The following is a 54972-nucleotide window of genomic DNA, read 5'->3' as shown; positions in this document are numbered from 1 at the left end:
GCCGGCTTCCGGCCCTGCGGACGCTACCCTCCAGGACGTAGCGTACCCCGAGTTCGCGTGCCACGCGCGTGACCTCGACCGCCTGGCCCTTGTAAGCGAAGGCGGAATTCCGCGCGATCACGAACAGCCAGTTCACATGCGACAGCGCCGTCGTGATCTCCTCGACGACGCCGTCGGTGAAATAGTCCTGCTCGGCGTCGCCGCTCATGTTCTGGAACGGCAGGACAGCGATCGACGGCTTTTCCGGCACCGAGACGGCCGGACGCGGCGCCTTCGTTTCCGGGGAGGACAGTTCGACCTCCGGCGGACTGCTGTCGGCGACCAGCGCCCGCGTCGCTTCCTCGGGCTCGACGCCAAGCTCGCGCTTCAGCGCTTCCCTGCAGGCCAGGAACTGGCGGAAGGCGTCGTTGGTCTTGCCGCGGCGGCGGAAGATGCGGATCAGGGCGCGGTGGGCCTGCTCGGCGCATGGGTCGAGCGTCACCAGACATTCGGCCAGCCTTTCGCAGGCCTGTTCTTCGCGCGAACCCAACTCGCGAAAGAGACTCAGCCGCTCGGCCAGATCCAGCGCCTTGCGGGCATAGTTCGCCCGAAGCGGCGCAAGCCACTCATCGATCTCGCCGGGGAATGACAGCCCGTCGAGGAGCTCACCCCGATAGAGGTCGGCGGCTGCCGCAAGGCTCATGCCGTCATCGGCCTGGCACTTCCGGTCGAAGACCCAGATGTCAGCCTCGTTGGCATTCGCCGCCAGCCAGATGGTATCGGCATTGCCTTCGATGCGGATGGCTTCGCCGCCGGTGGACGGAAACAACCGCCTAATGTCGACGAGAGCCTGGCGGAGGCTGTTGCGCGCCTGCTGCTCGCCGCTGCCGGCCCACAGCATCGCCGCCACCCTCTCGCGGCGAAGGCCCTTGGGACCGGCCAGAACGAGCGCGGCAAAGAGCAGCGACGTCTTGCGCGTCGCGAAATGCAGAGGTTGCCCGCCTGCGGAGACAACCTCGATGCCGCCAAGCAATCGGATGTGCACTCCAGCCCCCGTGAAAAAGCCCTGGACAGATTATCACGTCCCGCCGCCGACTTAACGGCGATTTAGCGCTCCTATCCGCGGTTTTTCTCGCGCTTTCACGCCTGGATGAACATTGGCAAAGCGCGCCGGTGGGACATTGCCCTCGTGAGTTCGAACGAGGGAGAATGACAATGACCTACATCAGCCTCAGGACCTTCCAGCCGACCTCTCGCTTCGTCGGCACGCTCGCCGCCAGTATCGCGATGATCTTCGCCGGGCTTCGGCGCCGGTTTCAGGACGCCATGCAGCGCAGGGCTTTGGCTGGTCTGTCGATACCGGAACTGAAGGATTTCGGCTATCCGGTCGATGAAGCCCCCGCCGATATCGCGGCTCGCGGCCGCCGCCCGCTGCGGTGAACCGGTCACTTTTCCTGGAATCAGGCCAGCTTCGCGCCCGGCAGATAAAGCATGATCGGCCGGATCTCGTAGACAGCGGTGGGATTGACGCGCCTGAGATCGCGCGCCACCGCTATCGCCTCGTCCTGGTTCGCGCAATCCAGCACATAGAGGCCGAGCAACTGCTCCTTGGTCTCGGCAAAGGGGCCGTCGATCACCATGCCGTCGCCCGGGCCGCGCAACGTGACGGCCTTCGCGGTATCTCCCAGCCTGGCCGCCGGGCCGAGCTTGCCGGCGCGGGTCAGCCTGTCGTTGATCTCGAGCAGATCTTTCATGAGGGCTGCATCCTCCTCGGGCGTCCAGGACTGGACGGTCTCTTCGACGTGATAGGCAAGGATCGCATAGAACATGGTTCGGTTTCCTCGTGCATGACCCAAAATCGGAATCGATTTTTGCGTCGCTGACCCTCGGTTCGGAAAGGAACATGCACCAAATTGAAGTGGTACAGCGTCCTTTGCGCGTCCGGGAGGACGCGCGGCGCTGTGGAGCGGGTCGCACTATCACAAGGATGGCGCGGCCGATCCAGCCCCTGCGGCAGTCGAGAAAAGGCTGCTGACTCAAGCTGCCAGCGGCAGGCGCAGCTCCGTCAGCAGGCCGCCGCGGGGATGGTTGGAAAGGCTGATCTCGCCGCCGGCGCTGCGGGCGATGTTGCGGGCTATGGTGAGGCCGAGACCCAGCCCGCCGGTCTCGCGGTTGCGCGATTGTTCGAGGCGCACGAACGAGCCGAACACCTGATCCAGCTTGGCCTGCGGAATGCCCGGACCTTCGTCGCGGATGCTGAGCGTGATCGTGTCGCCCGAGCGCCGCACGCCGATATGCGCCTTCTTGCCGTAGGTGACCGCGTTCTGGACGAGATTGGTGATGCAACGGCGCAGCGCCACCGGCCGCGCGATGCAGATCAAGCCCCGCGATGGCCTGGCGTCCTCGTCGAGCGAAGCGTCCTCGAACGCGTCGGCGACCGATTCCACCAGCGACCAGAAATCGATCCGCTCGGCCTTTTCCTCCGTGACCTCGAATTTGGCGAAGTCGATCACTGAGCTGGCGATGCTTTCGATGTCGGCGAGGTCATGCGCAAGCGCCTCGCGCGCCTGCGATTTGCGCAGCAATTCGAGCCGCAGCCGCATCCTGGTCAGCGGCGTGCGCAGATCATGCGCGAGCGCCGCCGCCAGGTGCTCGCGGTCCTCGACATAGTCGCGCAGGCGCATCTGCATGGCATTGACCGCCTTTGCCGCGGCGCGGATCTCGCGGCTGCCGGTCTCGGCGATCGGCGGGCTTTTCAAGTCCTTGCCGATGCGGTTCACCGCCGTCTCCATCATGCGGTAGGGCGCCGTCAGCCGGCGCAGCGACCAGATCGACATCACCACGACCAGCCCTGCTATCAGCGAGTAAAGCGGCAGGCTGTCCCAGCTCAGGATCGGACCTGCCGGCGTGATCGGCTCGGTGAAGTTCAGCCACTGGCCGTCGGCAAACCGTAGCGACGCCGTCAGCTTGTCGCTCTGGGCGAAATCCGCCGCCAGCACCAGAAGATCGCGCTCGACCTGGCCGACATCCTTGTTCATCACCTGGCCGTTCGGGACATCGGCCTCCTGGGTCGCCGGGTCGCGCCGCACGCGCGCATCGGTGATGCCGAACTTGGACAGGCGGCCGACCAGGATGTCCTCCAGCTCGGCAAGCTGATCGTCGCCGGCGATCGAGGAGGTGACGGCAGGGGTGTCCGAGACGGTCAGCGCATAGGTGGCGTTGAACAGCCCGGATGCGGTCGCCTTGCGCTCCTCGGGCGTGGCGTCGTGCATGAGCTGCACCAGCGAGTAGGCGCGGTCGTTCAGCCGATAAAGATCGACGACGTCGTTGGCCGCAGCGCGGTCGTGCGAGACGATGTAGAGGGTCGCGACCTGGCTGATCATCAGGCCGGCAATGACGATGAGCAACACCCAGACGGGCAGGGTTTGCGGCAGGAAGCGTCTCATTCGGAGGTCGTTTCGGGCAGAAACTGATAGCCGCCGCTGCGCACGGTCAGGATCAGCTTCGGCGTCTTCGGGTCGTCTTCCATCTTGCGGCGCAAGCGGCTCACCAGGATGTCGACGCTGCGGTCGAAACTGTAGCCGGTGTCCCCGCCGGACAGCTCGATCAGTTGCTCGCGGGTGAGCACGCGCTGGGCGCTCTTGACGAAGGTCTGCAGCAGGTTGAACTCCGCCATCGTCAGCTCCACCCGCACGTCGTCGGGCGCCGTCAGCCGGCGGCGCGAGCAATCCATGGTCCAGCCGGCGAAGCGGTAGATCTGGTTGCTGGCGGGCCGGCGCGGCTCGGCCGTGCCGTTGCGCCTCAGCACAGCGCGGATTCGGGCGAGCAATTCGCGCGGATCGAAAGGTTTCGGCACATAGTCGTCCGCGCCCATCTCGAGGCCAACGACCCGGTCCGTCGTCTCGGTCACCGCGGTCAGCATGATGATCGGTGTCGTGTAGTTCGCGCGGATCTCGCGGCAAAGCTCCAGCCCGCTTTTTCCCGGCAGCATCACGTCGAGAACGATCAGGTCGACCTGTGCGCGGCGCAGGATCGCCTCCATCTCGGTGCCGTCGGCGGCCACCGTCGTGTGCAGTCCCCGCTTCTGAAAGAATTCCTGAAGCAGGTCGCGTATGCCCTTGTCGTCATCGACGATCAGTATGTGCGCGTCGGATTTCACGAGAACCCTGTCATGCTGGTAGCCAAGCCGGCCCTTCCCAAATCACCCACACGATAGAATTCGGGCCACATCTTGGCCAGTGGCGGCGATGCGGCATGGATTACCTTCCTCAGAAACAATCCAGAAACAAAATTCTACAGTCGGGAAAAACTCGTGAAAAATTTCAAGGGCATAACCGGTGCCGTGGCGGTCAGGTCATCGGCTGCGACGCGAGTTTCCGGAGTAACGGGCAATACCAATGCAGAGGTTCTGGATCAGCTTGATGGGTGCGTTGCTCAGCATGTCGCTCATCACAGCCGCGGTCGGGGCCTCCAACGCAAAGGTAACGCCGCTGACCCGGGCCGAGCGCTGCACCAATCTCAACCGTCAAGTTGACGAAGCCCTCGAAACCCACGCCGCGGCAACGCAGGTCACCGCGGCAAAGGCACTTCAAAGAAAGGGAAACCGGTTCTGCGCCGCCAAGAAACAGGCACAGGGAATCCGGATGCTCGCGAATGCTTTGAAGCTGCTTGGAGTGACACCGATCGACCCTGTTCAGTGACGCTCGCCCTCTCGACCCGCATGAAAAAGGAAATGAAGCCATGAAGAAGTCCATCCTCTCCGCCCTCGGCCTCGCAGTTGCTCTCGCCTTCTCGATGCCGGCTCTCGGCAACGCCGCTGCCACGACGACCGCCGCTCCGGCTGCTTCGACCACGACCGCTGCTCCGGCCGCCGCCGCTCCGGCCAAGGCTGCTCCGAAGAAGGTCTCCGCCAAGAAGGCCTGCAAAGTGACCAAGACGCACAAGTGCCCGGTCAAGAAGGCCCCGAAGAAGACCGCGGCGAAGAAGCCCTGATCCAGGCTTCGCACGTACCTTTTCAAAGCCGCTCCAACCTGTTTCGGCTGGGGCGGTTTTCTGGCGGCCGAAGCGGAGCACCGGCTAGCTTCCACCGCGACAATCCGATCCTTAACCCGATTGCAATGCCGGTGCTGTAAGACAATCCGCATGAAGAAGCGGCTTTCGTCCCGGATGCGCTCGCTGACCCTCGGCGGCCTGGTTGCCACCGCGGCGGCAAGAGCGTTGATCATCTTCACAGCCAGCCCGGTGCCGGATCCCGCCAGCGGCAGGACCGAGCCGGAGCTTTTCGCGCCGGCGATCTCATCGAGCTTCGACTACATCACGCCGGCACAGAGCTGGATCCTGATCGTGCTGACGGGCGCGACGCTGATCGGCTTCGTCGCCTGGATGATTGCCGCCTTCATGGAGCGCGGCTCCGACATGGATAACGGCGGCTCCGGCAGATCAGGCACCGCGATGCGCCGGCAGGGCCGTTGAACGGCAAGCAGCGTCTCCCCACATAGTGCCGAGTGCTTGCCCGCCGCCACAGCGGGCAAATGGACGACTGCTTCCTTAGATGACACAGTGGAAGCGAGGCTATTTTTCACGCAATTCCGGAAACCGCCAAGCACTGGAATTGCTTCAGTTCCCAACCGGCGAATTCCGATGCCTGAAACTGTCCTCAAACCGCGCACCAAAACGCAGCCGAAAACAGAGCGGCCAAAGCTCTACAAGGTCATCCTGGTCAATGACGACTTCACGCCGCGCGAGTTCGTGGTGACCGTGCTCAAAGGCGAATTCAAGCTCAGCGAGGATCAGGCGCATCGCGTGATGATCACCGCGCACACGCGCGGTGTCTGCGTGGTCGCCGTCTTCACGCGCGACGTCGCTGAGACCAAGGCCGCGCGGGCAACCGATGCCGGCAAGGCCAAGGGCTATCCGCTGCTGTTCACGACCGAGCCGGAAGAGTAGTGCGGTTCTCCCTCGCCCCGTTTACGGGGAGAGGGAAAGCGAGGCCGGCTTTGCCGACCGAGCAGGGTGAGGGGTGAGGCAAGCGCCTGATTCTGATAGCTGGGCGCCGCCCCTCATCCGCCCTTCGGGCACCTTCTCCCCGTGAAACGGGGAGAAGGAAGAGGCTCACCGCCCCTCGCGATACCACATCGAACCGATCGCCAAGAGCAGCAGGCCGAGGCCGAGGAAACCGCCGAACAGCGGCACGCGGGAAACGGCCTTGAGGGTGCTGTCGTTGGTGGTGCGGAGCCCGATCCAGTCGTTGCCCGACGCCGCGCCCGAGGAGCGCACCGGCACGATGGAAGGCAGCGCCACGCCGCCGGCGAGGTTGCCAAGCATGGAGGATGGCGCGAGCCGGCGCACGCTGCCGCCGGTCGCTTCGGCCGGCGCCTTCAGCCTGTCTTCGGTGGAAACGACATCGGAGAATTCCGGAGCGTTGATCGGGCCGACATGGGCGAGCGCGGTGAGGTCGCCATTGCCGACCTGGTAAAGGCCGATCTCGCTGGTCTGCAGGCTGCCCGTGAAGATCCCCGGTTCGGCCTTTTCCAGCTTGACCGTCATCGTCTTGCCGGAAGGCGTGATCACCTGGGCGGGGCCGGGATCGTCACTCATCGTCTGGCGCCTTATTTCCAGCACCATGCCGCGGCCGTCCGCTGTCAGCCGTTCCTCTTCAAGCTCGGGTTCCTTCATCAGCCAATGGGCGATGCGCCGGTAGAGCTGGACATGCGGCCCGCCGCCCTCGAAGCCGCGCGCCCATAGCCAGCCCTGGTCGGAAAGCAGCATGCCGACGCGACCTTCGCCCTTGCGGTCGAGCACAAGCAGCGGGCGGTCGTCGGCGCCTTTCATCACCACCTCGCCCTCCGGATTCTTGACGCCGATGGTGCGGAACCAGCGGCTCCAGTGCGGCGGATCGCTGGCGGAGCCCTCGAGCCCGCGCGTTACCGGGTGGCGCTGGCCGAGATCGGTGAGACGCGGATAGAAGGCCTTGTCGACGACCTCGCCGGTGGGCATCGCCGGCAGGGCCGACATCAGCGGCGTCCGGGCAATGGAGCTTTCGCCGGAATATTCGGGGCCGGCCGCGATCAGCAACGCGCCACCCTTTTCGACATATTCGGAGATGTAGTCGTAATAGAGGATCGGCAGCACGTCGCGGTGCTGATAGCGGTCGAAGATGATCAGATCGAAATCCTTGATCTTCTCGACGAACAGTTCGCGCGTCGGGAAGGCGATCAGCGACAGCTCGTTGATCGGCGTGCCGTCCTGCTTTTCCGGCGGCCGCAGAATGGTGAAGTGGACGAGGTCGACCGACGCGTCGGATTTCAAAAGGTTGCGCCAGGTGCGCTCGCCGGCATGCGGCTCGCCGGAGACCAGAAGCACGCGCAGATGATCGCGGATGCCGTCGACCAGCGCGATGGCGCGGTTGTTGGCGTCGGTCAGCTCGCCCGGCTCGTGATCGATCGAAAGCTGGACGATGTTGCGGCCGGCATTGGGGATGGTGACCTCAAGCTTCATCGGCTGGCCGATGGTCGCATGCTCGACCGAGACCTGCTCGCCATTGACCGAGACCCGCACGTCGACCGGGCTGCCTTGGCCTTCCGTGGAAATGACCCGATAGCTCATGTCGAGCGGCTTGCCGACGAGGCCGAAGCGCGGCGCGTTCTCGAAGCGGATGCGGCGGTCCTTTTCGTGCTCGCTGCCGGTGATCAGCGCATGCAGCGGCGCGTTGAATTCCGGAGCGCCGGCCGGCGCGTCATGCACCTCGCCGTCGGTGATCATGACCGCGCCGCCGATGCGCGAGGGCGGCACGTCTCGGAAAGCGCTTTCCAACGCGCCGAACAGCCTGGTTTCGGTGCGCTCGTCCGCGGCCTCGGACTTGCCGGCGTCGACGACGCGGACGTCGAATTGCTTGAAGCGGCCGAGGCGATCCTGAAGGCCTGCCAGCGCTTCGTCGGTCTGCTTGGTGCGGTCGCCGATATCCTGGCTCTGGCTGCGGTCGACGATGACGGCGACGACGCTCTTCAACGCCTCGCGTTCCTCGTCGAGGAAGACTGGATTGAGCAGCGCAGCACCCAGCGCGAGCAGGGCGACGAAGCGCAAGACAGAGCCGCGCTGGCGGAACCACAGGCCGGCGAGCGCAAGCAGCAGGAGCGGCACGATGACAAGCCCGAACAGCGGCCAGGAAACGAGCGGCTCGAAGGAGATCGACCAGTTCATGACCTACTGCCCCAGCCGTTCGAGCAGGACGGGCACGTGCACCTGGTCGGATTTGTAGTTGCCGGTCAGCATGTACATCATGATGTTGACGCCGGCGCGCAGCGCGTAGATGCGCTGCATCGGATCCGGCGGCACGGTCGGTAGCATCGGATCGCCGTTCTCGTCGACCGCCCAGGCGCCGGCGAAATCATTGCCGGTGATCATGATCGGCGACACGCCGTCGCCGGTGCGCACGGGACGGTTTTCGGTGTTGCTGGCGTCGAGCGAGGTCTCGACCCAGAGCGGGCTGCCGTTGAAGCGGCCGGGAAACTCGGGAAGGATGAAGAAGGACTTCGTCAGCACATGGTCCGACGGCACCGGCTCCAGCGGCGGCACGTTGAGATTGGCGAGGATGTCGCGCAGCCGCTCGGTGGCCGGGCTCGCCGAGCCAGCGCCGATGCCGTTGGAGAACTGGTCGCGCGTGTCGAAAAGAACCGTGCCGCCCTGCTGCATATAGGCATCGATGCGGGCGATCGCAGCTTCGCTGGGCATTGGCGCGGTGGCGTCGATCGGCCAATAGATCAGCGGATAGAAGGCGAGCTCGTCCCTGGAGATGTCGACGCCCGCCGGCGGGCCGGGTTCCAGCGCCGTCTTCTCGATCAGGAAGCGGGTGAGGCCCTCGAGGCCGGCGCGGCTGATCGAATCGACGCCGGGCTCGCCGGTGATGACATAGGCGATCCGGGTTTTCGAAATGTCCTCGATCGCCTGGGAATCGCCGGGCTTAGAATCATCCGCGCGGGCAAGGTCGGCGTGGCCGAAGAGCCCGCCGAGCGCGATCAGCACGGCAGCGGCAGTCGCCGCTGCGCGACGCGGCCGGCGGGACAACAGCCCGCCCATCGAGAACACGGCAAGCGTGTCGAGCACCATCAGCAGGAGGGCCAATGTGACCAGCGCGCCTTTCAGGTTCTCCGATTCATCGAAAGCATAGGGGATGGCGGTCACCGGCAGCGAGATCTGCGGCCGGGCAAGCGGCGCAAACGTGCTCGAGGCGTTGAGCAGGTTGTGGGCGAAGACGCCGGTTTCCGAGCCATAGAGCCCGGGCGGGTTTTCCAGCGTTACCGGCAGCGGGCCGGCGGCGGGCACGAGCGGCCGCGCGTCGGGCGTCGGCGGCACCAGCGTGCCGTCGGCGCCGATCATGCGATAGGGCGCCAAGGAGGCGGCGGCAGCCTCGGCATTGGCGACCGCGGCGCCCTGGTTGCGCGACAATTGCACGACGCGCCTCAGCATCTCGACGAAGCTGCCGGAGATCGGCAGGTTCGACCAGGTCGCCTCCGGCGTGACATGGAAGAGCACCAGCGTGCCCTTGTCCTTCTTCATGCCCGTGACCAGCGGCGTGCCGTCGGCAAGTGTGGCCCAGGTGCGCTCGACGATGTCGGGCGTGGGTTCGGCCAGCACCTGCCGGCTGACCGTCACCTCGGTCGGTGGCGCGAGATCGGCGAACGGGCCGTTCTTCGGGAATTCGGTGACCTGTTGCGGCGTCGTCCAGGACAGCGCACCGCCCAGCGCGCGCTCGCCGCTGCGCAGCCGGACTGGCAAGAGATCATCGTCATTGCCGGCGGCGGCCAGCCTTGAACCGGCAAAGCGCACCAGCGTGCCGCCATTGTTCACCCAGTCGACCAGCCGCTGCCGGACCTGCGCGGGGATGGTGCCGACATCGGCCATGATGATCATGGCCGGCTTCTGGTCGAGAAGCTGCGGAATGGCGTCGGCCAGATCGGCGCTCGACGGCTCGACCAGGTCGGCGAAGGGCTGCAGGGCGCGGCGAATGTAATAGAGCGGCGACAGCAGCGGCTGCGCCTGGTCTGCCTCGGCCTGCGAAAGCAGCCCGACGCGGCGGCGCTTGGAACTCTCGTCCAGCACGCGCACGGCTCCGGCCTGATGCTCGCCATCGAGCGCTATCGAGGCGAAGTCGTTGCGCAATTCAAACGGCACCTTCATCGTTCCGTTGGCGGTGGTCTGGCCTGGCGCGAAGGTCACCGTCGCGTCGGCGATGCGGCGGCCCTTGTCGTCGAAGGCGCCCGCCGTGACCTGCGCCGGCGCCGGATCACCCGGCGCGCGGATGGCGGTCAGCGTGAAACCGTCGACCTGATTGTCGGCGCCGGTCAGGCCGGTGAGCGAAACCCGGTCCGAGGTGGCCCAGACCAGCCTCGCGGCATTTCTTTCCAGGAGCGTCTTGAAGGCCGCTTCGTCGCCATTGGCCGCAAGGCCATCGGCAAGCACGGCGACGCTGGCGCCCGGCAGGCGCTCCAATGTGGCGGCGACGCGAGCATAGACGGCAGGGCGGTCGGCCGGGATCGGGCGCGGCTTTGCCGCGCGCAGGCGGTCGAGCGCGGCCGATGCATCGAAGGGACCGATCTCGGCATTCGGCTTTTCGGCGGTGAAGGCGATGACGACCGGCACGCCGTTCGAGCCGGCGTCGGCGATCAGCCGCTCGGCGGTGGCGACGCGCTTGCCCCAATCGGCGGCACTTGCCCAGTCATTGTCGATGACCAGCGCGAGCGCCGAGCCCTCTGCCGGCAGCTTTTCGCGCGGATTGAAGACCGGTTCGGCGAGCGCGGTGACGACAAGGGCGGCCATCAGCAGGCGAAGCAATGTGAGCCACCAGGGGCTTTGATGCGGCGTCTCCTCGCGCCTCAGGACGCGGGCGAGGATCCGCAGCGGCGGAAAGACCTCGGTCTGCGGCCGGGGCGGCGTCAGCCTCAGCAGCCACCAGATCACCGGCAGGGCCAGCAGACCCCACAGCACCATCGGCGCGCCGAAGGAGAGCGGCAGCCAGCTCATGCGACCGCCTTTCCGGTGTTACTGCCGCCGGCGGTCAACCCGGTATGACCAGTGATCAGCCCTGGGCGGCTGCTGTCGGCGGTCATCGCCATGTGGACCCGCACGAGCGCCTCGGAGGCGAGGCGGTCGGTGTGGTTGACGGTAAAACTCCAGCCCAGGCGCTTGCACCAGCCGGCCAGTTCCTCGCGGCGGGCGGTGTAGAGCAGGCGGTATTCGTCTTTAAGCGTTTCGGCGCGGCCGGCAGTCAGCTTGTCGCCGGTCTCGGGATCGGTGAATTCGGTACGGCCGGAATAGGGGAAGGTCTCCTCGGCCGGATCGGCGACCTCGATCAGATGCGCGCGCACGCCGTGACGGGCGAGCACGTCGAGCCAGGCCATGGTCTCCTCGACCGGATCGAGGAAATCGCTGACGATGACGATGTCGCAGAAGCGGCGGATGGCCGAGAGGTCGGGCTTGGCGGGCAGGTTGCCGGCATGGCTGAGCTGGGCCGCGATGCGTTCGGCGCCGTTGCGGGCGGTGAACGGGTCCGTGAGGCCCGGCCAGGCAATGCGCTCGCCGCTGCGCGAAAGAAGCTCGGCCAGGGCAAGCGTCAGCACCAGCGCGCGCGATTCCTTGGAAACGCCGGCTCCCGCGGACTTGTAGAGCATGGAGGGCGAGGGGTCGGACCAGAGCCAGACGGTATGAGCCGCTTCCCACTCGCGGTCGCGGACATAGGTGTGGTCGTCGCGGGCCGAGCGGCGCCAGTCGATGCGCGAGGCATCGCCTTCGACATAGGGGCGGAACTGCCAGAAATTCTCGCCGATGCCACGCTTGCGGCGGCCGTGCCAGCCGGCGATCACCGTGTTGACGATGCGGCGCGCCTCGACCAGCAGGTCCGGCACCAGAGAGGCCCGCAACCGGCCACGGGCGAGCGCGTCGCGCGTCGCAACCGGTGCCTGGACCTCGCCTATTCGACCCATCAGATGCCTTTTGCCAGTTTCGCCACCACGTCGCGCACGGACGTGCCTTCGGCGCGGGCAGCGAAAGTCAGCGCCATGCGATGCTGCAGCACCGGCTCGGCCAACGCACGGATGTCGTCGACCGACGGCGCCAATCGTCCATCATATAGCGCGCGCGCCCTGGCGCACAGGGTCAGCGCCTGGCTGGCGCGCGGACCCGGGCCCCAGGCGACGTGCCTGTCGGTGTCGGCAATGCCCTGGCCCGGACGAGCCGAGCGCACCAGCTTGAGGATCGCCTCGACGACGCTTTCCGGCACCGGCATGCGGCGGATCAACGTCTGGATTTCCTTCAGCCTGGCCGGCTGCAGCACATTGTCGGCCCTGGCCTCCTCGACGCCGGTGGTTTCGAGCAGGATGCGGCGTTCAGCCTCGATCTCCGGGTAGAGGATGTCGACCTGCATCAGGAAACGGTCGAGCTGGGCTTCCGGCAGCGGATAGGTGCCTTCCTGCTCCAGCGGGTTCTGCGTCGCCAGCACGTGGAAAGGCGAGGGCAGGTCGTGGCGGACGCCGGCGATGGTGACGTGATATTCCTGCATCGACTGCAGCAGCGCCGACTGCGTGCGCGGCGAGGCGCGGTTGATCTCGTCCGCCATCAGGAGCTGGGTGAAGATCGGCCCCGAGATGAAGCGGAAGGAGCGCTTGCCGAATTCGTCCTGCTCCATCACTTCGGAGCCGAGGATATCGGACGGCATCAGGTCGGGCGTGAACTGGATGCGGCGGGAATCGAGGCCGAGCACGATGCCGAGCGTCTCGACAAGCTTGGTCTTGGCGAGGCCTGGCACGCCGACAAGCAGGGCATGGCCGCCGGCCAGCAGCGCAACCAGCGTGCGCTCGACGACGGCTTCCTGGCCGAAGATCACACGGCCTACGGCGTCGCGCACCTTCGAGATGTCGGCCAGCGCCTTCTCGGCCTGTTCGATCATCGCCTTGTCGCTCAACGGGCTTTCCTTGATCATCACGCTCATGCCGTTCGATCCTTGTGGTTGGAAATACCGGCCTGCACTCTCAGGGTCGCAGAATGCCGCGATTCGGCCTCGCCTGGCGCCTGCGATTGAACTTAAATCACAGACTTAGGCTGACAAGCGAAACAACAGTGACTATTTCGTGACCATGACCGATCATTCCGGACATCGCGAGCAGAGTCTAACCGGTGTCACCGAGGCGCGCGGGCTGGAGGCGCTGATCTCGCGGGCGGCGCGCGCGGACAAGGGACCGGCCCCCGTGGAGCGCTGGAATCCGGACTTCTGCGGCGATCTCGACATGGAGATCAAGGCCGACGGCACTTGGTTCTATCTCGGCACGCCCATCGGGCGCATACCGCTGGTACAGCTCTTTTCGAGCGTCCTGCGCAAGGACGCCGACGGCAAGACCTATCTGGTGACGCCGGTGGAGCGCGTGGGCATCCGCGTCGCCGACGCGCCGTTCATCGCCGTCGAGATGAACGCATCGGGGGCCGGCGACAAGCAGGTCATCACCTTTCGCACCAATGTCGGCGACGTCGTCACCGCCGGGCCCGGCCATCCGCTGCGCTTCGTCGACGAGGACGCCACCGGCGGGCTCAAGCCCTATGTGCTGGTGCGCGGGCGGCTTGAGGCCCTGGTAGCGCGGCCGGTGATGTACGAACTGGTCGAGCATGGCGAGGTGATCGACATCGACGGCAAGGCAATGTTTTCCGTCCGTTCCGGCGGCGAGGTCTATCCGATCATGCCGGCCGAAAAGCTCGAGCGGCTAAGCGCGTGATGGACCAGGTGGCGCCGGTGCCGTTCTCGATCGCGGATTTTCGCGCCCGCGCCGCGGCGCAGGCAAAGCTGCAACCCGGCGACGAGTTCGGCGATCACCGCTTCAATCCAGGCCATCCCAGGCTGAAGCACATAAAGCCTCTGCGCGACGCCGCGGTGCTGATCCCGGTCATCGATCACGCCGATGGCGCCACCGTGCTGCTCACCAAGCGCGCCGAGAGGCTGCGCAGCCATTCCGGTCAGGTGGCTTTCCCCGGCGGCACCATCGATCCGACCGATCCGGGGCCTGAGGCCGCCGCGCTGCGTGAGACCTTCGAGGAAATCGGCCTCGACCGCGACCACGTCGAAATCATCGGCCGCATGCCCGACTATATCTCGGGCAGCGGCTACCGCATCGTGCCGGTGCTTTCCGTGGTGCGGCCGGGCTTTTCGCTGACGCTCAATGCCGACGAGGTCGACGGCGCCTTCGAGGTGCCGCTGCGCTTCCTGATGGATCCCGTCAACCACGCGCGCGATAGCCGCATGTGGAACGACCTCGAATGGTTCTTCTACGAGATGCCCTATGGCGGCCAGCGCATCTGGGGCGTCACCGCCGGCATCATCCGCACGCTCTATGAAAGGCTCTATGCGTGAGCGCTGAGGTGTCTCTCTCCGGCAAGGCCGACTGGCTCGGCGAAAAGCATCTGCAGAAGCTGCTTGCCGCGCTGAAGGCGGGCGGCGAGGAGGCGCGCGTGGCCGGCGGGGCGGTGCGCAACGCGCTGATCGGCCAGCCGGTCGCCGACATCGACATCGCCACGACGACCGTGCCCGAGGAAACGATCCGCCGCGCCCAAGCAGCCGGCTTCAAGACCGTGCCGACCGGGATCGAGCACGGCACCATCACGGCGATCGCCGGCGGCAAACCCTATGAGGTCACGACGCTCAGGGCCGATATCGAGACCGACGGTCGGCGAGCGAAAGTCGTCTTCGGGCGCGACTGGAAGGCGGACGCCGAGCGGCGCGACTTCACCATCAACGCGCTCTATGTCGAAGCCGACGGGACGGTCGTCGACCTTGTCGGCGGCGTCGCCGACATCGAGGCGCGGCGGCTGCGTTTCATCGGGGATCCGGAAGCGCGCATCCGCGAGGACTATCTGCGCATCCTGCGCTTCTTCCGCTTCTTCGCCTGGTATGGCGACGGCCGGCCTGACGCCGAGGGCTTGAAGGCCTGCGCCAGGCTGAAGGACGGGCTCGGCAGGCTTTCGGCCGAGCGCGTCTGGTCCGAACTGAAGAAGCTGCTTTCGGCGCCCGATCCTGCGCGTGCCCTGCTGTGGATGCGCCAGGCCGGCGTTCTCACCGCGGTGCTGCCGGAGAGCGAGAAGTGGGGTATCGACGCCATCCACGGGCTGGTCCGGACCGAAAGGGATCTCGGCTGGGCATCCGATCCGCTGCTCAGGCTGGAGGCCGTCGTTCCGCCGGATGCCGCGCGCATGAAAACGCTTGCCGAAAGGCTGAGATTTTCGACCGGCGAAGGGGAACGCCTGCGGCACTGGGCGCTGGCTGTTCCGCCTGAACCCAAGATGACCGAGACGGAATTTTCCAAAAAGCTCTATTTCGGCGACCGCGAAGGCTTCCTCGATCGACTGCGGCTTGCGCTCGCCGCCGCGCGGACACGCGCCGTCGAGGACAATCAGGCCATGATGGAAGCCGGCGGTTTCTCGCGCCAGCTCAATTTCGCCTTGAAATGGGAAAAACCGGTGTTTCCGATCAAGGGCGCCGATCTGACCGAACTCGGCGCCTCGCCAGGCCCGAAGCTTGGCGCCACGCTGAAAAACCTCGAAAAGGAATGGGCGGATTCAGGGTTCACCATGGATCGCGGCGCGCTGCTCAAACGCGCCGCGAAGGCTCTCAAGGGTTAAATTGGTTGGCCGGTCGATCGGTGCCGGTCAATGTATCGCCACAGGGGCCAGGGCGCGCGACAGGCTTGCCTCGCCCTTGCCGTAGACGGCTGGGTTGTAATTGACCAGCGTGTCGGTGCGAGCCGTGTTGAGCAGGTCGTTGGTGATCTGAACCGGTGTCGCGCTGGTGAATTTGCTGCCGATGATCGCGGCGTATCCCGAGATGATGGGCGCAGCGAAGGACGTGCCATAAAGGCCGGTCTTATTTCCTTCGACGCCGACCACGAGGAAGTGGCTCTGCACGGCAGTGTTGGAGCCGGCATAGTTCGAATACCAGGCAAGCTGAGCCTTGTTGGATGTCGTGCCGTTTGTCGACAGCGCGCCGACAAAGATCGCTGTCGGTTTGCCGATCAGGGCAAGATCGAGATAATCCTGCTGGCCGCCCGTGACGCCGCCGACGGCGACCGAGTCGTTGCCGGCCGCCTTCGAGACGACGGCCGATCCCCACGTGGCGTAGGAGATGATCGACTTCTCCTCCGGAGCCCACCCGATCTGGTTCACGCCGTAGCCGGCGCTGGCATACATGCCGTAGCTGAGGTTGAGCACGTTCCGACCGCTTGCCAGCGAGACGGCCGAGCCTGTCGAGAAATCCTTGGAGCGTATGGTCGCCGAGGGAGCGATCATGCTGGCTTCCTCGCGCGTCCACTCACCATGCCGTTGGTATTGCGTGCCGATGCCGAAATTGCCGGAGAAGCGCGATGAACTGCTGAAGTCGTCGACGATGGTGATGGTGACGCCCTGGCCCTTGTAGCCGGCGGCCCATGCGGCGCCGACGTCGGGGCTCATCCAGCTCTGCACCGCTTGTGTTCGCGCAGCCGGTATCTTTGCGCTCACGCATATGGACCCGCCGCCGTGGCACAGCGCGGCCGTCTGGTCCGCGTCGAGGGCGTCCTGCGCCAATGCGATGGATGCCGGCAGAAGGACGAGGGCTGCGGCAATGCCGAACTTCCAGAAATTACCAGACATGGTCTTACTCCCGGTCAAGCAGAACGAGGACGGAGGATTGCGAATTTCGGGAGCAGGAAAACTTCTCATGCATGGCCTCCCGGCGATCAGAAAGTAACACGGTAGTTGAGCCACAGGCGCAGCCTCTCGGGTGTAGCGTTAACCAGATATTTCAGCGTTTCCTCAGGTGCGGTCTCGCCGGCCGCGAGCCGGCAGTTGACGCTGTAGGTGCCCAGCTCCCCGTAGTCAGCCACGCAGGGCTTTTCGGTCAGGTTGCCGCCGAAGGTCGAGGTAACAGAAAGGGACAGGGTGCTGTTCAGGCTCGGATGGGTCTGGGTGAGAAAACCGAGCTTGAGGCTCGGCGCTATGCGGTATTTCTCGGCTTGTTCCCCGGTCCCAAATCCCCACAGGATGCCGCTGTTTTCGGTGAGCTGCGTGAGAAAATCGACATGCATGTCGACCCAGTTGCTGTGGTACCACCGATTGAACGAGACCCAGCTTCCGTCCTGCAGCTCGTAGCCGCCATTGCCGAGGCCTCTCGCGCGGTCGCTGAGCCAGGACCCTTGGTGGATATCGACGAGCGACGTGGTCAGTTCCTGGGCGGCCGCCGGTGACGCGCCGAGGAACGCGCACAACAGAAACGCCGCTGCGCGGGAACCGCCTCGAATGTCGGATCTTTCGCGCATGCGCGAAGCACCTCGTCCCACTGAATCCGGCCAACGCCTTGTGGCGAACGGCTCCTTGGGCAGCCGCTTATGGCCGGATCGTGCGCGACGATCGCATGCATACCGTTACCGCGGGGTTATCTAACCCGATACGAATATAAGTTTTTGCATGAATTCGGCGAAGCTGGGCCATTGTCGCCGGCCGGAACGCAAATAGAGCGGAACGCGCCCGAATGCTGCATCCCGCTCGCCGTCTTTGTTGGTAGAGGTGAAGAATCCGCGACCGGATCCCTCAGGCCGCGTCGCGGACCTTCTGGATGCGGGAGCGGATCGCCTCGATCATGGTCTCGCGGATGATGGTTTCGCCATGGGTCTCGCGCATGTGCTCGACGGCACGGCGCATGACCTCCGCCTCTTCCTCGGCACGCGTGTGCCAGTCACAGCCAGGGACGAGTGTTCCGCATTGGAATTCCTTCATGGGTTTTCCTTTCCTCGCTGCGGAGCGGTTCGGCTTCGACCACTCCAGCTGTTGTTTTACGCAATCCCGCGCGCAAACCGCTGGGCACTTTCGCTGGAATTGCTCAAGTGGATAACCATAACACATGTTGCCGACTTCGGTTGCATCAAGAGTCGTGCTGTCTGGAGCGGCCGGTCAAGGTACTTAAACCCAAGAGGCGGAGCAGTACTGCTCCGCCTCCTTGCTGCCTGATCTTGCTAAAGTCGCGCGGGCCGTCACTTCATGATCTTGCCAAGGCCGAGCAGGCCGTCACTTCATGATCTTGCCAAGGCCGAGCAGGCCGTCACTTCATGATCTTGACGGCCTCGGCGATCTTGTTCTTGCCGCTCATATCCCAGGAAACGCGGACCTTCTCGCCCGGCTTGATGCCCGGATCCTTGAAGGCCTTGGACAGCGTGAAGGTCGATCCGTTGTCCAGAACAAGGCTCATGGCCGTTCCATCAAAGCTCTTGACCGTGCCCGTGGTGTGCTTGACCGCGGCGAACGCGGCGCCGCCGGAGGCGAGAAAGGCAGCGGTTGCTGCCGTCACAATAAGCTTGCGCATGGCATGCTCTCCTGGAATGCGGGCGCCGTATGGGAAGGCACCCCTCTCGATCAGGGCCGTCCGGATGCGTCGGGTCGCGGATCGTAGCAGTGACGAGCCGCCGGCGCTTCCCGACCCGGCAACCTTAAATAGATCAATTTTTTCAAAAGGATATTAGACGAAAAAGATATCGCTGCCGCCACATTGCCTGCCATGTTTCGGCAAATGGGACATCAATGCGGCCTTCCTTCCGCTCACCGGATTTTTACGGCCACTTTACCTCGGGCGGCAGGCTGGAGAGGATCGAGGCGACATTGCCGCCGGTCTTCAGGCCGAAGATAGTGCCGCGATCGTGAAGCAAATTGAATTCGACGTAACGGCCGCGCCGGATGAGCTGTTCCTCGCGGTCGCCGTCGGTCCAGTTCTGGTTGAAATTGCCCCGTACCAGATGGGAATAGACGACGAGGAAAGAGCGTCCGACATCCTGGACGAAATTGAAGTCGGCGCTCCAGCCGCCCTTGTCCTCGTCCGAATGCAGCCAGTCGAAGAAGATGCCGCCGACGCCGCGCGCCTCGTTGCGGTGTGGCAGGAAAAAGTACTCGTCGCACCACGCCTTGAATTTCGGGTAATCGGCCACAGCGGCGTTCTTCTCGCAGGCGAACTGCATGGCGCGGTGGAAGGCGAGCGTGTCGGGGTCGTCCTGGGTACGGCGGCGATCGAGCACCGGCGTCAGATCGGCGCCGCCGCCGAACCACAGGCGCGTGGTCACGACCATGCGCGTGTTCATATGCACCGCCGGCACGTTGGGGTTCCAGGGGTGCGCGATCAGCGAAATGCCGCTCGCCCAGAAGCGGGGATCCTCCTCGGCGCCGGGGATCTGCTTGCGGAATTCGGGCGAGAACTCGCCGTAGACGGTCGATGTGTGTACGCCGACCTTCTCGAAGACGCGGCCGCGCATCATCGACATGGCGCCGCCGCCACCGCGGCCCTCATCCCGCTCCCAGGGCGTCTTCTCGAAGCGGCCGGGCGACCATGACGATTGCGGTCCGGTGAGTTCCTGCTCGATCTGCTCGAATGTGGCGCAGATGCGCTCGCGCAGCGCCTCGAACCAGAGGCGGGCGTTCATCTTCTTCTGTTCGATGTCGGCCGGCAGCCCCACGGGAAGGTCAGGTCTTTCCAATTCGGTCTCCAGTTACAGGCTCACTTGCCCGACAAATGACTCGTTTTTTCTGCGCGCGATCCCTAATCTCTTAAAGGCAAGGGTCAAGTCCTGTCTGACCAAGGTGCAAGGAGTTCCTTCGTGCGCACCCCGGCAAGACCGCCGCTGGATGGCTTGAGGAAGAGGCTGGAACGCTCGCGGGCCGAGCGCGAAAGAAAGCCACGCGACGGCTTTTTGCGCGAGACTTTCGTGCTGCCGCGCCCGGCCGCACGCCTTAAGGCGAAGGAATGGTTCGAACGCTTCCCCAAGCAGGCCTACTGGACCGAGATCGAAAGCTGGTTCGAACGCCCAGGCGACGTCATCGAATTCACCATGCGCCGGTTGCCGGCGGCGGACTGAAAAATCGTCAGGGCACCAATAGCCGTCTTGCCCCCGTACCCTCCCTGGCCAGCCGGTCCTCCTTGTTCCTCAGCGGGCATTTGTCGATCGACATGCAGCCGCAGCCGATGCAGTCGGTCAGGCCGTCGCGCAGCTTCTTCAACTGGCTGATCTTGTGGTCGAGTCCGTCGCGCCAGGCCGTTGAAAGCAGATTCCAATCCTCGCGTGTCGGCGTCCGTCCCTCGGGCAGGGACTGGAACGCCGCGGCGATCTCGGCGAGCGAGATGCCGACCTCCTGGGCGACGCGGATGATCGCCACGCGCCGCAGCACGTCGCGGCCGTAGCGCCGCTGGTTGCCCGCCGTGCGATGGCTGCGGATCAGCCCGCGCGCTTCGTAGAAATGCAGCGCCGACACCGCCACGCCGCTGCGCATCGCCACCTGGCCGACCGTCAATTCCCGTACCGGAGCCACTCGCAGTTTCCGCTTGACCTCAAGTTAGGTTGAGCTTGTAGCGAGGAAATCCTGACAAAGCAAATTGAGGAGAAGGCGATGTGCGCCTGGGTGAGAATGACGGCAGAAGGGGAGGTGGTCCGCGGCTGTGAACGGCCGAGGATCTTATCCGATCTGGCGGAGCGCTTCGCCCGCGACCATCGCGACGGACAGCGCGACATTGATGCTGCGCGCGCCCGGCCGCATCGCAATGGTCAATCGCGCATCCACCGCCTGATGAACCTCGTCCGGCACGCCGGCGGATTCGCGGCCGAACAGAAGGATGTCGCCGGCGGCGAAGGCAAACTCCGTATAGGCGGTCGCGGCCTTGGTGGTGAGCAGCACAAGGCGGCGCGCATTCGCCCGGCGCCATTCCTCGAAGGCGTGCCAGTCGGCATGGCGGGAAAGCGCCGCCATTTCGAGATAGTCCATGCCGGCCCGTTTCAGCGCCCGGTCGGAGAGCGGAAAGCCGGCCGGCTCGATGATGTCGACGCCGAGATCGAGGCAGGCGGCGAAGCGCAGGATTGTCCCGGTGTTGCCGGCGATATCCGGCTGGTAGAGCGCGATGCGGAGACGGTCGTTCATTTCCGCGTCCTGCTAATAAGTGGCAGATCGGCCACAGGCGGCTCGAGCTTTTGGCGATTTCTGGACTGGCGGGTGGCCATTTTCTGCGAAGTCGAGTATATGCCCACCATCGTCAACCCGAACCGAAGGAGGGGGACCACATGATGACCATGCACTTCCAGCTCCTTTCCGGGCAGCTCCTCTCCGGGGCTCATGTATGCCCGGCGGCGGTTTCGGTACGACGATTCTTCTGACACTTTAAGACCTCATCGCACCGATTCCCGCCGAACCCAGTTTTCGGCTTTCGAAGGAATCTCGCGATGTTTTTCAAACTGCCAAAGGGGCGCCTCGCCCCACCTGAACGTGTCACGACCCATTGTGTCGGGACCGACACGTTGCGTGCCTCCGGCCGAATGCCGGAGGTCGAGTTCGTGTCACCCTTTTTAACGCATTTGCACATGGAGGACGGACCGATGTTCGATCCATTTAGAATACCCGGCTCGAGAAGCCTGCACGAGCGCAAGATGGCGACGTGGGCGCTGCTGATCGGCGAGACCTACTCGTCGGCGGTGCACGCCGAGACGCGCCGGCGTCCGCATCGCGGCATGCTGCCGGACGTCGATTTCTCGCGCGCCGTGCCCGATCCCGGCCGGCCTTCGCTGGTGCGCCGTATCGCAAGGCTGTTCCGGCCGGGCGAGAAAGCGCGGGCTGGCGACAGCTTGGCGCCAGGAAATTCGAGGCCGTCAGGATCCTCTGGCGAGCCTGTCGGCGAAAAGCCCACGACACCCTATATTGCGCGAAGCAGGGCCGGCGATGCAGTTGATTCCGCATCGCCGGCCCGTGGCGCCGCGCGGCCGATGATTCTACCCCATCAATCCCGCGCCGCGTGAGCGCATGGACAGTCGAGTGCCTGGAATGTTCCGCTGGTTTGAAAACAAGCTCGATCCGTTTCCCGCCGCGGAGCCGGTCGAGCCGCCGAAGACGCTGGTCGCCTTCTGCGTGCACTACACGCGCGGCGTCTGGCCCTACATCGTCGTGGATGCGGTGCTGGTGGCGGCGATCGCCATTACCGAAGTGTGGATGTTCGGTTTCATGGGCCGCATCGTCGACTGGCTGTCGGCGCAGAACCGGGAAACCTTCGTGCAGACCGAGAGCTGGAAGCTGGCCGGCATGGCCTTCATCGTCCTGTTTGCGCTGCCCGGCACGGTCTGGGTGCGGGCGTTGTTCAACCAGCAGACAATGATGGGCAACTACCCGATGCGCATCCGCTGGCAGGTGCATCGCTACCTGCTGAAACAGTCGATGGCTTTCTACCAGGATGAGTTCGCCGGCCGCATCGCCACCAAGCTGATGCAGACCGCACTCGCCGTGCGCGACTGCGTCATGAAGGTCATAGACGTCCTCAACTACGTCATCGTCTACTTTCTCGGCATGCTGCTCATCGTCGGCTCGGCCGACTTGCGGCTGGCCGCGCCCTTGGGCGTATGGCTGATCGGCTATATCGGGCTGCTGCGGTATTTTATTCCCCGGCTCGGCAAGGTCGGGGAGGAACAGGCCAATGCGCGTTCGACCATGACCGGTCGCGTCGTCGACAGCTATGCCAACATCCAGACGGTGAAGCTGTTTTCCCACGCACGCCGCGAGGCGGCCTTCGCTCGGGAAGGCATGGCGGGCTTCCTCGACACCGTCTACCGCTCGATGCGCCTGGTGACGGTGCTCTACGGCCTGCTCTACATCCTCAATTCGCTGCTTTTGTTCACCGTCACGGCGATCTCGCTGTGGCTGTGGCTCGCCGATGCGGTGACGATCGGCGCAGTCGCCGTGGTGATAGGCCTGGTGCTCAGGATGTGGGGCATGTCGCAGTGGATCATGTGGGAGATGACGGGCCTGTTCGAGAATATCGGCACGGTGCAGGACGGCATCCAGTCGATCTCGCTGCCGCGACTGGTCGAGGACAGGCCGGGTGCCAGGGACATCACCGTCAGCCAGGGCGAGATCCGCTTCGAGGACATCCGCTTCCATTACGGCAGGCAGAAGGGCGTCATCGAGAACCTGTCGCTTACCGTGAAGCCCGGCGAGAAGGTCGGCATTGTCGGCCGCTCCGGCGCCGGCAAGTCGACGCTGGTCAACCTGTTGCTGCGCTTCTACGACCTCGAAAGCGGCCGGATCCTGATCGACGGCCAGGAGATCGCCGGGGTGAAGCAGGATTCGCTGCGCGCGCAGATCGGCATGGTGACGCAGGACACCTCGCTGCTGCACCGCTCGGTGCGGGAGAACATCCTCTACGGCCGACCCGACGCGACCGACGAGATGCTGCTCGAGGCGACGCGGCGGGCGGAGGCGCTCGATTTCATCGGCGCGCTTTCGGACCACAACGGCCGCAAGGGATTCGACGCCCATGTCGGCGATCGGGGCGTCAAATTGTCCGGCGGCCAGCGGCAGCGCATCGCCATCGCCCGCGTTATGCTGAAGGACGCTCCTATCCTAATCCTCGACGAGGCGACGTCGGCGCTCGATTCGGAAGCAGAAGCTGCGATCCAGGAGAACCTCTACAAGCTGATGCAGGGCAAGACCGTGATTGCCATAGCGCATCGGCTTTCGACCATCGCGGCGATGGACAGGCTCGTCGTCATGGACAAGGGCCGCGTCATCGAGGAAGGGTCGCACGAGGAGCTTGTCGCCAAGGGCGGGCTCTATGCCCAGCTCTGGCAACGCCAGTCGGGCGGCTTCCTGCTCGACGACGCGCCCGCCGAAGCGGCCAACGATGCAATTGCCCATGACTTTGGGGCCAAGGGTGAAGCCGCGGAATGATGAAAGCCGTCTATCGCTGGTTCGAAAGCTGGGTCTACCCGTTCCGCGAGCCCGCGAATCTTCGGCCTCCCGCCAGCGTCGGCGGCTTCCTCCGACACTATGTCGGACAGGCGAAGCTCGCCTTCTTCGCCATGCTGATCATCGGCGGCATCGCGCCGCTGGTCGAGGCCGGGCTGTTCTATTTCGTCGGGCGGCTGGTCGATATCCTCGACCAGCTTCCCGGCGAGCGCAGCTGGCATGCGCTCTGGGCCGCCGCCGGCCCTGAGCTTCTGTTCATGGGCGCGGTGGTGCTGATCATCCGCACGCTGGTGGTCGGCCTTTCTGCGCTGGTCGACGAGCAGACGATCACGCCGGGCTTCTACAGCCTGGTGCGTTGGCAGGCGCACCGGCATGTCTCGCGCCAGTCCTACGCCTTCTTCCAGAACGATTTCGCCGGACGCATCGCCACCAAGGTCTGGCAGGCCGGGCAGGCGACCGGCGACCTGATGGAGAGCTTCATCGAGGTCATCTGGTTCATGATCGTCTACACGGTGACGACGCTGGCGCTGGTCGCCGGCCTCGACCTCAGGCTGGCGGTGCTGGTGGTGATATGGATCGCCGCCTTCGCCTGGCTGGCCAGGCTCCATTTGCCAGCGATCCGCAAGCATGCCGAGGCGACCGCCGAGGCCGGCTCGATGATCACCGGCCGAATCGTCGATTCCTATTCCAACGTGCAGACGCTGAAGCTGTTCGCCGCCGACGGCGACGACCGCTATATCCGCAGCGGCTTCGACATCTATCTCGATGCGCTGCGGCCGTTCACGCGCCGGCTGACCGGCGTGCGCATGGCATTGACGACGCTTTCGGGCATCATGATCACGTCAATCGCCGTCCTTGCCGTCTATCTCTGGGTGGAAGGCTCGATCACCGTCGGCGCCGTCGCTTTCACGCTTTCTCTCGTCTTGCGGCTCAACATGCTGCTGGGACGGGTGATGATGCAGCTCAACAGCATCTTGAGGAATCTCGGCGTGCTGGAGAATTCCAAGGCGCTGATCTCGCAGCCGCTCGGCCTGACCGACGCTCCGGGCGCCAGGGAGCTATTGGTTGCCGGTGGGCGCATCGACCTCAAGAACGTCACCTTCCATTATGGCAAAGGGGCAGGGGTTCTGGACGGCATAGACCTCGTCGTGCGGCCCGGCGAGAAGGTCGGCCTGGTCGGTCCGTCGGGCGCCGGCAAGACGACTTTAGCAAATCTCATCCTGCGCCTCTACGACCTCGAGGGCGGCAAGATCCTGATCGACGGCCAGGACATTGCCGGGGTGACGCAGAATTCGCTGCGCGCCAATATCGGCGTGGTCAGCCAGGACACCGCGCTCTTCCACCGTTCGCTGCGCGACAACATCAAGCTCGGCATGCCGGACGCGACCGACGCTGAGGTGATCGCCGCGGCGCGCAAAGCCGAGGCGCATGATTTCATCATGAGCCTGCGCGACAATCGCCAGCGGGCCGGCTACGAAGCCTATGTCGGCGAGCGCGGCGTGAAGCTCTCCGGCGGCCAGCGCCAGCGCGTGGCGATCGCCCGCCTTTTCCTCAAGGATGCGCCGATCCTCATCCTCGACGAGGCGACCTCGGCGCTCGATTCCGATATCGAGGCGGCCATCCAGGAAAACCTGGTAAGGCTGATGGAGGACAAGACCGTCATCGCCATCGCCCACCGGCTCTCGACCATCGCCGCGCTCGACCGGCTGGTCGTGCTCGACGGCGGCCGCATCGTCGAAGAGGGCACGCATGACGAGTTGGTGGCGCTCGACGGCCTCTACGCGCGGCTCTGGAAACGGCAGTCCGGCGGCTTCCTGTTCAATGAGGAAAGCGTGCTGGAAGAGACGCGCCCGGCGGAGTAGAACCCAGCCATGTCGGTCAGAATGCCCAGCAACTTCGGACGGTCCGGCGCACAGGAGAGCGCGCTCGACCTGCTCGGCCACGAGATCCTTGCCGAAAAGGCGGCGGCGCTCGGCCGCGCCGGCCAGCGCGTCGAGGAGACACTGGCGAAGCTGCGCGAAAGCGGCGAGGGCGGAGATCGCAACCGGCTGCTCAAGGAGGCTGCGGCGGCCGTGCACGCCTATTTCATCCAGCGCGAGCTCTGCGGCCTGCGCAAGCACGACGCCGTGATCCGCGAATACGATATCCCGAGGGCAGTGCTGGTCAGGCTGGGCGCGAGTTAGATCGCCTGACGCAATTTACTCCAGCCATTCGGTGATGAAGCTGCCGTTCTCGTGGATGTCGATGGTCTCGAGCGGACCGGGGCCGAGATTGGTGAATTTGTGCGGTGTGTCGGGCGGCACGATCAGGATCTGGCCGGCCGAGGCCTTGATCTCTTGGTCGCCTACCGTGAACAGGCCGGAGCCGGAACGGATGATGAAGATCTCCGCGTAAGGGTGCTTGTGCAGGCGCGGGCCGCCGCCGATGCCGGGCAAATAGTTGAAGATCAGGCAGCTTCTGGAACCCCACGCGCCACACTGCAGCTCGCCTTGCCAGCGGTCGGGGGCTTCCGCCCATTTGTCGCGGTCGATGACATGCGCCATGGGTGCAGAATAGACCGGGCCAACGACCGCTGTCGAGGCGAGCAAGCACTCGTTTTCGCTCCCGATTTTCCCGCTTTTTCATGGCCTTCGCCGGCCTGTCGCCGGGGCATCGGCGCAGGCCGCGCCATGCAGCCGCGACAATGTGCCCTTGTGCCTTCACCCGTCTGGACAAAAACGGGCTTCACGCATAAACCGAACTCCAAATGCCGGAGGAATTCGCTAGCCTGTTCGCCATGCGCTGTCGGGCCGGCGCGATTGAGCGGGGACAAGGCTCGGCCGCCGGCACGGAAAGAGGCGAAAGGATCAGGCACCCGTGAGCGCAACCGACATCCACGATCCCAACCGTCGCGATTTTCTCTACATCGCCACCGGCATGGCCGGCGTGGTCGGAGCAGGGGCCGTCGCCTGGCCGTTCATCGACCAGATGCGCCCGGACGCTTCGACGCTGGCGCTGGCCTCGGTCGAAGTCGACGTCTCCTCGCTGCAGCCCGGCAGCTCGCTGATCGTCAAGTGGCGCGGCAAGCCGGTCGTGGTGCGCAACCGCACCGAGAAGGAAATGAAGGACGGCGAGGCGGTCAGCCTCAACGACCTCAAGGACCCGATCGCCCGCAACGCGAACATTGCCTCCGACGCGCCGGCGACCGACGCCAACCGCACCACCCCCGGCAAGGAATCCTGGATGGTGATGGTGCAGGTGTGCACCCATCTCGGCTGCATCCCGCTCGGCCAGGAAGGCGATTTCGGCGGCTGGTTCTGCCCGTGCCACGGCTCGCAGTACGACACCGCCGGCCGCATCCGCAAAGGCCCGGCGCCCGAGAACATGGCGATCCCGGTCTACCAGTTCATTTCCGACACCAAGATCCGTATCGGCTGAGGCAGGGGATATTTCGATGAGCGAGGGACATTCCACCTACACGCCGAAGACCGGCATCGGACGCTGGTTCGACGCCCGCATGCCGCTGCCGCGGCTGGTCTATGACAGCTTCGTCGCCTATCCGGTGCCGCGCAACCTCAACTACATGTGGACGTTCGGCGGCATCCTGTCGATCATGCTGGCCTCGCAGATCCTGACCGGCATCGTGCTGGCCATGCACTACACGTCCGACACCAATCTCGCCTTCGATTCGGTCGAGAAGATTATGCGCGACGTGAATTCGGGATGGCTGTTGCGCTATCTCCATTCCAACGGTGCCTCGTTCTTCTTCGTCGCCGTCTACATCCACATCTTCCGCGGGCTCTTCTACGGCTCCTACAAGGCGCCGCGCGAACTGCTCTGGATCCTCGGCTGCATCATCTACCTGCTGATGATGGCCACCGGCTTCATGGGCTATGTGCTGCCCTGGGGACAGATGAGCTTCTGGGGCGCCACCGTCATCACCGGCTTCTTCAGCGCCATCCCGCTGGTCGGCAACTGGATCCAGGAGCTGCTGCTCGGCGGCTTTGCCGTCGACAATCCGACGCTGAACCGCTTCTTCGCGCTGCATTACCTGCTGCCGTTCATGATCGCCGGCGTCGTCGTGCTGCACATCTGGGCGCTGCATGTCGTCGGCCAGTCGAACCCGACCGGCATCGAGGTCAAGTCGAAGACCGACACCGTCGCCTTCACGCCCTATGCGACCATCAAGGACGCGTTCGGCATGATCGTGTTCCTGGTCTTCTTCGCCTATTTCGTCTTCTACCTGCCGAACTATCTCGGCCACCCGGACAACTACACGGTCGCCAACCCGCTGAAGACGCCGGCCCACATCGTTCCAGAATGGTACTTCCTGCCGTTCTACGCGATCCTGCGCGCCATCACCTTCAACATCGGGCCGATCAACTCCAAGCTCGGCGGCGTGCTGTGCATGTTCGGCGCCATCGCCATGCTGTTCCTGGTGCCGTGGCTCGACACCTCCAAGGTGCGCTCGGCGGTCTACCGGCCCTGGTACAAGCTGTTCTTCTGGCTGTTCGTGGCCGACGCCGTCCTGCTGGGATGGCTGGGCTCGCAGCCGGCGGAGGGCAGCTACGTGTTCATGGCGCAGATGGCGACGCTGTTCTACTTCGCCTTCTTCCTGGTCGTCATGCCGGTGCTCGGCCTGATCGAGACGCCGCGGCGGCTGCCGAACTCGATCACCGAGGCGGTGCTGGAAAAGAAGAACAAGGGGGCCGGTGGACATCCGGCAGGCGCGGTGAGCGCGCCGGAAACCAAGGGCTGAGAATCTGAGGGGATTTGGCATGAAGAAGATTCTCACCTCGCTGGCGCTGCTCGGCCTGGTGGTCGCGGGCACCGCCGCCATCGCCGCCGAAGAGGAACACAACGCGGCAGCCCCGACGCATTTCCCGATCAACGAACCGAAGGAAATGAGCTGGAGCTTCGCCGGCCCGTTCGGCACTTACGACAAGGCCCAGCTGCAGCGCGGCCTCAAGGTCTACAAGGAAGTCTGCTCGGCCTGCCACTCGATGAACCTGGTGGCGTTCCGCACGCTCGAAGGCCTCGGCTACTCCGAAGCGCAGATCAAGACTTTAGCCGCCGAATACACCATCCATGACGGCCCGAACGATGCCGGCGACATGTTCGATCGCCCGGGCAAGCCGTCGGACCACTTCCCGGCGCCGTTCCCGAACGAGCAGGCCGCCGCGGCTGCCAATGGCGGCGCCGCGCCGCCCGACATGTCGCTGCTCGCCAAGGCGCGCGGCGTCGAGCGCGGCTTCCCGCGCTTCGTCTTCGACATCTTCACCCAGTATGCGCAGGGCGGCCCGGACTATATCCACTCGCTGCTCACCGGCTACGACCAGACGCCGCCGGCCGGCATGGTGATCCCGGAAGGCACGCACTACAATCCGTACTTCCTGTCCGGCGTGTCGCTGAAGATGCCGAAGCCGCTTTCGGATGGCCAGGTGACCTATGACGACGGCTCGCCGCAGACGGTCGACCAGTATGCGCGCGACGTGTCGGCCTTCCTGATGTGGGCCGCTGAGCCGCATCTCGAGGACCGCAAGAAGACCGGCTTCCGCGTCATGGTGTTTCTGCTGCTGTTCGGCGCGCTCGTCTACATGACCAAGCGCAAGGTGTGGGCCGACGTGGCCCATTGAGCCACGCACCGATCATCAAGGTTCGAAGGGCGCCGCAAGGCGCCCTTTTGCATTTCGAGGCCGCTCTTGGTCCGGCCGTGTCACATGGCCGTCATCGCGCGCAGCGATCCTGTCTTGCCACCTTAGAGGATCGCACCCATGAAAAGATTCGCGCCGCTTGCAGCCGTGGTGCTGCTTCTTGTCGCCAGCCCGGCAGTCCGCGCCGAGGACGCCCAGCCCTTTGTCACCAACAAGGACATCGACCTGACGATGATCCTGCCGCCGCCACCGGCGAACGATTCGGCCGAGACTAAGGCCGAACTGGGTGAAGTCCTGAAAGTGCAGGTGACGCGCACGCCCGAGATGGAAGCGCGCGCCAAAGCCGATGCCGAGGAAGACGTCTGGCGCTTTGCCGACGTCATGGGACCGAAGTTCACCAGGGAGACGCTGCCGAAGTTCAGCGCCTTCTTCGAACGCGTGGCGGCGACCGAAGGCGCGGTCGTCGATCCGGCCAAGGACGTCTGGAAGCGTCCGCGCCCGCACCAGCTCAGCGATCTGGTCAAGCCCGTGGTGAAGCTGTCGAATTCCGGTTCCTGGCCGTCGGGCCATGCCACGGTCGGAACCATGATGGGCATCATCCTGTCCGACATGGTGCCGGAAAAGCGCGCGGAGATCATGGCGCGCGCCGCCGAATATGCCCATAACCGCGTCGTCGGCGGCATCCACTATCCGTCGGATGTCGAGATGGGCAAGATTTCCGGCAGCGTGATTGCCGCCGTTCTGCTCAGCCGCCCCGATTTCAAGGCCGAGTTCGAAGTGGCGCGCTCGGAGCTGCGTTCCGACCTCGGCATGTGATCCGCTCGGCGCTCACCTTCTTGCAAGGGCGCCATCGGGCGCCCTTTTCGATTGCGGCACAGCATGGGCAAGGCAGGCGATGCCAATCCTTTGCCGGATGCGCTTGTCTCCCGGGCTCCATCGCGGTAGCCGTTGTTGGTTGCGTTGCGCCGGGCGCGTCGACGCCGTTCATACCCGACAGCCGGACACGCGGAGCCTCGCCTCATGAAACCCTCGCTCGAAGACACGCTGCTTGCCGCGATCCGCACCATTCCCGACTATCCGAGGCCCGGCATCCTGTTCCGCGACATCACCACGCTGCTGGGTGACGCGCGCGCCTTCCGCCGCGCTATCGACGAGCTGGTGCATCCTTACGCCGGGCTGAAGATCGACAAGATCGCCGGCATCGAGGCGCGCGGCTTCATCCTTGGCGGCGCCGTGGCGCACCAGCTTTCGGCCGGCTTCGTGCCGATCCGCAAGAAGGGCAAGCTGCCCTACGAGACGGTGCGCGTAGCCTACAGTCTCGAATACGGGCTGGACGAGATGGAGATGCACAAGGACGGCGTCTCGCCCGGCGAGAAGGTGATCCTGGTCGACGACCTCATCGCCACCGGCGGCACGGCGGAAGCGGCGGTGAAGCTGGTCAGGCAGATCGGCGCCGACATTGTCGCCGCCTGCTTCGTCATCGACCTGCCGGATCTCGGTGGGCGCCAGAAGCTGGAAGCGCTCGGCGTGCCGGTCAGGACGCTGATCGGGTTCCAGGGGCATTAGCTCTTCTCCCTCGCCCCGTTTACGGGGAGAGGGAAGCGGAGCGAGCAACGCGAGCGGAGCAGGGTGAGGGGTGAGCGCTCCGGTCGAGTGTGAGACACCATCGTTGGCGCCGCCCCTCATCCGCCCTCCGGGCACCTTCTCCCCGTGAACGGGGAGAAGGATCTACGCTACTCCACCTTCACCAGCACGGCGCTGTCGAACTCGATGACCTTGTCGCCGGTTGAGTCAAAACCTTCCGAGCGCAGCGTGAGCAGGCTCCAGCCCGGGCGCCCGGTAAGCGGGCGATGGGCAAGCGCGGTGCGGGTGAAGGTCACGGTCTCGCCGGCATAGACCGGCTTCAGCCATTTGAGGTTGCGGAAGCCCGGCGAGGGGCCGAATTCGGGCTGCGGGCCGGGACCGGTCCAGCGCACGCCTTCGGTCTCCATGCGCTTTTCGAGGTTGTATTTCATCCAGGTGGCGGCTGTGTGCCAGCCGGAGGCGCAGAGACCGCCAAGCACGCTCTTCTTCGCTGCCTCCTCGTCGACATGGAAGACCTGCGGATCGTATTTGCGCGCGAACGTCTTGATCTCGTCCGCTTCGAACTTGTGCGAGCCCAGCGTGACGGTCTCGCCGATGAGGAAATACTCGTCCAGGGTCACGTGACGGCCTCTCGGGTCAAGAACATGCCGGTGTTCTCAAGCTCGAAGACGCATTCGCCGCGCTGATTGAACAACTCGCTGCGCATGCTGACGAGGCCGAGCTGAGGCCGCGATGTGGACTGGCGCTTGGAAAGCACGGTGACCTTGCCGGTGAGCCGGTCGCCGGCCAGAACCGGCTTCTTCCATTTCACATGCTCGATGCCGGGCGAGCCTTGCGAGGTCGAATCGAGCAGGAAGGCGTCGCACAGCATGCGCATGAACATCGCGCAGGTGTGCCAGCCCGAAGCCGAAAGACCGCCCAGGATGCTGGCCTTGCCGGCCTCCTCGTCGAGATGCATCGGCTGGGCATCGAACTCGCTGGCGAATTCGATGATCTCGGCGGCGCTTACGTCTTTACCGCCGAGGTCGAGCGACGCGCCCTCGACGAAATCCTCAAAAGCCCAGGTCTTTCCGGTCATGTCGGCAATCCGGTTGACGAACGTGATCCCCAAGTCGGGCATCCCGGATGACGGCCCGAGCCAATTTGGTCAAGTCCTTTCTGGTGAGCCAGCCAATGGGCGCGAATGCAGAGAGGCGGAACCGCTCGGTTTCTTTGTGTCGCGCAATTCCGGACGGAAAACCGCTGCGCACTTTTCCTGGAATTGCTTTTAGAGCCAGCCGCGGCGGCGGAAATACCAGAAGGGCAGGATCGCCGAGACCACCATCAGACCGATGGCGAAGGGATAGCCGAACTCCCATTTGAGCTCGGGGATGATGTCGAAGTTCATGCCGTAGATCGAGGCGACCAGCGTCGGCGGCAGGAAGATGACGGCGGCGACCGAGAAGATCTTGATGATGGCGTTCTGCTCGATCGAGATCATGCCGAGCGTGGCGTCGAGCAGGAAGGAGATCTTCTGCGACAGGAAGGTGGCGTGGTCGGCAAGCGACAGCACGTCGCGCGACAGCGTCTTGATGCGGGCCCGCACATCCTTGCTCATCTTGGTCTGGGCCGCGACATGGGCGAGAAAGCCGGCAAGGCGCTGCAGCGAGATCAGGCTGTCGCGGACGGAGGAAGCGAGATCCTCCTTGCGGCCGATGCCCTTGAGCAGCTCCTGGAAATCGCGGTTGCGCTTCGAGGCCTTGGTCGAGCGCGCCTCGAAGATGTCGCGCGAGATCGTCTCGACATCGCGGCCGGCGCGTTCGAGGATGTCGGCAAGCCGGTCGACGATCGCTTCCAGCAGGCCGATCAGGATGGTGTCGCCGCTGGTGCAGCCGGTCGCCACCTTTTCGGCGCGCAGCGGGAAGGTCTTGAAGGCCTTGGGCTCGTGGTAGCGGATGGTGATCAGCCGATTGCCGGCCAACGCGAAGGTCACCGGCGACATCAACGGGTCGTCGACCTCGGTTTGCGCGGGCAGCACGGCGGTCATGAAGTAGCCGCCGTCCTCGACATAGAGGCGGCTGGAGATCTCGATCTCCTCCATCTCCTCGCGCGTCGGGATGGCAATGCCCAGCCAGCTCTCGATGGCGGCCTCTTCTTCCTTGGTCGGATTGAACAGATCGGCCCAGACGACCCTGTCGCCATCCGCGGCGAGATCGTCGGTGACGCGCAGGCGATCGTTGTCCACGACGAAGGCCTTGATCATCGCCGGGTCTCCCTTGCTGGACCAAAGAGATTTCGTTCGAAGCGTCGTCAGGATGCAGGAGCTTGATGGCCGTCAGCACCGGCCGCTTAGCCCCGCTGCATCACAAGGTCAAGACTGCGCCACCGCCGGCCGAGGATCGGCCGGCAAGGGAGACCCGGCGATGTCAGGTGTTGAACTTGAACAGCATGATGTCGCCGTCCTGGACGACATATTCCTTGCCTTCGTCGCGCGCCTTGCCGGCTTCCTTGGCCGCCACTTCGCCGCCCAGCGTGACGAAATCGTTGTAGGAGATCGTCTGGGCGCGGATGAAGCCGCGCTCGAAATCGGTGTGGATGACGCCCGCCGCTTGCGGCGCCTTGTCGCCTTTGTGGATCGTCCAGGCGCGCGTCTCCTTCGGCCCGACGGTGAAATAGGTGATCAGATGCAAGAGCTCGTAGCCGGCGCGGATCACCTTGTTGAGACCCGGCTCATCAAGGCCGATCGAGGCGAGGAATTCCATTTCCTCCTCGTCGGAAAGCTGCGCGACTTCCGCCTCGATCGCCGCCGAGATCACCACCGTGCCGGCGCCCTGCGCGGCGGCCATCTTCTCCACTGCTTGCGTATGCTCGTTGCCGGTGGCGGCGTCGGCCTCGGCGACGTTGCAGACGTAGAGAACGGGATGCGACGTCAACAGGTTCAGCCCCTGCAGGATGCGCAGGTCCTCCGCCGCGATGCCCTTGAGCAGGAAGCGCGTCGGCTTGCCGGCCTGCAGCAATTCGAGCGCCGCTTCCATCATAGGCAGCACGGCCATAGCTTCCTTGTCCTTGCCGGCGGCGCGCTTGCGGACCTGGACGATGCGGCGCTCCAGGCTTTCGAGGTCGGCGAGCATCAGCTCGGTCTCGACGGTCTCGGCGTCGGCGACCGGATCGATGCGGCCTTCGACATGGGTGATGTCGTCATCCTCGAAGCAGCGCAGCACATGCACGATGGCGTCGACCTCCCGGATGTTGGCGAGGAACTGATTGCCCAGGCCTTCACCCTTGGAGGCGCCGCGCACCAGGCCGGCAATGTCGACGAAGAAGATGCGGGTCGGGATGATCTCCTTCGACTTGCCGATCGCTGCGATCTTCTGCATGCGCGGATCCGGCACCGCCACTTCGCCGGTGTTCGGCTCGATGGTGCAGAAAGGATAGTTGGCGGCCTGAGCGGCGGCCGTCCTGGTCAACGCGTTGAACAGCGTCGACTTGCCGACGTTGGGCAAGCCAACGATGCCACATTTGAAACCCATCTTGTGCGGTCCTATCGGGAATTCGAGATTTTGGTGGAGGCTATGGGCGAAAGCGACGACGAACGTCAAGCCCTTGGCGCGATCGTTTCGACGCTCAGTCCTTGCCGAACAGCTTCTTCAGCATCGCGGCCATCGGGCCGCTTTCGGGAACCTTCGCCGGTGGCTGCTGCTGGCGGGCCTTGCGGATATGGCTCTTCTGTTTCGGCGCCTTGGGTGGGGGCCGATCGTCATCGCCGGTCGGCACGAGTTTGTCGCGCAGCACGAGCGTGATGCGGTTCATGAAGGAACTGTCGTCGCCCTTGGCCAGCAAGCCCGCGTCGTCGGCGATCGCATCGAGCAATACGTCGAGCCATTCACGGTCGGCCTTGGCGAAATCGCCGAGCACATGGCCGTGCACCATCTCCTTGACGCCGGGATGGCCGACGCCGATGCGCACGCGGCGATAGGCATTGCCGACATGCTGGTCGAGCGAACGGATGCCGTTGTGGCCGCCGGAACCGCCGCCCACCTTGACCCTGACCTTGCCGGCGGCAAGGTCGATCTCGTCGTAGAAGACGGTGAGGGCGGCGGCGTCGAGCTTGTAGAAGCGCAGCGCCTCGCCGACCGACTGTCCGGACAGGTTCATGAAGGTCTGCGGCTTGATCAAGAGGACCTTTTCGCCGCCGAGCATGCCTTCGGAAATCAGCCCCTGGAACTTCTTCGACCAGGGTGAAAAGGAATGGCGGCGGGCAATCGCGTCCGCCGCCATGAAGCCGACATTGTGCCGGTTGTTGGCGTATTTCGCGCCCGGATTGCCGAGGCCTGCAAAGACAAGCATCGTCGACTCCAGGCGAAAAATTACTTCTCTTCGGCCTCAGCGGCCTCAGCTTCAGGCGCTGCTGCTGCTTCAGCAGCCTCCTCCGTCTCCGGCTTCATTGCCGCGGAGCCGGCGATGGTCGCGATGGTGAAGTCGCGATCGGAGATCACCGGCTTGACGCCGGCCGGCAGGGTAACCGCCGAGATGTGGATCGAATCGCCGATTTCGGTGCCGGCGAGATCGACGGTGATGAATTCCGGGATCGCATTGGCCGGGCAGTGGAACTCGACTTCGTGACGCACGATGTTGAGCACGCCGCCGCGCTTGATGCCGGGCGACTTCTCTTCATTGATGAAGTGGACGGGCACGTCGACATTGACTTCGGTGTCCTTGCCGACGCGCAGGAAGTCGACATGGACCGGGAAGTCCTTGACCGGATCGAGCTGGAAGTCCTTCGGCAGGACCTGGATCTTCTTGCCGTCGACATCGATCGTGGCGATCGTGGTCAGGAACCCGCCGCCGTGGATCTTGTAGAAGATGTCCTTGTAGTTGAGCGCAATCGCCAGGGGGGGCTGCTTGTCGCCGTAGATAACTGCAGGCACTTTACCGTTGCGGCGAACTGCACGGGCGGACCCCTTACCGACCTGTTCGCGCGCTTCGGCCTTGAGCTCGTAAGCCTCGTGGCTCATGGCATTTCCTTTCGCGTGTTATGGAGCGTTCGCGGCGAGCAAGCCCAACCGTAAACGTCGAAAGCCGTCGCGGCCTTGCACGATCTGTCCGATGCGTTTGGCGATCCAAATGCGTCTGGGGATCATGTGAGGCCTGGCCGGCCTTCCTCCGCGTTGCCTCCAAGGGTGTCTACGCGGGTGGCGGCTCTATAGCGGAAGGCGGCGAGGGGCGCAAGCCGTTGAGCCGGAAGCCTTGAGCCAAGGTTTACGCAGACATCTGGCCCGACAGGCGGAGCATAAGCGATGCTTCCGGCCGGTGCAAAGTTGGATCCGCGGGTTGCGCCGGGTTTCCGCCTGTATTCGTCATGTCGCATCAGGCAGGTTTCAATCGTCCTTGGCAGGCATTCGAAGAACCTTTGGAGATCGACATGAAACTTCTGTTCAGCCGCAATCCTAATCCTCGCCTCGCGGTCGCGGTGGCGCGCTATCTGAAAGCGGATGTTGCCTTCGAATTCGCGTCGCCCATGGCGCCGGGGCAGGCCGAGCGCTATCGCGCGCTGAACCCCAATTTGACCTTGCCCATACTGGTCGGCCCGGGATGGAGCCTCTGGGAAGCAGACGCGATCGCCTGCCGGCTTTCGCGCGACATGCATTCCGACTTCTGGCGCACCGGCGACGACGAGCCCGAGATGATCCGCTGGATAAGCTGGGGCAAGGAGAATTTCACCAGGGCCTGCGACATGGTGCATTTCGAGCGTGGCACGAAACAGCGCTGGGGGCTGGGACCGATCGACAGGGCCCTGGTCGAGGAGGGGCTGAGGCTGTTCCACACGGCGGCTGTCATCCTCGATGTCGTGCTTTCGGAAAGGGAGTGGCTGGTCGGCAATTCCGTCTCCTATGCCGATTTTCGCATGGCGACGTTTCTCGCGTTCAACGATGCCGCCAGGTTGCCGCTTGAGCAGTATCCGTCTGTAAGCCGGTGGTATCTGGGGCTCGAGAGTATCGATGCCTGGCGCGATCCGTTTCTTGGACTGGACGCACCGCCATTGCCATCGGTCAACAGCGAGGCCACGGACTGAGCCCCAACTTGAACCGCCCCTTTTTGAGGGATCGCCGCCGCGGAGATCTGCCAATCCGCGGCGGAAATGGTTGATAACCGCGCCGTCCTGGCGATGGGACGCGGGGCGGGCCGCCGCATCCGCTGAACCAATCAACAGCGAAAGGGCGCAAACTCAATCCCTCCATCCGGTCCGTTTTGAAATCTTCTCGCTCATCTAATTCTATAAAATCGGTAGTCTTAATGAATAAATGCCGTGAGGAGAGCCGAGATGACGAAGAAGCTTGTGGTGGGAATATCCGGCAACCTGACCCGCCCTTCGAAAACCAAGGCATTCATCAACCATATCGCCGGCGAGGTGGCAGGCCGGATCGGTGCGACGCAGGCGGTCTTCGACATCGAGGACCTTGGTCCGTCCTTTCCGGTGGCGCGTCGCCTTTCCGATCTCGATCCGGCTGCCCGCAGCATCATCGAACAACTGGTCAGCGCCGACGTGCTGGTGGCGGGGTCGCCGACCTTCAAGGGCAGTTATACAGGCCTTTTCAAGCACTTGTTCGACCTTCTCGATCCGGCTTCGCTGCGCGGAAGGCCGGTCATCCTGGCGGCGACCGGCGGCGGCGAGCGTCATTCGCTGATCGTTGAGCACCAATTGCGGCCGCTGTTCGGCTTCTTCGAAGCGCTGACCATGCCGACTGCGATCTACGCCTCCGACAAGGATTTCGCCGACGGCATACTGGTGTCGGAAGCCATCCATGCCCGTTCCCGGCAGGCCATCGCCGAGGTCGTCAACGTCGTGGGCGCCACCCGCAGTGTCGGCCTCGCCGCCTGACTCCGAAGCAGTCGTTTCCGAACGGAAGGATCAGCCATGACCAGCCCCAGCAAGTCCAGACAGATCAAGCTCGGCGCCTTCCTGCCCGGCGGCGGCCAGCATGTCGCGGCCTGGCGCCATCCGGACTCGCCGGCCGACGGCGCGACCAATTTCGAGTTCCACAAAAAGCTCGCGCTGACCGCCGAGCGCGGCCTGTTCGACGCCTATTTCCTCGCCGACAATCTGACAGTCGGCCTCGGCGCCCGTGAAGGCGGCAACGCCAAGATCGCCGGGTTCGAGCCGGTCACGCTGTTTGCGGCGCTGGCGCCGCTGACCACGCATCTCGGCTTCATCGCCACCGCCTCGACCACCTATGAAGAGCCCTACACGCTCGCCCGCAAATTCGCTTCGCTCGACCTTCTGTCGAACGGTCGCGCCGGCTGGAACGTCGTCACCTCGGCCGGCGACGACACGGCGCGCAACTTCAATCGCGACGTCCAGCCCAACCATGCGGAGCGCTACGCAAGGGCGCATGAGCATGTCGAGACGGTCAAAGCGCTGTGGGACAGCTGGGAGGACGAGGCCTTCATCCGCGACAAGAAGACGGGTCGCTTCTACGACAAGGACAAGCTGCACGACATCAACCACAAGGGCGAGCATTTCAGCGTCAAGGGTCCGCTCAACGTGCCGCGTCCAGTGCAGGGCCACCCCGTCGTGGTGCAGGCGGGTCAATCCGACGACGGGCGCGGGCTCGCGGCAGCCTCGGCCGAAGTGATCTTCACTGCACATCAGAACCTGGCATCCGCGCAGGAATTCTACCGCGATATCAAGGCGCGCGTGGCGGCGGCCGGCCGCGATCCGGCGCAGGTGCTGATCATGCCCGGCGTGGCGCCCTTCGTCGGCCGTTCCGAAGAGGAGGCCCGCGCCAAATATCAGCAATTGAACGACCTGATCCTGCCGGAGGATGGTGTTGCGCTGCTCAACGCGCTTGCCGGCCAGACGCTCGACCTCAGGGACTATCCGCTCGACGGCCCCTTGCCGCCGAGCCGGGAAACCGAAGGCATGAAGAGCCGGCAGGCGCTGATCCGCCAGATCGCCGACGAGCACAATTTTACGATCCGCCAGCTCTATCAGTGGGTGGCGACTGCGCGTGGTCACTACACCGTCATCGGCAGCGCCACGCAGATCGCCGATCAACTGGAGGAATGGTTCAGCAACGAAGCCGCCGACGGCTTCAACATCCTGCCGCCTTGGCTGCCCGGCGCGCTCGATGATTTCGTCGACCTGGTGATCCCGGAACTGCAGCGGCGAGGCCTGTTCCGCACCGCCTATGAGGGCAGGACGCTGCGCGAGAATCTCGGTCTCAGGCGGCCGGAGAATCCGTGGACGGCCGCGCGTTCGACCGTGCTCGCCGCCGAATGATCCCTTGAAGCGAGAGGCAAGACGATGACTTTGCAGCACATCGAACGTGCAGTCGGCATCGGCAGGCGCGACGGCGGCAATGGCTTCGGAGCGGAGGCCTTGCGACTGTCCGGCCGGACCTGGTTACGGATCCTGTCGCGCTATGGCGTGCTCCTCGGCTTCCTGGCGCTCTGGCAGGTGGCGGCGAGCAGCGGCTGGGTCAACGCGGCGGTGCTGCCGCCGCTCGACGCGATCATTGTCGCGCTCTGGAAGGGGCTCGCCGGCGGCAGCCTGCTCGGCGATATCGCCATCAGCCTGCAGCGCGCCGGCCTTGCGTTTGCTGCGGCCGTTGTCGTCGCCATCCCGCTCGGCCTCGTCATGGGCCAGGTGCGGGCCGTCGAAACCGCGCTCGACCCGATCCTGCAGCTCTTCCGCCAAACCTCGGCGCTGGCGCTCTATCCAGTGTTCATCCTGCTCCTGGGCCTGGGCGAAGCCTCCAAGGTGTTCGTCATCTTCTGGGCGACGCTGTTTCCGCTGCTGCTCAACACCATCGGCGGCGTCAAGGAAGTCGATCCGAAGCTGCTCGAAATGGCGCGGGTCTATGGCGCCCGGCGGCTGACCATATTCCGCCGCGTCGTGCTGCCTGGCGCCGTGCCCTCGATCTTCGTCGGCCTGAGGCTCGGCGCCACCACGGCGCTGCTGCTGCTGATCGCCTCGGAAATGATCGGCGCCAACAAGGGCATCGGCTTCCAGGTGATGAATGCGCAGTACAACTTCCAGATCCCGCTGATGTTTGCGGCGATCATCATCCTGGCAGCGCTCGGCCTGATCGCCAACCAGGCGCTGGTCAGTCTGCAGCGGCGGCTTTGCCGCTGGAGCAATACCGTGGGCTAAGCAGCCTCCCATCATTGTCACCGAAAAATGAAAGGCCGGATCATGACCATCACACGCCGTTCGCTTCTTCTACGTGCCCCGCTTGCCGCCGGCATCATCGCCGCCGGCCTGCCTTCGATCGCGCGCTCGCAGGCTGCCTCCGTGAAGATACGCTACCTCGCCAGCCGCGGCGGCATTTCCCCGCATGAGCTCGCCGCCGAGCTCGGTTATTTCAAAGGTCTCGGCATCGAGCTCGAGAATGTCGGCTACGCCGCGGGCGGCCCGGAATCGCTGTTCGCGCTCGCCTCCGGCAGCGTCGACTTGGGCTCGGCCGCCACACCGGCCGTGATCAACTCGATTGCCGGCGGCAACGACTTCGTCGCCGCCTATCCGAGCAACGGCATCAACAAGGAGGTCAAGAGCGTCTTCTATGTGCTGGAGGACAGCCCGATCAAATCGATCGCCGACATCGCCGGAAAGACGATCTCGGTCAACACGCTCGGCGCCCATCTCGACTATACGGTGCGCGAGGCGCTGCGCGGCGTCGGCCTGCCGCCGGACGCGGCCAAGCTGGTCGTGGTGCCCGGGCCGCAGCTTGAGCAGACCTTGCGCTCGCGCCAGGTCGATGTCGCGGGGCTCGGCTACTGGCAGGCGACGTTTGCCGGCCAGCTGGTCAGCAATGGCGGCGTGCGCGGCGTCTTCAACGACACTGACGTGCTCGGCGAGATCGCCGGCGGTTTTGTGGTGCTGCGGCGCGATTTCATCGCCGCCAATCCGGACGCCGCCCGCAACTTCGTCGAGCAGTCGGCGCGAGCGTCGGACTGGTCGCGGCAGAACCCGGACGAGGCGCGCAAGGTACTCGCCGGCGTCCTCGACAAGCGCGGCGAGAATGGCGAACTGGCGCGTTTCTGGACCGGCTTCGGCCTGCGCGAAAAGGCGGCCGTGACGGACCGCGACGTCGACTTCTGGGTGAGCATTCTCGAGCGCGACGGCCGTTTGCCGAAAGGCAAGCTCAAGGCAGCCGACATCCTCTACCGTCTAGGCGAAACCAAGACTAACTGAGCACGGAGGCAAGCGCCATGGCCACGGCACGCGGCGGCGAGGTCACGATACGCGACCTGTCGAAATCCTTCAGCCTCGGCGGGCGCCAGCTTGCCGTGCTGCGCTCGCTCAGCCTCGACATCCGCTCCGGCGAGTGCCTCGTCATCGTCGGCGCCAGCGGCTCCGGAAAGACGACGCTGTTGCGCATCTTGGCCGGACTGGAGCGGGTCGACGGCGGCGCCGTCGCGATCGACGGCAGAGAGATCGAGGGCGTCGGCGAGGAGCGGGCGGTGATCTTCCAGGAGCCGCGGCTGCTGCCCTGGCTGACCGTGCTCGGCAATGTCGCCTTCGGCCTCGAAGTGCGCGGCGTGCCCAAGGCGGAAGCCGAGAAGCGCGCGCGCTTCTATATCGCGCTGGTCGGCCTTGCCGAATTCGCCGATGCCAATCCAAGGCAGCTTTCCGGCGGCATGGCGCAGCGCGTCGGCATCGCCAGGGCGTTGACGGTGCAGCCCGAGATCCTGCTGCTCGACGAGCCGCTCGGGGCTCTCGACGCCATGACCAAGATCTCCATGCAGGAAGAACTGGCGCGCATCTGGAGCGAGGAGAACGTCACCATGGTCGTGGTCACCCATGACCTCGAGGAGGCGATCTATCTCGCCGACCGGGTGCTGATCCTGCCCAAGGAGAAGGGCGGCGCGGCGCGGCTGATCGACATCGACCTGCCGCGCCCGCGCGACCGCAGCGAAAGCCGCTTCGTGCGCCACCGCGAGGAGCTGCTGCGCGAGTTCGGGCTACATTAAGGGATAGTGCGCAAGCTTCAGCTGGCGCCGGCCAGGTCACTGTTCAGCGCATCCCGCAGCGCCTGGACCTGGCGGTTCAGGGCGTCGAGCTCAGCCAGCGTCATGCCCGAGCGCTCGATCAGGGTCTCGTTCAGGCAATTGCACTGGATGAGCAGCGCGCGTCCGGCGGGTGTCAGATCGACCTGCACCTGGCGTTCGTCGGTCTGGCTGCGCTGCCGGGCGACCAAGCCAGCTTGTTCCATGCGCTTCACCAGCGGCGTGATCGTGCTCGATTCCAAGGCGAGCCGGTGTGCGATGCTGCCCACCGACATGCCGTCCGCCTCGCCGAGCGCGTTGAGCACCAGATATTGCGGATAGGTGATCCCCATCTTGTCCAGCATGGGCTTGTAGGTACGATTGATTGTCATGCTGGTGGCGTAAAGCGTGAAACAGAGCTGATTGTCCAAGGGAAGAGGCACGACGCGTTCCTTTTGCCGACTGAGCCCTGATTATGTACCACGAAAAATGTTATCGTGATATATATTTTTGTGGACAAGTGAGTTCGACCACGCTAGGCATATCGTTATCGCGATATTGTTTATCGCGAAAATTATAGAGGAGATGGAGATGACTGAAGCTTCGCACGCGAAGGCCGGCTCGGGCAGCGGCACGATCACTACCAAGGACGGAACGCAGATCTACTACAAGGACTGGGGGACTGGTCAGCCGATCGTTTTCCATCATGGCTGGCCGCTGAGCAGCGACGACTGGGACGCCCAGATGCTGTTCTTCCTGTCGAAGGGTTACCGCGTCATCGCGCATGACCGCCGCGGCCATGGCCGCTCCAGCCAGACCGACACCGGCAACGAGATGGACACCTATGCCGCCGATGTGGCGGCGCTGGTAGCGCATCTCGACCTCAAGAACGCCATCCATGTCGGCCATTCGACCGGCGGCGGCGAGGTGGCGCGCTATGTCGCGCAGTACGGTTCCGGCGGCCGCGTCGCCAAGGCCGTGCTGATCGGCGCGGTGCCGCCGATCATGCTCAAGACCGACGCCAATCCCGGCGGCCTGCCGATCGAGGTGTTCGACGGCTTCCGTTCCGCCCAGGCAGCCAACCGCGCCCAGTTCTTCCGCGACATTCCGGCCGGTCCGTTCTACGGCTTCAACCGCCCAGGCGCGACGGTGTCGGAGGGCGTGATCGACAATTGGTGGCGCCAGGGCATGATGGGCGGCACCAAGGCGCACTACGACTGCATCAAGGCCTTCTCGGAAACCGACTTCACCGAGGACCTGAAGAAGATCGACGTGCCGGTGCTCGTCATGCACGGCGACGACGACCAGATCGTGCCGATCGCGGACTCGGCGCTGCTTGCGATCAAGCTGCTCAAGAAGGGCGAGCTCAAGGTCTACAAGGGTCTTCCGCACGGCATGGCGACCACCCATGCGGACATCATCAACGCCGACCTCCTGGCCTTCTTCAAGGCCTAGAATCGTCCAGTTGGATAGACAAGGCACCCGCCGTCAGGCGGGTGCTTTTGTACTGTCATCGACATATCCGCGGGACAGTGCCTATCTGGCGAGAAAACCAGTGATCAGCTTGACGGTGGCGTCGGGGTTTTCCTCCATGATCCAATGACCGGAGTTGGGCACGATGCCGCCTGTGACATCGGTCGCAACAAGCCGCAAGATATCGGCCTGCGTGGTGCCGGCGGATTTTTCCCCGCCAACAGCCAGTACTGGCATGGTCAGTTTGCCGCCAGCGGCGAGCATCGCCTGGTTGTCGATCGCGTCCTGGTCAAAGGCCTTGAACTGCTCGAAAGCGTCATGCATCGCATGCGGGCGTGCATAGAGTTTGGCATAGTGCTTGCGCGTGGCCTCATCGATCTTCTTCGGGTCGGCCGACAGTTCGTTGTAGAAGCGGTCGAGATAGATGCGCTCGCGCCCCGCGACCAGCCGCTCCATATCCGGGCCACGGAAGTTGAAGTGCCAAAGCAGCGGGCTTTGCTTGATCTTTTCCCAGTCACCTATTCCGGGCAGTGGCGCATCGATGATGACCCATTTGGTGATGCGCTTGGGATATTGCGCAGCAAGCGCATAGCCGACCATGTTGCCGATGTCGTGCGTGACCAGATCTGCCTTGTCGATCTTCAGGGCATCCAACATGCCGGCGATGTCGACGGCCTGGTTCTTCTTGGTGTAGCCCGCTTCAGGGTGAGCGGACAGACCCATGCCGCGCAGGTCCGGCACGATGACAGTATGGTCCTTTGCGAGCGCCGCCGCCGCCGCGCCCCACATGTCTCCGGTATCGGCAAAGCCGTGCAGCAGCACGACCGCGGGACCTTTGCCGCCGACGCGCACATAGAGGCTCGTGCCATTGGTTTCTACGGACTGCGTCTTGAAACCGGGCGGAAAAGGAACGATGCGTGCCGTAGCCGGCAAGGTTACAAGAAGCACGCCCAACACGGCCAACACGATCTTGCGCATATCATTCTCCAGAGACATTGAGTTATCTGCGGCAGCGTCGCCCGCGCACGCGTTTCGAACACTAGAACAGTTCATCGTTTCACGGAAACGCTGAACTGTTCTAACTATTTGTTTTTACGCAATTCCAGACGGAAAACCGTTACACACTTTTCCTGGAATTGCTCTAACAGGCTTTTCACCTGGCGTATGGGGAGGAATCGATAAGGGCGCGGCAGCTGCCACGCCCTTATTCGAGCCCTGAAGATCGGGGGTGTTTAGCTGGCCGCCGCCTGCTTCCTTGCTTCCTTCATGTTCGGCAGGAACACCGTCAGCAAACCGAGGAAGGGCAGGTAGGAGCAGACCTGGTAGACGAAGTCGATGCCCTTCATGTCGGCGATGACGCCGAGCACAGCGGCGGCGATGCCGCCCATGCCGAAGGCGAAGCCGAAGAAGATGCCGGCGATCATGCCGACGCGGCCCGGCACCAGTTCCTGCGCGAAGACCACGATGTTGGAGAAGGCCGACGACAGGATGAGGCCGATCAGCACGGTGAGCACCATCGTCCATTCCAGATTGGCGTAGGGCAGCGCCAGGGTGAAGGGCAGCACGCCGACGATCGAGAACCAGATCATCGCCTTCTGTCCGTGGCGGTCGCCGAACGGACCGCCGAGCAGGATGCCCAGCGCGGAAGCGCCGAGGAACAGGAACAGCATCACCTGCGACATCTGCACCGAAACGCCGAACTTATGGATGGCGTAGAAGGTGTAGTAGCTGGAGAGCGAGGCGATATAAGCGTTCTTGGTCAGCACCAGCAGCGTCAGCACCGCCAATGCCCACATGACCTTGCTGCGCGGGAAGGGCGAGACATGGGCCGCCTGCTTGCGGGTGGCCATCGAGGCGCGCAGCCGGCTGTACCAGCCGCCGACCTGCCACAAAACGACGATGCCGATCAACGAGCCGACGGCGAACCAGGAGATGCTGGTCTGGCCGAAAGGCACGACGATGAAGGCGGCGAGCAGCGGTCCCATTGCCTGGCCGAAATTGCCGCCGACCTGGAACAGCGATTGCGCGAGACCGAAGCGGCCGCCGGAGGCGAAGCGGGCGATGCGCGAGGATTCCGGATGGAAGATCGCCGAGCCGATGCCGATCAGCGAGGCGCCGATGAGCAGCAGCCAGTAATGGCCGGCATGCGCAAGCACCACCAGCCCGACCAGCGACGAGGCCATGCCCCAAGGCAAGGAATAGGGCATCGGCCGCTTGTCGGTGATCATGCCGATCACCGGCTGCAGCAGCGAGGCCGTCACCTGGAAGGTGAAGGTCAAAAGGCCGATCTGCCAGAAATCGAGACCGTAATTGTCCTTGAGCAGCGGATAGATGGCCGATAGCAGCGACTGCATGATGTCGTTGACGCAGTGGCAGAAGCTCACTGCAAGAATGACGGTAAACGCCGTCGCTTGCGCCGAGGGGTGGCTGGCCGGCGCTGGGGCAGCGACGGCGGTGGCTGTCGTATCGGTCAAGGCAATGCTCCGTGGTCTTTTTGGCGGCGAACCGCAGGCAGCCTTATAGGATGCTTGTCAGGCGACTTCTTTCGTGGTTTGGTCCAATAGTTTCGCAAGTGGGCCACATCCGATGCCGCATGGCCGGGAAATCTTCCGGGGTGACGCCGCCGAACTCGGCCGGCTGCACGAAAGCCGCTGGCAATGGCTGGAGCAGGCGGTCGGGCCGGCGGTCGCGCTGCCGACCGAATATCCCGACGGCTACCACGTGCCGCGGCACCGCCACAGCCGCAGCCAGTTGCTGCATGCTCTGGTCGGCGTCGTGCTGGTGACGACGAGACACGGCCGCTGGATGGTGCCGCCCGACCATGCGATGTGGATACCGGCCGGCATCGAGCACTCGGTCGAGATGCTGGGCGATGTCTCGATGCGCTCGGTCTATGTGGTGCCCGACGCCATTCCCGGCCTGCCGGAGGGATTGCGCGTCGTCGGCATCACCGAATTGATGCACAGCCTGATCGTGGAATCGGAGAAGCTGCCGCAGGGCGGCGAACTCGAAGGGCGCGCGGGACTGATCATGGGGCTTTTGCTGCACGAGATCCCGAACCTGCCGGAACGGCCGCTCGGCCTGCCTTTCCCGTCGGATCCGAAGCTCGCGGCGCTCTGCCGGCGCTTCGTGGCGGCGCCTTCGCCGCACGCTACGATCGACCAATGGGCGGATGCCGCGGGCATGAGCCGGCGCTCCTTCACCCGCGCCTTCCATCGCCAGACCGGCTTGCCGCTCTCCACCTGGCGCCAGCAGGCCTGCCTGTTTGCAGCACTTCCCAGGCTTGCCGACGGCGAGCCGATCACCAGGGTGGCGCTCGATCTCGGCTATGACAGCGTGCCGGCCTTCATCACCATGTTCAAGCGCATGTTAGGCAGCTCGCCGCGCGGCTATATGCGCGGCGCGCGCGACGCAGGCGAGGGGGCAAAGCGATTAGGCGGCCCGGTTCAGGCCAGCAGCGCGGCTTAATCGAACAGGCTCGAGACCGATTCCTCGGTCGCCGTGCGCGAGATCGCCTCGCCCATCAGATCGGCGATCGAGATGACGCGGATGTTGGGCGCGTCGAGCACGGCCTGGCTCGGCTGGATCGAATCGGTGATCACCAGTTCCTGCAGTTTCGAACCGCTGATGCGAGCGACAGCGCCGCCCGAGAGCACGCCATGGGTGATGTACGCGGTGACGCTGGTCGCGCCATTGGCGAGCAACGCATCGGCAGCGTTGCAGAGCGTGCCGCCGGAATCGACGATGTCATCGATCAAGAGGCAGTCCTTGCCGGCGACGGCGCCGATGATGTTCATGACCTCGGATTCGCCGGGGCGCTCGCGGCGCTTGTCGACGATGGCGAGCTGAGCGTCGAAGCGTTTTGCAAGCGCGCGCGCCCGCACCACGCCGCCAATGTCCGGCGACACGACGACGACGTTGCCGAGCTGCTTGTATTTCGCCTTCACGTCGCGGGCCATCACCGGCACCGAGAACAGGTTGTCGGTCGGGATGTCGAAGAAGCCCTGGATCTGGCCGGCATGCAGGTCGAGCGTCAGCACGCGGTCGGCGCCGGCGCGGGTGATCATGTTGGCGACGAGCTTGGCCGAGATCGGCGTGCGGCCGGAGGCGCGGCGGTCCTGCCTGGCGTAGCCGAAATAGGGAATGACCGCCGTGATGCGCCTTGCCGAGGAGCGCATAAAGGCATCCATCATGATGAGCAGTTCCATCAGGTGGTCGTTGGTCGGATAGGAGGTCGACTGCAGGATGAAGACATCCTCGCCGCGCACGTTCTCCTGGATCTCGACGAAGATCTCCTGATCGGCGAAGCGCCGGACGCTGGCCTTACCCAGCGGAATGTTCAGATAGCGAGCGACCGCTTCGGCCAGCACCCTGTTGGAATTGCCCGCGAAAAGCTTCATGCACCGTTCCTGGTGAAGGATGGAGAGACCGGATAGACTCTCATGAGCGTTTTATGCGGGGCTTTTAGCGGCCCGCGCCGGTATTGCAAGCCTCGTGATCGGGAATCCTTCGAGAAGGCGCAACAAAGGCCGCCGGCATCGCAAGCCGGCAACATGTTCGCTGACGCAATTTTGAACGGAAAACCGTTGTGCACTTTCCTGCTCTAGCCGGCGCCGCCGCTGCCGAGCCAGGCGGTGAACTGGTCGATGGTCTGATCGGCGATCGCCTGCATGGTCGCGGGGGCAACGGCTGGCCAGCCCTCGGTGCTGCCGACGGAAGGCGCCTTCTGCTGGCCATTGATGCGATGCAGGCGATTGCCCGAGGGGTCGTAGACGTCCCAGACATAGATGACGGTGGTGTCCTTGCCTTCGGACATCGTCGAAAAATAGCCTTTCAGCACATGCGTCGCCGTCTGGTCGGCGCTGCCAACGAGCGTCACGCCGCGCTGCCTGGCGCGCGCCTGCAGTTCCGCCGTCAAGGGCGCTGCGGCCTCGACGGAAGCGCCGACGATCGGCGCCACCTGCAGCCGGGTCTTGGCGATGGCGGCGGCGGTTTGAGCCGGCGTGGCGGGCGTCGAAGCCGCCGCGGTCGCTGCAGGGGCAGGCGCGGTCGTGGTCGGGGACGTGGTGGCCGATGTGCCCTGCGTGGCCGGCAAAGCCTGGGCCGAATTAGCCGGCGGCTTGACGGCGGAAGGGTCGAGGACGTCCTTGGCGTTGGTGCAGGCGGTAAGCGCCAGCGCCGCAAGCAATGACACGGTCGTCACCTGCGATCGTCTCATTTGCCCGAAAACTCCCTGGTGGCGACGCCCCGCGTGAACCAACCATTATGGATTCACTGTACGATCAAGTCGAGATCATGGCGGGAGAGCGGCTTCGGCGCCGATTCCGTCGTGAGGTAGGTCCGGCCAAGCGTCATCGCGCTCTCGGTCTCCGAATCCATGATGATCATGTGCGCGAACAGCGTCATGTTGGGCGCGATCGGCTCCGGATTGCCCTGGTAGAACATCGGCATATCCATCCAGGACGGTGTGAAGCGGGCGCCGACCGAGTAGCCGCAGGCATTCAGCCGGTGCTTGGTCAGATTATGCGCTTCGAGCGTGCGGGCATGCGCATCGAAGACATCACCGAAGGTGTTGCCCGGCACCATCGCCTTCTCCACCGCGAGCAGCGCGGCGCGGGCAGCATCGAACAGTTCCTGGTGGCGCTTGGAGACCTTGCCGGTCAACACCGTGCGCATCATCGGAGCATGGTAGTGATGGAAGACACCCGCCCATTCGAGCGTCAACTGGTCGTTCTTGGTAAGCTTGCGGCGCCCGGCCTTGTAGCGGCAAAGCAAGGCATCGGCGCCGGAACCGATGATGTACTCGTTGGCTGGATAGTCGCCGCCGCCGGCAAAAACGGCACCTTGCATGGCGGCAAGGATAAGGCCCTCGTCGCCGCCTTGCTTGATCAGCGGCAGCGCGGCATCGAGCGCATCGTCGGAAAGCGCTGCCGCCTTTTCCGCCTTGGCGATCTCGGCCGGGCTCTTGAAGAGCCGCAGCCGGCCGACGATGCCGGACGCATCGGCGATCTGGCCGAAGGTCTGCAACTGCTCGTCGACGCGGCGGCCATTGTAGGCCGTCAGGCCATGCGTGTCGTATTCGACGCCGATGCGGGCGCCGAGCAGGTCAAGGTCGTTGAGCAAATTGCGCAGGTCGATCGCGGGATTGGCGCCGTCGCGGTCGGTCCACAGCACGATGTTCTCGATGGTCGAGGTGTGGCGCGCCTGTCTCAGATCGGCCGAGCGGGTGAGCAGCACCATCGAGCCGTCGGCCTTCACCACCAGGCACTGGAAGAAGCAGAAGCCGAACGTGTCGTAGCCGGTCAGCCAGTACATGCTCTCCTGCGCGAACAAAAGCACGGCGTCGAGCTTCTTCTCGGCCATCTCGATCAGCAGCCGGTCGCGCCGCGCGTCGAATTCCGAACGTTCGAAATGCAGCGCCATTACTCTCTCTCCAGAACGATTGCCGAAACCTGGCGCCCGTAATCCGCTTCCTTGCGGTGGGTGGTGCGCCGATAGGAATAGAAAAGATCTTCTTCCGCGTAAGTGCAGCGGCCGAGCCCTTCGGCGGTCACGCCGGCCTTGCGCAGCCGGTCGACCGTATATCGGTTGAGGTCGAACATCGAGTGATCGGGTTTCGCCGACGAGCTGAAATAGCGCTGATTGCCGGCATCGGCCTCGACGAAGCGGGCGACGAATTCGGGCCCGACCTCGTAGTTGTCAGGCCCGATGGAGGGGCCGAGCACGGCGACGATGCGCTTACGGCGGGCGCCAAGGCCTTCCATCGCGGCAACGGTGTTTTCGAGCACGCCGGTGAAGGCGCCTTTCCAGCCGGCATGGGCAGCGCCGATGACGCGCGCCTCGGCATCGGCGAACAGCACCGGCCCGCAATCGGCCGTCGAGGCGCCTACGGCGATGCCCGGCCGGTCGGTGACGATGGCATCGGCCTTGGGGCGAGGGCTCGCGAAAGGCTCTCTTGCGATGACGACATCAGGGGAATGGACCTGGTGCGCGGTGAGGAGATGGTCCGCCGGCACGCCCATCCAGTCGGCAACACGGCGACGGTTCTCGGCGACCAGCGTCTGGTCGTCACTGGAGCCTGTGCCGATGTTGAGGCCCTGGTAGATGCCGCCGGAAACGCCGCCGATGCGGGTGAAATAGCCGTGGCGTATGCCTTGCGCCTTCTCAAGCAGAGGCGAGCGTACTGGATCGGGTCTGGTCTCAATCAGCATGGATGGGTTTGTTGTCCGCGCAGGCCGTTTCGTCAAGACGGAGTTCGGGCAAGTGGAAGGGCCAGCTTGCACGGGTTGCCTGCCGATGTCAGCCGCTTTTCGTAGTCGGAAGGATCTTCATCACCTTGAACAAGTCACCCATCGCATCGGGACCGGCGAGGCGTTCGACGGCGTCGGAAATCGCCTGCCGCTCGCCGTCGTCGGCCTTGGCGCCGAGCGCGCCGGCGCGCTCGATGAGGCCCATGCCGAGCAGGAACTCGCCCTGCGTGGTCAGTTCCGCGTCGAGGCCGTGCGCGCGGACGCTTGCGGCCAGGGCCGCGAAATCGACATGCGCGGTGAGATCGGCCTCGCCGGGATTGGCCAGCACGTCTTCGTGATCGTGCCTGCGCAGGGCTTGCAATGTGTCGCCGATGCCGGGCTGAAGATGGCCATAGTCGATGAACAGCCCGGCGCCGCCATGGCCGGCGATGCGCTCGGCAATCGCCGACATCAGCGCAGCACGAGCCGGCGCCACCTCGACGATCGCGCCTTGCGGCGCATCTGCCGCGCCAGCCGGCAGCAGCGCCGGGTCGACAGAGCCAGCGCCGGCGAAGAAGTGGAGATTGTCGGCGTCGTCGAGACCGACCATGCGCTCGCGCCAGCCCGAACCGACATAAATGAACTGGCGGATCGGTACCGCGTCGAACAGCTCGTTGCCGATGATGAAGAGCGGCTGCCGCGGCAGCGTGTCGATGGCCTGGTGCCAGCTCAGGGCCGAGCTCTGGCCGGCAAGCGTCGCTTTCTGGATTTCGGCCAGGCGCGGGCTGGTCTCGATCAGGGCGAAGGAGGCGCCGGCGGCAAGCGCCGGGTCGAGCCGCGACCAGGTGCGCAGCATGTCCTTCATCAGCGTGCCGCGACCGGGGCCGATTTCGGCGAAGGTGGCGGGGAGCGGCCGGCCGGCGCCCTGCCAGGCCTGGTAAAGCCAGACGGCGATGAGCTCGCCGAACATCTGGCTGATCTCCGGCGCGGTGACGAAGTCGCCGGCGGCGCCGAATGGTTCGCGCGTCGTGTAGTAGCCGTCCTCGGGGTCGAACAGGCAGAGCGCCATGTACTCGCTGACCGGGATCGGCCCCACGGCGCCGATCAGGCCGACGATGCGCTCCTTCAGCCGGGTCATGCCGGTTGCGTTTGCGTCATCGGCTTTGCCGTCACCATCGCCCAGATGCCGGCGAGCACCATCGGCGAGGAGAGGATCATGCCCATGGTCAGCCAGTTGGTGCCGAGCAGGTAGCCGAGCTGCTGGTCGGGCTCGCGGAAGAACTCGACGAAGATGCGCGACAGGCCATAGCCGCAGATGAAAGCGCCGCCGACGAAGCGCGGCGTCCTGAGCTTCAGCCGCGAATGGGTGAGGAAGCGCAGCACCAGGAACAGCACGAGGCCTTCGAGCAGCGCCTCATAGAGCTGGCTGGGATGCCGGGTAAACGGGCCGCCATTGGGGAATTCGATCGCCCAGGGCACGTCCGACGGCCGTCCCCAGAGCTCCGAATTGATGAAATTGGCCACGCGCACCAGTCCAAGACCGACCGGCACGCCGGCCGCGACGACATCGAACAAAGTCCAGGTGTGGATGCCGCGCTTGAGCGAGAACAAGGTCATGGCGAGGATAACGCCGAGCAGGCCGCCGTGGAACGACATGCCGCCCTGCCAGACCGCGAAAATGTCGAGAGGATGCGCGATGTAGCGCGGCAGGTCGTAGAAGAGCACGTAGCCAGTCCGCCCACCGAGCACAACGCCGATCGCCGCCCAGACGATGAAATCGTCGAGGTCCTCGGGCTTCATCGGCAGCTTGCCGTCCGGCCAAAGACCGGTATTGGTGGCCAGCCGCTTGGCATACCACCAGGCAAAGAGGATGCCGACGATGTAGCCGACACCATACCAATGCACCGCCAGCGGTCCGATATTGACGATGACCGGATCGATGTTGGGGAAGGGCAGGGAGGCCAGCGGCAGCAGGAAATATTCGCTCAAACGGGGTCTCCCGGGCACGGTCGCATTTCGGCGCGGACCATGCGGCAGGGTTTTGGCGGGGTCAAGGCAGCGTCGGTGCCGTGGGCAAGCGGACCCGCTATAAGGTTCCGGGGAATAGAATCTGCTCGTAGTCCATCGCTCCGTGCAGGACGTGCAGGATTTCAACCGTGTCCGCACTGACGTGGAAGAAAATCAGATAGCTACCGTGGACCCGGCGCGGAAGATTGATGCCGCGGAACCAAAGGATAACGCTCCGGCATCGTGCGCAGTTCGGCGCAAGCGTTGCGTAGTTCTTGAAGAAAAGTCACGGGCCCGGAACGGGTTGTCCCTGGCGATGTGTTCTGCGATGACCTCGAGATCCAATTCAGCCTGCGCGGCAACGATCAGCCGCCTCACCTGTTCCTCTCGGCCATCGCCTTGAATTTGGCCTCCAGGCGGTCAAACACCTCCTCGGCCGGCTTTACGCGTCCTTCGTCGACATCGGTCACACCCCTCGCGAGCGCTGCATCGAGCGCGGCCAGGCGCTTCTCCCGTTCTTCGACAAGGCGGACGCCTTCGCGCAGCACTTCGCTTTTCGAATTGTAGCGCCCGGTGCTGACAAGCCGGTTCACTACATCTTCCAGCCGGTGCCCGAGGTCTGCGCTGATCGCCATGACGAACTCCTTGAGGTTTCAACTTATAATAATAGTTATTGGACCGGTCGACTAGTAGTAATAGCAAGCCCGCCCGTTGCGCTTGCATTCCGTGGCGCGCGCCACTACGTCAAAATCAGCAAGCGAGGATCTGCCATGTCGAACGGACCGAACCGCATTCTCGATGAATTCGCCAAGCTGATGACGGATGCAGCGGGGGCCGCCCAAGGCGTTCGGCGCGAGATGGAGACTGCTTTTCGCAGCCAGGCCGAGCGTCTGCTCAACTCCATGGATGTGGTGCAGCGCGAGGAGTTCGAGGCCGCGCGCGAGATGGCCGTCAAGGCGAGGGAAGACAACATCCAGCTTGCGGCGCGCGTCGAGGCGCTCGAAGCGAAGCTCGCCGAAGTGACCGGTCAGGCCGCACCGGCGGCCGCGGCGAAGCCCAGATCAAAAAAATAATCGTAAACTTTTCCACAAAGCGCGATCCGAAAAATCGCTTTGCCGTGAATCGCTTACCGGCATTGCATGAATCTTTTTGACAGCGCCTTTCCACATGCGAATGACGCAGTGCGAAAAATTGGGCTGTTCACGCGACTCCCGATCAATAGACTGAATTTGTTGCATGATTCGAAGCAGGGTCATGCGCCGGGCGGTGGGGTCCGGTCTGGGGTCTTTGCGTTTGAGAAGTTCCTGGCCGTCCGAGTTCTAGACAAGATTGTTCGTCGTGTGTGCCCCGCGGAGCGTGTGGCGCTCCCCTGAACACAGGAAGCATCCATGGAACTTCTCGAACTCGAATTATCCCGCGAAATCCACCCGGTGGATGTCATCGAGCAGGTGGCCCACAACAATGACTGGTCCTTCGAACGAGCCGGCGACGATGAGATTTCGATTTCGGTGGCCGGCAGTTGGACCGACTATCACGTCTCCTTTTCCTGGATGGAAGATTTCGAAGCGCTCCATCTGGCCTGCGCCTTCGACATAAAGGTGCCGGAAACGCGCGCGCTCGAAGTGATGCGGCTGCTGTCACTGATCAACGAGCAGATGCTGTTCGGCCATTTCGACCTGTGGGAGCAGGAAGGCGCGATCATGTTTAGGCAGTCGCTGCTGCTTGCCGGCGGGGTCGAGCCTTCGAGCCAGCAGGTCGAGGTGCTGCTGTCCTCGGCGTTAGAGGCCTGCGAATGCTATTTCCAGGCCTTCCAGTTCGTCGTCTGGTCGGGTACATCGGCCAAGGACGCGCTGTCCAGCGTGCTCTTTGAGACCCATGGAAACGCCTGAGCCAAGCCAATACCGCCGATGAGTTCCAGCAGCGAGCGCAAGCCCGAGATCGGCTTTGCCGATTTCGACCGCGTCGACATCCGGGCCGGCACGATCGTCGAGGCTGAGCCTTTTCCGCAGGCGCGCAAGCCGGCTATCAAATTGAAGATCGATTTCGGTCCGGTGATCGGGGTGAAGAAGTCATCGGCGCAGATCACCAAATACTACGCGCCGGAGACGCTGATCGGCCGGCAGGTGTTCGCGGTGGTCAATTTCCCGCCGCGCCAGATCGGCCCGTTCATGTCGGAAGTACTGACGCTTGGCTTTCCGGATGACGAGGGCGCCGTGGTGCTCGGCGCCATAGAGCGCAAGGTGCCGAACGGCGGACGCCTATTCTAGAGCGGTTCAAGATTTGACGGAATCGGAGGGGATTCCTGATTTGTCGGATTTGTGATTCAAGATGCTGGC

The 54972-nt window shown here is 64.3% G+C and carries 62 protein-coding genes (1 of these 62 only partly in view); 29 read left to right on the top strand and 33 right to left on the bottom strand.

Translation table 11 applies throughout. The features are described from left to right. On the bottom strand, positions 1-1024 hold the 5' portion of the coding sequence (locus RFN30_RS28415) for a BTAD domain-containing putative transcriptional regulator (RefSeq protein WP_320265373.1). It extends 950 nt beyond the left edge of the window; the window shows 1024 of its 1974 coding nt (coding positions 1-1024); the start codon lies at positions 1022-1024; the stop codon falls past the left edge of the window. Between the two features lie 170 nt (positions 1025-1194). Here RFN30_RS28415 and RFN30_RS28410 point away from each other — a divergent pair, with 170 nt between their 5' ends. Then, the gene (locus RFN30_RS28410) at positions 1195-1419 is read left to right on the top strand and encodes a hypothetical protein (RefSeq protein WP_320265372.1); all 225 of its coding nucleotides are present in this window, start codon (positions 1195-1197) and stop codon (positions 1417-1419) included. Between the two features lie 20 nt (positions 1420-1439). Here the strand turns inward: RFN30_RS28410 and RFN30_RS28405 are convergent, their stop codons facing one another. The 3 genes from RFN30_RS28405 to RFN30_RS28395 form a co-directional block, all read right to left on the bottom strand. Continuing rightward, entirely contained in the window at positions 1440-1808 is a 369-nt protein-coding gene (locus tag RFN30_RS28405) for a YciI family protein (RefSeq protein ID WP_320265371.1), read from the bottom strand. A gap of 207 nt (positions 1809-2015) precedes the next feature. Continuing rightward, a complete protein-coding gene (locus tag RFN30_RS28400) occupies positions 2016-3425 on the bottom strand; it encodes an ATP-binding protein (protein WP_320265370.1) in 1410 nt (469 codons plus the stop codon). Next, a complete protein-coding gene (locus RFN30_RS28395) occupies positions 3422-4138 on the bottom strand; it encodes a response regulator (protein ID WP_320265369.1) in 717 nt (238 codons plus the stop codon). The genes RFN30_RS28400 and RFN30_RS28395 overlap by 4 nt, the downstream gene beginning before the upstream one ends. A gap of 238 nt (positions 4139-4376) precedes the next feature. Between RFN30_RS28395 and RFN30_RS28390 the strand changes: the two genes are divergently transcribed. From RFN30_RS28390 to clpS, 4 genes are all read left to right on the top strand, one after another. Beyond that, positions 4377-4679, top strand: a complete 303-nt coding sequence (locus RFN30_RS28390; protein ID WP_320265368.1) for a hypothetical protein — start codon at positions 4377-4379, stop codon at positions 4677-4679. Between the two features lie 40 nt (positions 4680-4719). Next, complete coding sequence (locus tag RFN30_RS28385; protein WP_320265367.1) at positions 4720-4971, top strand: hypothetical protein; 252 nt, start codon at positions 4720-4722, stop codon at positions 4969-4971. A gap of 150 nt (positions 4972-5121) precedes the next feature. Then, complete coding sequence (locus RFN30_RS28380; protein WP_320265366.1) at positions 5122-5451, top strand: hypothetical protein; 330 nt, start codon at positions 5122-5124, stop codon at positions 5449-5451. Between the two features lie 168 nt (positions 5452-5619). Then, the gene (clpS, locus tag RFN30_RS28375) at positions 5620-5925 is read left to right on the top strand and encodes an ATP-dependent Clp protease adapter ClpS (protein WP_040989718.1); all 306 of its coding nucleotides are present in this window, start codon (positions 5620-5622) and stop codon (positions 5923-5925) included. A 165-nt stretch (positions 5926-6090) separates the two neighbouring features. Here clpS and RFN30_RS28370 read toward each other — a convergent pair whose 3' ends face one another. Genes RFN30_RS28370 through RFN30_RS28355 form a run of 4 tightly spaced genes read right to left on the bottom strand, consistent with a single transcriptional unit; the run spans position 6091 to position 12961 of the window. Next, complete coding sequence (locus tag RFN30_RS28370; protein WP_320265365.1) at positions 6091-8178, bottom strand: hypothetical protein; 2088 nt, start codon at positions 8176-8178, stop codon at positions 6091-6093. A 3-nt stretch (positions 8179-8181) separates the two neighbouring features. Continuing rightward, complete coding sequence (locus RFN30_RS28365; RefSeq protein ID WP_320265364.1) at positions 8182-10998, bottom strand: DUF4159 domain-containing protein; 2817 nt, start codon at positions 10996-10998, stop codon at positions 8182-8184. After that, positions 10995-11957 (bottom strand): DUF58 domain-containing protein, encoded by a 963-nt coding sequence (locus tag RFN30_RS28360; RefSeq protein ID WP_320265363.1) that lies wholly within the window; start codon positions 11955-11957, stop codon positions 10995-10997. The genes RFN30_RS28365 and RFN30_RS28360 overlap by 4 nt, the downstream gene beginning before the upstream one ends. Further along, entirely contained in the window at positions 11957-12961 is a 1005-nt protein-coding gene (locus RFN30_RS28355; protein ID WP_320265362.1) for an AAA family ATPase, read from the bottom strand. The genes RFN30_RS28360 and RFN30_RS28355 overlap by 1 nt, the downstream gene beginning before the upstream one ends. Before the next feature lie 145 nt (positions 12962-13106). Here RFN30_RS28355 and RFN30_RS28350 point away from each other — a divergent pair, with 145 nt between their 5' ends. The 3 genes from RFN30_RS28350 to RFN30_RS28340 are packed head-to-tail and all read left to right on the top strand — an operon-like array spanning position 13107 to position 15633. Then, on the top strand, positions 13107-13736 hold the full coding sequence (locus RFN30_RS28350; RefSeq protein ID WP_320265394.1) for a DUF1285 domain-containing protein: 630 nt from the start codon (positions 13107-13109) through the stop codon (positions 13734-13736). Then, positions 13736-14368: a CoA pyrophosphatase gene (locus tag RFN30_RS28345; RefSeq protein ID WP_320265393.1), complete on the top strand. Its 633-nt coding sequence runs from the start codon at positions 13736-13738 to the stop codon at positions 14366-14368. Before RFN30_RS28350 ends, RFN30_RS28345 begins: the two co-directional genes overlap by 1 nt. Further along, positions 14365-15633, top strand: coding sequence for a CCA tRNA nucleotidyltransferase (locus tag RFN30_RS28340; protein WP_320265361.1), 1269 nt, complete (start codon positions 14365-14367; stop codon positions 15631-15633). Before RFN30_RS28345 ends, RFN30_RS28340 begins: the two co-directional genes overlap by 4 nt. Before the next feature lie 27 nt (positions 15634-15660). Here RFN30_RS28340 and RFN30_RS28335 read toward each other — a convergent pair whose 3' ends face one another. From RFN30_RS28335 to hemF, 5 genes are all read right to left on the bottom strand, one after another. Beyond that, a complete protein-coding gene (locus tag RFN30_RS28335; RefSeq protein ID WP_320265360.1) occupies positions 15661-16638 on the bottom strand; it encodes a S8 family serine peptidase in 978 nt (325 codons plus the stop codon). 86 nt (positions 16639-16724) lie between these two features. Continuing rightward, entirely contained in the window at positions 16725-17303 is a 579-nt protein-coding gene (locus tag RFN30_RS28330) for a hypothetical protein (RefSeq protein WP_320265359.1), read from the bottom strand. Positions 17304-17574: 271 nt separating this feature from the next. After that, positions 17575-17760 carry a DUF1059 domain-containing protein gene (locus RFN30_RS28325; protein ID WP_059188453.1) on the bottom strand — a complete coding sequence of 62 codons (186 nt, stop codon included), beginning with the start codon at positions 17758-17760 and terminating at the stop codon, positions 17575-17577. 322 nt (positions 17761-18082) lie between these two features. Continuing rightward, complete coding sequence (locus RFN30_RS28320) at positions 18083-18343, bottom strand: DUF1344 domain-containing protein (protein WP_066994313.1); 261 nt, start codon at positions 18341-18343, stop codon at positions 18083-18085. A gap of 244 nt (positions 18344-18587) precedes the next feature. After that, on the bottom strand, positions 18588-19502 hold the full coding sequence (hemF, locus tag RFN30_RS28315; RefSeq protein WP_320265357.1) for an oxygen-dependent coproporphyrinogen oxidase: 915 nt from the start codon (positions 19500-19502) through the stop codon (positions 18588-18590). 120 nt (positions 19503-19622) lie between these two features. On the opposite strand from hemF, the gene RFN30_RS28310 reads away from it, so the two are divergent. Next, entirely contained in the window at positions 19623-19880 is a 258-nt protein-coding gene (locus RFN30_RS28310) for a hypothetical protein (RefSeq protein WP_320265356.1), read from the top strand. Between the two features lie 7 nt (positions 19881-19887). On the opposite strand, the gene soxR is transcribed toward RFN30_RS28310, so the two are convergent. Both soxR and RFN30_RS28300 read right to left on the bottom strand, forming a co-directional pair. Next, a complete protein-coding gene (gene soxR, locus RFN30_RS28305) occupies positions 19888-20331 on the bottom strand; it encodes a redox-sensitive transcriptional activator SoxR (protein WP_278233493.1) in 444 nt (147 codons plus the stop codon). A 144-nt stretch (positions 20332-20475) separates the two neighbouring features. Then, the gene (locus tag RFN30_RS28300) at positions 20476-20934 is read right to left on the bottom strand and encodes a tRNA (cytidine(34)-2'-O)-methyltransferase (RefSeq protein ID WP_320265355.1); all 459 of its coding nucleotides are present in this window, start codon (positions 20932-20934) and stop codon (positions 20476-20478) included. A 452-nt stretch (positions 20935-21386) separates the two neighbouring features. Between RFN30_RS28300 and RFN30_RS28295 the strand changes: the two genes are divergently transcribed. The 4 genes from RFN30_RS28295 to RFN30_RS28280 are packed head-to-tail and all read left to right on the top strand — an operon-like array spanning position 21387 to position 25925. Further along, a complete protein-coding gene (locus RFN30_RS28295; RefSeq protein WP_320265354.1) occupies positions 21387-21803 on the top strand; it encodes a hypothetical protein in 417 nt (138 codons plus the stop codon). Positions 21804-21828: 25 nt separating this feature from the next. Further along, positions 21829-23724, top strand: a complete 1896-nt coding sequence (locus RFN30_RS28290; protein ID WP_320265353.1) for an ABC transporter ATP-binding protein — start codon at positions 21829-21831, stop codon at positions 23722-23724. Then, entirely contained in the window at positions 23721-25604 is a 1884-nt protein-coding gene (locus RFN30_RS28285) for an ABC transporter ATP-binding protein (RefSeq protein ID WP_320265352.1), read from the top strand. Before RFN30_RS28290 ends, RFN30_RS28285 begins: the two co-directional genes overlap by 4 nt. 9 nt (positions 25605-25613) lie before the next feature. Continuing rightward, positions 25614-25925, top strand: a complete 312-nt coding sequence (locus RFN30_RS28280) for a DUF6665 family protein (RefSeq protein ID WP_320265350.1) — start codon at positions 25614-25616, stop codon at positions 25923-25925. Positions 25926-25940: 15 nt separating this feature from the next. On the opposite strand, the gene RFN30_RS28275 is transcribed toward RFN30_RS28280, so the two are convergent. Continuing rightward, entirely contained in the window at positions 25941-26285 is a 345-nt protein-coding gene (locus tag RFN30_RS28275) for a cupin domain-containing protein (protein ID WP_320265392.1), read from the bottom strand. A gap of 313 nt (positions 26286-26598) precedes the next feature. On the opposite strand from RFN30_RS28275, the gene petA reads away from it, so the two are divergent. From petA to RFN30_RS28250, 5 genes are all read left to right on the top strand, one after another. Continuing rightward, positions 26599-27159: a ubiquinol-cytochrome c reductase iron-sulfur subunit gene (gene petA / locus RFN30_RS28270; protein ID WP_320265349.1), complete on the top strand. Its 561-nt coding sequence runs from the start codon at positions 26599-26601 to the stop codon at positions 27157-27159. A gap of 16 nt (positions 27160-27175) precedes the next feature. Further along, positions 27176-28480 (top strand): cytochrome b, encoded by a 1305-nt coding sequence (locus RFN30_RS28265; protein WP_320265348.1) that lies wholly within the window; start codon positions 27176-27178, stop codon positions 28478-28480. Positions 28481-28499: 19 nt separating this feature from the next. Further along, the gene (locus tag RFN30_RS28260; RefSeq protein WP_320265347.1) at positions 28500-29357 is read left to right on the top strand and encodes a cytochrome c1; all 858 of its coding nucleotides are present in this window, start codon (positions 28500-28502) and stop codon (positions 29355-29357) included. Between the two features lie 138 nt (positions 29358-29495). After that, entirely contained in the window at positions 29496-30191 is a 696-nt protein-coding gene (locus RFN30_RS28255) for an acid phosphatase (RefSeq protein ID WP_320265346.1), read from the top strand. A 204-nt stretch (positions 30192-30395) separates the two neighbouring features. After that, entirely contained in the window at positions 30396-30941 is a 546-nt protein-coding gene (locus RFN30_RS28250) for an adenine phosphoribosyltransferase (protein WP_320265345.1), read from the top strand. A 167-nt stretch (positions 30942-31108) separates the two neighbouring features. Here RFN30_RS28250 and RFN30_RS28245 read toward each other — a convergent pair whose 3' ends face one another. From RFN30_RS28245 to RFN30_RS28220, 6 genes are all read right to left on the bottom strand, one after another. Next, positions 31109-31579 (bottom strand): MaoC family dehydratase, encoded by a 471-nt coding sequence (locus RFN30_RS28245; protein WP_320265344.1) that lies wholly within the window; start codon positions 31577-31579, stop codon positions 31109-31111. Continuing rightward, positions 31576-32037 (bottom strand): MaoC family dehydratase, encoded by a 462-nt coding sequence (locus RFN30_RS28240; protein WP_320265391.1) that lies wholly within the window; start codon positions 32035-32037, stop codon positions 31576-31578. Before RFN30_RS28240 ends, RFN30_RS28245 begins: the two co-directional genes overlap by 4 nt. 189 nt (positions 32038-32226) lie before the next feature. Continuing rightward, positions 32227-33201: a magnesium/cobalt transporter CorA gene (gene corA / locus RFN30_RS28235; RefSeq protein ID WP_320265343.1), complete on the bottom strand. Its 975-nt coding sequence runs from the start codon at positions 33199-33201 to the stop codon at positions 32227-32229. 163 nt (positions 33202-33364) lie between these two features. Beyond that, entirely contained in the window at positions 33365-34468 is a 1104-nt protein-coding gene (gene ychF, locus RFN30_RS28230) for a redox-regulated ATPase YchF (protein WP_320265342.1), read from the bottom strand. Between the two features lie 94 nt (positions 34469-34562). Next, positions 34563-35285, bottom strand: coding sequence for an aminoacyl-tRNA hydrolase (pth, locus tag RFN30_RS28225; protein ID WP_320265341.1), 723 nt, complete (start codon positions 35283-35285; stop codon positions 34563-34565). Positions 35286-35305: 20 nt separating this feature from the next. After that, complete coding sequence (locus tag RFN30_RS28220) at positions 35306-35953, bottom strand: 50S ribosomal protein L25/general stress protein Ctc (RefSeq protein ID WP_320265340.1); 648 nt, start codon at positions 35951-35953, stop codon at positions 35306-35308. A gap of 407 nt (positions 35954-36360) precedes the next feature. Here RFN30_RS28220 and RFN30_RS28215 point away from each other — a divergent pair, with 407 nt between their 5' ends. The 6 genes from RFN30_RS28215 (at position 36361) to RFN30_RS28190 (ending at position 41912) form a co-directional block, all read left to right on the top strand. Further along, complete coding sequence (locus RFN30_RS28215) at positions 36361-37011, top strand: glutathione S-transferase family protein (protein WP_320265339.1); 651 nt, start codon at positions 36361-36363, stop codon at positions 37009-37011. A 249-nt stretch (positions 37012-37260) separates the two neighbouring features. Continuing rightward, positions 37261-37818, top strand: a complete 558-nt coding sequence (gene msuE / locus RFN30_RS28210) for an FMN reductase (protein WP_320265338.1) — start codon at positions 37261-37263, stop codon at positions 37816-37818. A gap of 36 nt (positions 37819-37854) precedes the next feature. Further along, entirely contained in the window at positions 37855-39219 is a 1365-nt protein-coding gene (locus RFN30_RS28205) for an LLM class flavin-dependent oxidoreductase (protein WP_320265337.1), read from the top strand. A gap of 24 nt (positions 39220-39243) precedes the next feature. Further along, positions 39244-40092: an ABC transporter permease gene (locus tag RFN30_RS28200; RefSeq protein WP_320265336.1), complete on the top strand. Its 849-nt coding sequence runs from the start codon at positions 39244-39246 to the stop codon at positions 40090-40092. Between the two features lie 42 nt (positions 40093-40134). Then, positions 40135-41133 carry an ABC transporter substrate-binding protein gene (locus RFN30_RS28195; protein ID WP_320265334.1) on the top strand — a complete coding sequence of 333 codons (999 nt, stop codon included), beginning with the start codon at positions 40135-40137 and terminating at the stop codon, positions 41131-41133. 17 nt (positions 41134-41150) lie between these two features. Continuing rightward, the gene (locus RFN30_RS28190; RefSeq protein ID WP_320265333.1) at positions 41151-41912 is read left to right on the top strand and encodes an ABC transporter ATP-binding protein; all 762 of its coding nucleotides are present in this window, start codon (positions 41151-41153) and stop codon (positions 41910-41912) included. A 17-nt stretch (positions 41913-41929) separates the two neighbouring features. Here RFN30_RS28190 and RFN30_RS28185 read toward each other — a convergent pair whose 3' ends face one another. Continuing rightward, positions 41930-42370: a MarR family winged helix-turn-helix transcriptional regulator gene (locus RFN30_RS28185; RefSeq protein ID WP_320265332.1), complete on the bottom strand. Its 441-nt coding sequence runs from the start codon at positions 42368-42370 to the stop codon at positions 41930-41932. Between the two features lie 148 nt (positions 42371-42518). Between RFN30_RS28185 and RFN30_RS28180 the strand changes: the two genes are divergently transcribed. Then, the gene (locus RFN30_RS28180) at positions 42519-43382 is read left to right on the top strand and encodes an alpha/beta fold hydrolase (RefSeq protein ID WP_320265331.1); all 864 of its coding nucleotides are present in this window, start codon (positions 42519-42521) and stop codon (positions 43380-43382) included. A gap of 81 nt (positions 43383-43463) precedes the next feature. Here the strand turns inward: RFN30_RS28180 and RFN30_RS28175 are convergent, their stop codons facing one another. Next, on the bottom strand, positions 43464-44378 hold the full coding sequence (locus tag RFN30_RS28175) for an alpha/beta fold hydrolase (RefSeq protein ID WP_320265390.1): 915 nt from the start codon (positions 44376-44378) through the stop codon (positions 43464-43466). Positions 44379-44632: 254 nt separating this feature from the next. Then, positions 44633-45874 carry an MFS transporter gene (locus RFN30_RS28170; protein WP_320265329.1) on the bottom strand — a complete coding sequence of 414 codons (1242 nt, stop codon included), beginning with the start codon at positions 45872-45874 and terminating at the stop codon, positions 44633-44635. Positions 45875-45986: 112 nt separating this feature from the next. On the opposite strand from RFN30_RS28170, the gene RFN30_RS28165 reads away from it, so the two are divergent. After that, complete coding sequence (locus RFN30_RS28165) at positions 45987-46868, top strand: AraC family transcriptional regulator (protein WP_320265328.1); 882 nt, start codon at positions 45987-45989, stop codon at positions 46866-46868. On the opposite strand, the gene RFN30_RS28160 is transcribed toward RFN30_RS28165, so the two are convergent. From RFN30_RS28160 to RFN30_RS28125, 8 genes are all read right to left on the bottom strand, one after another. Beyond that, a complete protein-coding gene (locus tag RFN30_RS28160; RefSeq protein WP_066994382.1) occupies positions 46865-47800 on the bottom strand; it encodes a ribose-phosphate pyrophosphokinase in 936 nt (311 codons plus the stop codon). The two genes, RFN30_RS28165 and RFN30_RS28160, sit on opposite strands and share 4 nt — an antisense overlap. 203 nt (positions 47801-48003) lie before the next feature. Beyond that, the gene (locus tag RFN30_RS28155; protein WP_320265327.1) at positions 48004-48618 is read right to left on the bottom strand and encodes a hypothetical protein; all 615 of its coding nucleotides are present in this window, start codon (positions 48616-48618) and stop codon (positions 48004-48006) included. Between the two features lie 53 nt (positions 48619-48671). Next, positions 48672-49823, bottom strand: coding sequence for a M24 family metallopeptidase (locus tag RFN30_RS28150; RefSeq protein ID WP_320265326.1), 1152 nt, complete (start codon positions 49821-49823; stop codon positions 48672-48674). Next, the gene (pgeF, locus tag RFN30_RS28145) at positions 49823-50611 is read right to left on the bottom strand and encodes a peptidoglycan editing factor PgeF (protein WP_320265324.1); all 789 of its coding nucleotides are present in this window, start codon (positions 50609-50611) and stop codon (positions 49823-49825) included. Before pgeF ends, RFN30_RS28150 begins: the two co-directional genes overlap by 1 nt. Positions 50612-50699: 88 nt before the next feature. Next, positions 50700-51767, bottom strand: a complete 1068-nt coding sequence (locus RFN30_RS28140; protein WP_320265323.1) for a class I SAM-dependent methyltransferase — start codon at positions 51765-51767, stop codon at positions 50700-50702. Continuing rightward, positions 51764-52618, bottom strand: a complete 855-nt coding sequence (gene lgt / locus RFN30_RS28135; RefSeq protein WP_320265322.1) for a prolipoprotein diacylglyceryl transferase — start codon at positions 52616-52618, stop codon at positions 51764-51766. Before lgt ends, RFN30_RS28140 begins: the two co-directional genes overlap by 4 nt. 97 nt (positions 52619-52715) lie before the next feature. Beyond that, the gene (locus tag RFN30_RS28130) at positions 52716-52811 is read right to left on the bottom strand and encodes a type II toxin-antitoxin system RelE/ParE family toxin (protein ID WP_320265389.1); all 96 of its coding nucleotides are present in this window, start codon (positions 52809-52811) and stop codon (positions 52716-52718) included. 199 nt (positions 52812-53010) lie between these two features. Beyond that, positions 53011-53271, bottom strand: coding sequence for a type II toxin-antitoxin system ParD family antitoxin (locus RFN30_RS28125; protein ID WP_320265321.1), 261 nt, complete (start codon positions 53269-53271; stop codon positions 53011-53013). Positions 53272-53406: 135 nt separating this feature from the next. Here RFN30_RS28125 and RFN30_RS28120 point away from each other — a divergent pair, with 135 nt between their 5' ends. The 3 genes from RFN30_RS28120 (at position 53407) to RFN30_RS28110 (ending at position 54903) form a co-directional block, all read left to right on the top strand. Next, positions 53407-53709: an accessory factor UbiK family protein gene (locus tag RFN30_RS28120; protein ID WP_320265320.1), complete on the top strand. Its 303-nt coding sequence runs from the start codon at positions 53407-53409 to the stop codon at positions 53707-53709. Between the two features lie 315 nt (positions 53710-54024). Continuing rightward, positions 54025-54525 (top strand): type III secretion system chaperone family protein, encoded by a 501-nt coding sequence (locus RFN30_RS28115; protein ID WP_192256205.1) that lies wholly within the window; start codon positions 54025-54027, stop codon positions 54523-54525. Between the two features lie 18 nt (positions 54526-54543). After that, the gene (locus RFN30_RS28110) at positions 54544-54903 is read left to right on the top strand and encodes a tRNA-binding protein (RefSeq protein ID WP_320265319.1); all 360 of its coding nucleotides are present in this window, start codon (positions 54544-54546) and stop codon (positions 54901-54903) included. Positions 54904-54972: the final 69 nt, after the last annotated feature.

This window comes from Mesorhizobium dulcispinae, from assembly GCF_033977345.1.
Lineage (GTDB): Bacteria > Pseudomonadota > Alphaproteobacteria > Rhizobiales > Rhizobiaceae > Mesorhizobium > Mesorhizobium dulcispinae.
This window is presented reverse-complemented; position numbering and strand designations above follow the sequence as displayed.

Bases quoted from the DNA above. Each gene is read 5' to 3' on its own strand.
- clpS (WP_040989718.1), top strand. From the start codon at position 5,620: ATGCCTGAAACTGTCCTCAAACCGCGCACCAAAACGCAGCCGAAAACA.
- RFN30_RS28345 (WP_320265393.1), top strand. From the start codon at position 13,736: ATGGACCAGGTGGCGCCGGTGCCGTTCTCGATCGCGGATTTTCGCGCC.
- RFN30_RS28165 (WP_320265328.1), top strand. From the start codon at position 45,987: ATGCCGCATGGCCGGGAAATCTTCCGGGGTGACGCCGCCGAACTCGGC.
- RFN30_RS28335 (WP_320265360.1), bottom strand. From the start codon at position 16,638: ATGTCTGGTAATTTCTGGAAGTTCGGCATTGCCGCAGCCCTCGTCCTT.
- RFN30_RS28175 (WP_320265390.1), bottom strand. From the start codon at position 44,378: ATGCGCAAGATCGTGTTGGCCGTGTTGGGCGTGCTTCTTGTAACCTTG.
- corA (WP_320265343.1), bottom strand. From the start codon at position 33,201: ATGATCAAGGCCTTCGTCGTGGACAACGATCGCCTGCGCGTCACCGAC.
- RFN30_RS28220 (WP_320265340.1), bottom strand. From the start codon at position 35,953: ATGAGCCACGAGGCTTACGAGCTCAAGGCCGAAGCGCGCGAACAGGTC.
- RFN30_RS28255 (WP_320265346.1), top strand. From the start codon at position 29,496: ATGAAAAGATTCGCGCCGCTTGCAGCCGTGGTGCTGCTTCTTGTCGCC.
- RFN30_RS28125 (WP_320265321.1), bottom strand. From the start codon at position 53,271: ATGGCGATCAGCGCAGACCTCGGGCACCGGCTGGAAGATGTAGTGAAC.
- RFN30_RS28205 (WP_320265337.1), top strand. From the start codon at position 37,855: ATGACCAGCCCCAGCAAGTCCAGACAGATCAAGCTCGGCGCCTTCCTG.
- RFN30_RS28215 (WP_320265339.1), top strand. From the start codon at position 36,361: ATGAAACTTCTGTTCAGCCGCAATCCTAATCCTCGCCTCGCGGTCGCG.
- RFN30_RS28120 (WP_320265320.1), top strand. From the start codon at position 53,407: ATGTCGAACGGACCGAACCGCATTCTCGATGAATTCGCCAAGCTGATG.
- RFN30_RS28110 (WP_320265319.1), top strand. From the start codon at position 54,544: ATGAGTTCCAGCAGCGAGCGCAAGCCCGAGATCGGCTTTGCCGATTTC.
- RFN30_RS28410 (WP_320265372.1), top strand. From the start codon at position 1,195: ATGACCTACATCAGCCTCAGGACCTTCCAGCCGACCTCTCGCTTCGTC.
- RFN30_RS28300 (WP_320265355.1), bottom strand. From the start codon at position 20,934: ATGAACGACCGTCTCCGCATCGCGCTCTACCAGCCGGATATCGCCGGC.
- RFN30_RS28295 (WP_320265354.1), top strand. From the start codon at position 21,387: ATGTTCGATCCATTTAGAATACCCGGCTCGAGAAGCCTGCACGAGCGC.
- RFN30_RS28325 (WP_059188453.1), bottom strand. From the start codon at position 17,760: ATGAAGGAATTCCAATGCGGAACACTCGTCCCTGGCTGTGACTGGCAC.
- RFN30_RS28260 (WP_320265347.1), top strand. From the start codon at position 28,500: ATGAAGAAGATTCTCACCTCGCTGGCGCTGCTCGGCCTGGTGGTCGCG.
- RFN30_RS28115 (WP_192256205.1), top strand. From the start codon at position 54,025: ATGGAACTTCTCGAACTCGAATTATCCCGCGAAATCCACCCGGTGGAT.
- RFN30_RS28380 (WP_320265366.1), top strand. From the start codon at position 5,122: ATGAAGAAGCGGCTTTCGTCCCGGATGCGCTCGCTGACCCTCGGCGGC.
- RFN30_RS28365 (WP_320265364.1), bottom strand. From the start codon at position 10,998: ATGAGCTGGCTGCCGCTCTCCTTCGGCGCGCCGATGGTGCTGTGGGGT.
- RFN30_RS28195 (WP_320265334.1), top strand. From the start codon at position 40,135: ATGACCATCACACGCCGTTCGCTTCTTCTACGTGCCCCGCTTGCCGCC.
- RFN30_RS28385 (WP_320265367.1), top strand. From the start codon at position 4,720: ATGAAGAAGTCCATCCTCTCCGCCCTCGGCCTCGCAGTTGCTCTCGCC.
- RFN30_RS28350 (WP_320265394.1), top strand. From the start codon at position 13,107: ATGACCGATCATTCCGGACATCGCGAGCAGAGTCTAACCGGTGTCACC.
- RFN30_RS28390 (WP_320265368.1), top strand. From the start codon at position 4,377: ATGCAGAGGTTCTGGATCAGCTTGATGGGTGCGTTGCTCAGCATGTCG.
- RFN30_RS28155 (WP_320265327.1), bottom strand. From the start codon at position 48,618: ATGAGACGATCGCAGGTGACGACCGTGTCATTGCTTGCGGCGCTGGCG.
- RFN30_RS28320 (WP_066994313.1), bottom strand. From the start codon at position 18,343: ATGCGCAAGCTTATTGTGACGGCAGCAACCGCTGCCTTTCTCGCCTCC.
- RFN30_RS28190 (WP_320265333.1), top strand. From the start codon at position 41,151: ATGGCCACGGCACGCGGCGGCGAGGTCACGATACGCGACCTGTCGAAA.
- RFN30_RS28150 (WP_320265326.1), bottom strand. From the start codon at position 49,823: ATGGCGCTGCATTTCGAACGTTCGGAATTCGACGCGCGGCGCGACCGG.
- RFN30_RS28250 (WP_320265345.1), top strand. From the start codon at position 30,396: ATGAAACCCTCGCTCGAAGACACGCTGCTTGCCGCGATCCGCACCATT.
- RFN30_RS28355 (WP_320265362.1), bottom strand. From the start codon at position 12,961: ATGAGCGTGATGATCAAGGAAAGCCCGTTGAGCGACAAGGCGATGATC.
- RFN30_RS28280 (WP_320265350.1), top strand. From the start codon at position 25,614: ATGTCGGTCAGAATGCCCAGCAACTTCGGACGGTCCGGCGCACAGGAG.
- pgeF (WP_320265324.1), bottom strand. From the start codon at position 50,611: ATGCTGATTGAGACCAGACCCGATCCAGTACGCTCGCCTCTGCTTGAG.
- RFN30_RS28200 (WP_320265336.1), top strand. From the start codon at position 39,244: ATGACTTTGCAGCACATCGAACGTGCAGTCGGCATCGGCAGGCGCGAC.
- RFN30_RS28405 (WP_320265371.1), bottom strand. From the start codon at position 1,808: ATGTTCTATGCGATCCTTGCCTATCACGTCGAAGAGACCGTCCAGTCC.
- RFN30_RS28265 (WP_320265348.1), top strand. From the start codon at position 27,176: ATGAGCGAGGGACATTCCACCTACACGCCGAAGACCGGCATCGGACGC.
- RFN30_RS28400 (WP_320265370.1), bottom strand. From the start codon at position 3,425: ATGAGACGCTTCCTGCCGCAAACCCTGCCCGTCTGGGTGTTGCTCATC.
- ychF (WP_320265342.1), bottom strand. From the start codon at position 34,468: ATGGGTTTCAAATGTGGCATCGTTGGCTTGCCCAACGTCGGCAAGTCG.
- RFN30_RS28160 (WP_066994382.1), bottom strand. From the start codon at position 47,800: ATGAAGCTTTTCGCGGGCAATTCCAACAGGGTGCTGGCCGAAGCGGTC.
- pth (WP_320265341.1), bottom strand. From the start codon at position 35,285: ATGCTTGTCTTTGCAGGCCTCGGCAATCCGGGCGCGAAATACGCCAAC.
- RFN30_RS28290 (WP_320265353.1), top strand. From the start codon at position 21,829: ATGTTCCGCTGGTTTGAAAACAAGCTCGATCCGTTTCCCGCCGCGGAG.
- RFN30_RS28285 (WP_320265352.1), top strand. From the start codon at position 23,721: ATGATGAAAGCCGTCTATCGCTGGTTCGAAAGCTGGGTCTACCCGTTC.
- RFN30_RS28240 (WP_320265391.1), bottom strand. From the start codon at position 32,037: ATGACCGGAAAGACCTGGGCTTTTGAGGATTTCGTCGAGGGCGCGTCG.
- RFN30_RS28180 (WP_320265331.1), top strand. From the start codon at position 42,519: ATGACTGAAGCTTCGCACGCGAAGGCCGGCTCGGGCAGCGGCACGATC.
- RFN30_RS28140 (WP_320265323.1), bottom strand. From the start codon at position 51,767: ATGACCCGGCTGAAGGAGCGCATCGTCGGCCTGATCGGCGCCGTGGGG.
- RFN30_RS28360 (WP_320265363.1), bottom strand. From the start codon at position 11,957: ATGGGTCGAATAGGCGAGGTCCAGGCACCGGTTGCGACGCGCGACGCG.
- msuE (WP_320265338.1), top strand. From the start codon at position 37,261: ATGACGAAGAAGCTTGTGGTGGGAATATCCGGCAACCTGACCCGCCCT.
- RFN30_RS28370 (WP_320265365.1), bottom strand. From the start codon at position 8,178: ATGAACTGGTCGATCTCCTTCGAGCCGCTCGTTTCCTGGCCGCTGTTC.
- RFN30_RS28330 (WP_320265359.1), bottom strand. From the start codon at position 17,303: ATGCGCGAAAGATCCGACATTCGAGGCGGTTCCCGCGCAGCGGCGTTT.
- RFN30_RS28275 (WP_320265392.1), bottom strand. From the start codon at position 26,285: ATGGCGCATGTCATCGACCGCGACAAATGGGCGGAAGCCCCCGACCGC.